We start from the raw sequence: 57671 nt of genomic DNA, 5'->3' as shown, positions 1-57671 counted from the left end.
TCACTGGGAGCGACCATATCCGCGCCCGCCTGAACATGAGAAATCGAAACCTTGGCAAGAATATCCAACGTGGGATCATTGTCGACATCATGGTTGGAAATGATTCCACAGTGCCCATGATCCGTGTATTCACACAAGCATACATCAGTTATTACCATCAATTCCGGAATTGCGTCTTTTAAACTCCTGATGGCTTTTTGGGTTATTCCTTCGCGAGCGTAGGCCTGTGACCCGACAGCGTCTTTTCGAGACGGTATTCCGAAAAGAATTACCGCAGGAATTCCACTTTCCGCAATTAGACGAGCTTCCTTTACCAAGGTGTCCGGAGAAAATTGAAAATGTCCCGGCATTGACACCAAGGGGTTTTTTATCCCCTTTCCTTCGACCACAAAGAGGGGAAGGATAAAGTTAGAAACATCGAGAGAGGTTTCGCGGATCATCCTTCGAAATGCCTCATTTTTTCTCAGCCGTCTTGGTCTATATTCCGGGAAGCGCATGATTACTCCTGTGGTTACTATAGTTCCAGACATTTTATAGTAGCTGCTTGGCGCAGTGTCAACGTAAGCGCATTTATTTCCCTTTTGTTGTGGCGGTACGCTGAATATATAATTCAAGGAGACATTTTACGGCGCAGATCGAACGCGCTGATCCGTCTTGACCATTTAAAACAGAGAAGGAGAGTTGCTCTTGGACCACACTGGATTCAACCATGAAGACAAATTGAAGCGAAGCGCGTTCGTGTTCGCTCATCCGGACGATGATGTTTTTATTTCGGGCTTAATGCGCAGATTAATCTCAACAGGCTCCGAAGTATTGGGTGTTTGGCTTACCAGCGGCGGGTTTCTGGGGGGGCAGGAACGTAGAGAGGCTGAATTGAGATCAGCAGCGTCAATTTTGGGCCTCAAGAAAAACCGCTGTGAGCTGCTACGATTCGCGGATCTAGGGCTAATGCGATCTCTGGACTCGGCAGCGGTGGCCTTAAAAGAGGTATTCGTTAGATTCAAACCAGACAATGTTTTTGTTACGGCTTTTGAAGGAGGACACCCAGATCACGACGCTGCGAATTTTATTGTCTACGAGTCGAGATTTAGATCAATGTTGGATTTTCCTATTTTTGAGTTTCCTCTTTACAATGGAACAGGACCGTTTTGGTCCTGGCGGTGGAGAATAAACGCTTTCCCTTCAGGCGGCCCGGCAACCCTATTTATACCTCTTGATTCGTCAGAGGTTGATTGCAAATTTAGCATAATGAGGGTCTATTCAAGCCAGTGGATGTACATGGCTCCGGCTTTTTTGGCTAGATCAAGGAAGAAGTTAATTACACAGGGCGAGCCCTATCGTAAATGTCCCAAAACTCGGGATCACTCGTTACCACCTCACGTGGGAAAGCTTAATTATGAAAGATGGTTCAATTCCTTCATGAAGATCCGCTTTAGTGATTTTTCGCAATCAGTAAAAAGAACCCGAACATTTCAGACTTTCGATCAGGATAGTTCCGATTAAGGGCTATTCACAGCCACTCTAATCAACATCATCGTCGCAGGCGCAATGACCTAACATCCATCTAGTCATCGAACCAAAGGTTCCAAAATAATTGGCTTCACTGTATCCTTTTTTGCCACATTTAGTTTTAGCTTCATCTTCAGACCGCGTACGAAAATAATCCGATCGCTTGTGGCAGTTCTTCTCGGCCACAAATTTTCCGCATACCACATAAATCGTTCTGCCTCCCTGAGCAGGGGCCTCACTTACAAAACACAAGCCAACAATCGTGATCACAACAACTTTCAATAAGGTTTTCATGATCCCCTCCCCTGAAAGACTTGAACACTTGGTATTTATGATATTATGTTGGTGGAACAATCTTTTTTCAAATCAGCGCTAAAACAGGAAGTTCTAAATGAGCGACGCAAAAAACGAATCAGCCGTCTTGAATAGGTTCCTTATGGGCAACGAGGCCATAGCAAGGGGCGTCATAGAATCTGGATGCTCTTTGGCTACCGCTTACCCCGGAACACCATCATCAGAGATTATGGAATCACTGGTCAGGTGGAAAACGGAACTAAAAAGTTCCATATACCTGGAGTGGTCTATCAACGAAAAGGTCGCTTTTGAAGTGGCTTATGGAGGGTCTCTCGCTGGCAAACGATGCGCAGTCGCTATGAAGATGGTGGGATTGAATGTCGCTTCCGACCCATTTACAAGCGCTGCGTATCTAGGCATTCGCGGTGGACTAGTAATAATTGTAGCTGATGATCCCGGACCTCATTCGAGTCAGACTGAACAGGATAGTCGTTTTTTCTCTTGGTTCGCGAAGGTTCCTGTGTTCGATCCTGGGTCACCCGCTGAAGCGTTGGAAATGACCATTAAAGCCTTTGACCTATCTGAAAAATATCAGGTTCCCGTCATGTTGCGACCATGCTTGCGAGTCTGCCACGCAAGACAAAACGTTACGATTTCACATCCACGGAGCCAGATTAATATCGGGGCATTTGAAAAGAATTGGACTCGATGGGCCGCAACCCCGAAATTTAGATTAGCGCTACATGGGGAACTGAATCGGAAGATTGAGACTATAAGCTCTACGGAAATTTTCGCTCTCCCCAAACTAATCGCCGGCGATTCCCAATCTTCAAGAATAGTTATAACAAGCGGCTCCGTATCCTCCCACGTGAGGGATGTCGTTTCGTCAGAGGCTAAGATGAGTGGACTGTCCGTATATAAGGTGGACCTGCCTTATCCGGCGAATCACTCTGCGTTGCAGTCCCTTGTGGACTCTAAAACAGAGACTCTCATTGTGGAGGAGACATATCCGGTTATGGAATTACAGATAGGCAATCGGACCAAGGTCAAGGGTAGAATGTCCGGCGCCGTCCCACGACAGGGAGAGCTTGATCCAGAGGCTGTTGAGAGGATCATCTCCGGATTTGTTGGGCTCAAACCAAAAGATTTTGAGGCCCCAAACCTCAAAGTGAGACGACCCTCTCTTTGCGCGGGCTGTCCCCATAGACCAGCTTTTTTCATGATCAAAAAACTATTTAATGGCGCAATTTACGCTGGAGATATCGGTTGCTATACGCTGGGGGTAAACCTCGGAGCGGTTGACACATGCCTCTGTATGGGGGCTTCCATAGGAATGGCTTGCGGATTCGCCCAGGCAGCCAAACAAGGACAAGATGGTGAATTAGTGGTAGCCACTATAGGGGACTCCACCTTTTTTCACGCCGGAGTCCCGGCCCTGATAAACGCCGTGCACACAGGCGCCAATTTCGTGCTTGTTCTCATGGACAACAATATCACAGCCATGACTGGGGGACAGCCTACCCCAGCCACCGCTTTAACGGCCGACGGGTCGAAGGCTGTTCCGATAGATATGGAAAGATTGATTAGAGGATGCGGCGTCGAATTTCTAGAGGCGGTTGATCCATATGACTATCATGCCCTTGAGAACACGTTGAAAGCGGCAAAATCGTTTTCTCACGAGAAGAAAGCTGGTGTTTCAGTAGTAATTACTCGTCGTCCCTGTATCCGTTCGAAAAATGCCGCAGTGTCGAAAACCAAGTTCCAAGTTGGAGAAAATTGCGACAAATGTATGACATGTGTTCGGGATCTTGAATGCCCAGCGATCAGTTTTGTGAAACAAAACAAGAACGTTCGGATTGACCCTGACTTATGCGCAGGGTGTGGTTTCTGCGTTGAAGTTTGTCCCTCAAAAGCAATTTCGGTATGGGGAATATAAACATGATTCAGATGATTCTTTGTGGACGGGGTGGTCAGGGCATCGTATTCCTGACCAGATTACTCGGCGACATAGCGACACGCAAGGGACTTGACGTCATTTCTTCTGAGACACATGGCATGGCTGTTAGGGGGGGATCTATAAACAGCCATTTGAAAATCGGCTCTTTTTCGTCTCCGCTGGTTAGATGGGGCCACGCTGATTACTTGCTGTCTATGGATATGCTGGAAACCGGAAATAACCGCCAATTTCTCAAAGAGGGTGGGGTCGTTTTTGAGAATTCCCCAGTCGCTTCTGAGTCTGGTCTATTTAGGGTAGATGCGGCTCGGATAGCGCGCTCCATTGGGAGGATACAACTCGAAAACGTTGTTTTGCTAGGCTTCTCGGCCTTCTTGGGAAATCTGGAGGTTTCGGTCGAAGACATCCGAGCAAGACTTTCACAAGACCCTCGCGAGTCTGTACGCAACTATAATATTAAAGCTCTTGACGCCGGAGTTAAAGTTGGATCCGCCATGAAGACAACTGGCGGTTCTACGGGTTGAAACATTCAGCGGATTTGGAGAAACTGCAGTTCCGGAAAATGATTCCTGTGTACCCAGAGGTTGATGGATTCAAATTGCTGGTAGTGATAGAATATTTGTGGGCGTAAAATTTCGGAGGCCTATGGTGAATATCGAGGATGTTTTGTTGGGACTGGCGGATAGGATACTAGACATAGACGAGGCTTCCCTCGCCTCTCTTCAGGAAAAGTATTTGAAAAAGGTCGCCGATTTCTCGGCCTCTAAGGATTGGGAGCGTTCAATAATAGTATACTTTATGATAAGTTCCGTAAGAGTTAAGAACAAGATTTTTAATGATAGAATCAAAGGCAATGGCCCCAAAACCCCTTTTAAGCCTTCCAAGAGCCTTTTCAAGGTGATTAAGTAGCGATATTTTTAATTTATTTTATTAATTTTTATTAACATCTGGTTGACATTATATGGGTTTAATCTGTATTGGAACCTTTTTTGATTTGATTTTCTAACAAAAGAAAGTATAATAAGAGTGTCAAGATCTTGGTGGTTTCATGCAGGGGATTGATCAATTCAAGCTCCTCCAACTCGATGACTATCCATCGTTCTGAGTTGATATCTTTCGCCTGTTCCGAAAGGAGAAGCGTCATGCGGAATAAAATACGGGTTATTGTGACAGGGACCTTCAGTCTAGCTTTTTTGATGGCCAGTTGGTCGTTGCAATCGGCCCACGCTCAAGCTAATTACGACTACAACACATCTTCATTAATGCAATCCGGAGACAGTGGGCAAAATGCCCCGATGCCGCAGGCGTATTATCCCTATTGGAACAATTATTTGGATAATCTTCAACGTGAGGGCGGTTATTATTCAGTCACCGGCGCATACGGAAATTCCGCGCCGGTAACTAGCTACTATCCTGCCAATCCGGCCAGCGACGCGACGTCGCCTCAAGTTACCAGTCAATCAGGAATGTATTATAACCCTCAGGACTATTACGGCGCCTCCCAGCAGCAGGGATATCAGCCAGGAGCGGCAGCTCCTTCTTATCAAACCTACCAGGCGCCTGCGCCGAATGTTCAACAGCAGGCGAGCCATGGCAAGAAATCTTCAAAGAAACAAAGGTCGGCGGCCATTAGCGCCAACCAACCTCAGCAAAATTACTACGGACAGCAGCAACCTCAACAGAGCGCCGGACAGTATCCGAGCTATCCTCAACAACAACAGCAATACGGGCAACAGGCCTATGGACAACCTGGGTATGGCCAGCAACAGCAACCACCGGTTAACCAGGAGACTCCCCCACCTTACGGATCCGATCCTTCGGTACAAGCGGCTCAACAAAAGGCCTATGATAGAGCTGTAGCGCGGCAACGAGCAGCGGAACTAGCCGCCCAGCAACAAACCGCCATGCAAGAGCTTCAGCAAACACAACAAATGTACGTGGCGGCTCAGCAAAAATTGAAGGAACAGGAGCAGAAACAGAAAGAACTGCAGAACGAATATCACAAAAAGGCGGTGGGCGAGGCTTATGAAGGTTTGAGAACAGCCCAACAGAGATACTATGACCTGATGGGTGTCGCCCAGGATGCAGCGAGGCAAAATCAGGGAGGTCAGCCCGCTCTCGCTTCCCAGCCACAAACGATTCCTCAACAGGCTATGCAGTACCCACAGGCGGCGCAGACTCAGCCCAACTATCCTCAGAGCATGCCCGCCGCTAGCTACAGCCCGGGTCAGACCCAACCGAGCTATCCGACCTCCCCTGGAGTTAATACCGCTGCGTCTCAAATGGCTCCTTCGGCTATTCCTCCCGGTCAAGCCACCCCTCTGCAAATTCAACCTCAAGCTCAACCACAACAGGAGAGTTCTGGAGGTTTCTGGGGTACGCTAAAGGAAATTTTTTCTCCTCCAACTACTGGCCCAGTCCCAAATCAGCGGAGCATGTGGGAAAATAACAAACAACGGGGAATTGACGAATAGTGGGCCTCTAAAAAGCCGCTTGGTTAGAACAAAAAACCGGTGGTCATAATCATGACCACCGGTTTTTTTGTTCTTGGATTATCCCTGTTTTTATGCTCGGTAAGTTTGTTGAATCATTTCATTCAAATACTTCTCAGGATTTTGGACCGCCTCCTCAGGAATTAGGAATTCCTGTGAACCGGTGCGCTCCATAACCAATTTCAGTCCATGATGATAGTTTTGAAAAATCTTCCGACAAACAATCAATGGTTCCTCTGAACCTCTTAACGACAACCTGGCAAGTTCTAAAACAGCTTCATCGAGAAACCTGATCTTCAGACCGTAAGTCCTTAGGAATTCATCTTCAAATCCTCGTATCTCCCTTTCAACCTTAATGAACCTCCTATACATGGTTTCAGGAGAAACACCTTTTTCTATCGCAGCGTCTACCACAACTTCGAGCGCTTTTTTCTCGAGGATTCTTCCGAAGCCTTGCTCGAATTCACTATTCCGGGTCTCAAGATCTCTCAACACCTCATTACGTTCGCACGCGTCAACCTCATCAAAAATTTCGCAGCGAGACGGATGGAATTCGTCATCCAAGATAGAATTTAGAAACGGTCTGGGGTCCTTTACAAGCTCTTCGGTAACGGTAAATCGTGCCACGTCCGTAGATGGAAGCACGCGTTCAAATCCGACCAGGACTTTCTCCATGACGCTTATTAAAGCTCTTGCCCCTGTCTTTTCCTTGTGAGCCTCTTCAGCGACAATCTTGAGCGCCTCATCAGTAAACCGGATATCAATTCCATAAGACTTAAAATCCTGTTTCTTTGCTGTGACTACTGATGAATATCGATTCTTGAGAATCTTGTACAGGTCGTCTTCACTGAGGTCTTCCAATACAGCTATTACCGGTAGCCTGCCAATGAATTCGGATTCGAAACCAAACGTAATAAGGTCTTCCGATTTCACCTGGTTGAACAGTTCAAGCCTGTTGTCTTTCTCCTTGAGGGAAGCTCCGAAGCCTAGCCCTTTCCTGGATAGTCTCCCGCTGATTATCTCATCCAGTCCATTGAATGCGCCGGAGACGATGAAGAGAATGTCTCGCGTGTTAATCGTTCTTTTTAGTCGCTTGCCCGTTTTCTGAAAGTGAGCGGCCGCTTCCATCATTGAAACCGGGTCATGAGCGACCTTAAGGTCTACCTCTGTTTCCTCCATGGGTTTGAGCAAGTTTCTCTGAACGCCGGATCTTGAAACATCCAGTCCGATTATGTTCCCGGACGATGCTATTTTGTCAATTTCATCTATGTATATAATACCGTATCGCGCTCGTTCCATGTCACCATCGGCTTCCTGAACGAGATCCCTCACCAAATCCTCCACATCGCCACCCACGTAGCCAGTTTCACTAAACTTGGTAGCGTCGCCCTTTACAAAAGGGACCCCGATCTTCCTGGCGATCAACTTGATGAGATAGGTCTTGCCAACCCCGGTAGGACCGATCAGGATTATATTATTCTTTATCCTGCCAATTCCCTCGCGATCGTAAGTATCGCCGTGTTCCTGAAAGTATCTTATCCGGTTGAAATGAGTACAAATCTTGGTTGCAAGAATTTCTTTGGCCACATTCTGTCGAACAACGAAACGATCCAGGTATTCATGGAGTTCCGCTGGTTTCATATCGAACCGGATATTTCCCGACTTAATCTCTGTTGCGGGGATTTGTCCTTGTCCCGATTCCTCAGTTCCAGGCCAGGGTCCTAGTTGAGTGCCCATTATTCTTATTCGGTTACCGTATTTATCCGCCAAGAAATCGTTTATCTCTTTTTCGATTTCTTTCGGATCCGGCAAATTAGTTCCTCGTATATCGTCTTTTGGATCCATGAGCGTCGCCCTTTCGAATTTGGCGTAGTGAACAAATATATTCCGCCGTATTGAGGTAATATATATGCAGTGCGGCCACGATAGTCAATTGGCTACACAGCGACTTTGTCAAGTATAAGTGAAGATAAGCACTATTGATCTTTATTTTTATTGTCAACTTATGAACAGTAGTTTCATCAGAGCCCATTAAGATTAGACGTGAAATATTCGGAGGTTCCCGCAACAAAAAAGTAGATGAGGCAGGATGAGGGTTGGTCATTACCACATTCTCTGTCTGTTTTGGCGTGAATTATTTTTTGCCCTGATTTACGCAGAATTCCTTTGCACGCATCCACCATATTTAGTAGCGAAAGGGGTCAGTTCCTAAGAATCGTATCACAATCTGAAAAGCCAAGATGTCAAGCATGGGTGCGAGTCCGTGTTAGACCGTAGCTAATAAACAACCGTCAGAATCCATTCAGGCATGATCTTTATTCATTGATTTGTCATGAGCAAGTGTTTCAAAATTCCGACATCTTCTCACAGCGCCGGTAAGTCTTAGCGCTGGAATTCTAGCAAGAGAACAATATCGAATTAAGGTCCGCAAAGGGCAATATCTCAATGAGCGATAACGCTCCCAGTTGTTAGGTTCCAATTTTATGGAATGCGCACATCACCTTGTCTTTACCGTTTATAGATTCTGCCCTGAAACGGCAGCCGCCCCCGCACGCATCCTCATGACGGCATCCACTACAAGCCGTCTCAGCTATAGGGATATGGTTCACCCGGCTCCATGCCTCCGCCAGGCCGGTCCTGACCGAACCCAACCGGACCTCTGGAAACAGTCCGCATCTGCACACATCTCCTGATGGAGTCACTTCTGTAAGATGGCGTCCGCAGGTCCATCCCGGCGACGTTCCATGATATGAACCTCCGAAGGCGTATCTCATCTTTTCCGCTACTATGTCAAACGGAACGCTCAACTCAGCATGTCGGGTCCAACGCCCTTTACTGCACGGGTAGTCCACATTCCATTCTCTTGCGCCCAATGACTCCATCAAATCCTTCATGCTGTCCCACTCATCCAGATTAAGCCGATGAACCATCGTGGCAACAGATAAATCAATCTCCGCTTCCCTAACTAATTCCATTCCTCGAGTAGCCTTTCGAAAAGCCCCCTTTCCCCGAATCGCGTCATGTCCCTCTTCCATTCCATCCAGGCTGATCTGAATTTCATGAAAATTTAGCCGCGAGACCATGGCCCGGTTCAAGTTGGACCCATTGGTCAACAAAACTACCCGAAATGGATATTCGGGTAAAGCCTCATTCAAGAGTTCGAAATGTTTGTACAAAGTAGGTTCGCCGCCGCTTACGAGAACCCTCAGTCCCTGCATTTCAGAAAACTCTTTCAATAATGGATGAATTAATTCCGGACTGAATTCTTCAGAATTCTCATCTACCAGATAACAATGGGCGCAAGTAAGATTGCACCGGTAAGTGACCAACCATTCCAGATATCTAAGAGAGGGTGATGGCGCTTTACCCACTGCAATAGATTTTTTAAACGGGGTTCTTGTGAAATCCAGGATTCCTTCCGAAGAGCAAAACTGAAGGAAGTCACTATCAGGAGAAAGATCTGTAACCGTCTCGGACCCATCACATTTCGATATAAAATCCAGAGCTTCAGCGTTTATCTCATAGAGTTCGTCACAGCCTATTTGATAGATATAATCCTGTTCCAGCCTTTTGACGGCGGTGTCGGAGGAAAGAGAAACATAGGCTGACTCTCCCAACGAAGACAGGTTCGCCAGTCTGAGATCCGGTTCACCAATTAGGCCTTTTGCCAGGCTTTTTGACAAAAAAACAAGGCCACAGCACGGAAGACAGTCCTTCGGTGTGTTGGAGGAAGTGAAATCACAATCGTCAATATAAAATGGGCAGGGTCTGCAGACATGATCGAGCAGCAGTTTTTTTTGAAGGTTGGATTAAAGGCCTCAGAATCTGATTCCAAAATTAACTGAGGCCTTGTTTTAATGAGGATTCGCGCCAGAGTATAGCCCAGGCATCGATCCTTTTCTTTTCGATCCGGTTTGTAATAAAAACAATTTTTCTTACAGACACAATCCTCTGAACTGTCAGTTTTATTAGTCATGAACTCAGAGGGTTACCCTAGACCACATTCAGAATTCAGCAAGAGCTTTTGCACTTGCAAAGGCCTTTAGAGACTTTCTCTACCTTCTTGATCTTCATGGTTTCCTCCTACATGTTATTCTAGTATCTGAGAGGATGATAGATTGCGAAGTAGAGGCAGTCAACAAAACTTAGCTACAAATTCCTAATATTATTATACAAATCACACATATCATAGAATCATGGCATGTCGTTTATACGGAAAGAAATGTCATGATATTTAGTATCACGTTACATGTCAGCGTATTAAACTGCGCGTTACAACCTTTTCAAAATCTGATTTGCCGCTGTAAGCAAAGGATCCCAGACGGGCGAAAATGGTGGAGCGTAAGCCATATCACATTGGAAGAATTCCTGAACCGTCATCCCCGCATGCAACGCGACCGCTACAGAGTTGATTCGATGAGCCACTCCCTCTTTCCCGACCATTGAAGCCCCCAGCAGTTTGCCAGTTTTACGATCCGCCACCAGGTTGATGAAAATAGTTTGATTCCCGGGGTGAGAATGAGCTCGGGAACGACTCTTAGTCATTTCTTGGACCACGTCATAGCCTCCAGATGAAGCTTCCTCAAAACTAAGTCCAGTTCTAGCCACCTCCAGATCGAGCACTTTAAATACTGCGGTACCCATTATCCCGGGTAGCTCAACATTTCCCCCCGTAACATTATCAGCGACAGCCCAACCAGCTCGGTTTGCCCTGAGAGCCAACGGAATCCAAACCCTTTTCCCGGTAATTATGTGGAAAGCGTCTGCGCAGTCACCTGCTGAAAAAATGTCGGGGTCCGACGTCATCAGTTTTCGATCAACGGCTATAGATTTCTTTGGACCAAGTTTCAGACCCGCGTCAGAGGCCAATTCTGAATTAGGTGTAACACCTACGCTCACCAACACTAGATCGGTTGGTATGTCCCCGGAAGTGGTTCCAACTCTTAGTCCGGATCCATCGACATCAACGGATTTAATTCCAACGCCTGGAAGACACTCAATGCCTTTGTCAGAGAGTTCATGTTTTACAATCTCAGCCATTTCCTCCGGCATGAAAGCAAGAAACCTTGGGGCGGGTTTCACCATTGTGATAGACATGCCTCTCGAATGAAATGCTTCAGCCATCTCAAGTCCGATGTAACCCATACCAATTATAACGACCCTTCGAGCCGATGTCTTGTTAAGGAAGCCTTTTATGGCTCTACCATCTTGAAGTGACTTCAATACTAAAACACCGTCGAGGTCTATACCCGGAATTTCGGGCCAAATCGGTCTTGCTCCGGTAGCAATCAATAGTTTGTCATATTTTATCTCCCCAGTCTGAGCATTACTGGTTTCATAAACAACTGTTTTATCGGTTCTATTGATCTTGAGAGCATTGTGTGAGGTGCGCAAATCTATGCCTTGTTTAGACCTGAAAACATCAGCTTTTCGTACAACCAGATCATCCATCGAGCGAGCAGAATCCGCAATGTTGTAGGGCATTCCACAGGCAGAATAGGAAACATCGTCAGTGGCTTCAAGAGCTATTACTTCGAGGTCTGGACGGTTGCGTTTTGCCTTCGAAGCTGCGCTCATTCCTGCGGCGTCTCCTCCGATGACCACAAATTTCATGGCTATTTCTCCTTTATTGAAAAAACTCCACCCTGGGGAAAGTGTGCGAGGTTATCCAATTTATTTGATGAGTTCTTTGAAGGCCAGTTTGACGGCTTGCTCCAAAGATATGCCGGATTCTGCCCTCTTAAGAACTTCTTGCGCTGTTTCAGAGGCGATCTTTTGTCGGTAGCCAAGATTCATTAGGGATGATGTCAGATCCTCCTGGAGACTAGTCCCTTGATTGCTGGTCAGTAGTGTCTTGGAATTTACAGGAGCGACTTTTATCTTCTCTTTTAATTCTACCACTATCCTTTCAGCCGATTTTTTGCCAATACCCGGAATAGAACTTAGTTTGGCCAGGTCTTTCTCAAAAACGGCCTGCTTAAATCCATCAGGAGTAACGCCGGACAATATGGTCAACGAAGTTTTGGGACCAATACCGGAAACAGTTAACAGCATCTCAAAGAGAGACTTTTCATCTTCAGTCGCAAAGCCGTAAAGCTCAAGAGAATTTTCTCTAAAAGCAGTGTAGACGTGCAGTAGAGCCTCATCTTTTTCCGGTAACGATTCCAGGGTGTTCAGGGAAACATAAACATTGTAGCCGACTCCATTCACATCGACTATTACCCTGTTTATCCCTCTAAAAATCAATGGGCCTCTGAGACAGGCAATCATGTTGCTACCTTATCCGCAATATGAGAGTGGGCGTGAAAAGTGGCCATAGCAAGAGCATCCGCCTGGTCAGGAGACTTGAGATCATCGATTCTCAATATTTTCCTTACCATGTATATCATCTGCGTCTTGTCGGCCTGGCCGTACCCTGTGATTCCGCGTTTGATTTCACGTGGGCTGTATTCAAATACATCCATTCCATGAGATGCGCCAAGCAACAGAATGACCCCTCGAACCTGTCCCAACTTGATGAGGCTTTGGCTGTTTACAGAGTGAAACAACGATTCGACAACCATCACTGATGGCTGAAATTCGCTAATAATTTTGTCCAGAGCCGTATGTATGACCAAAAGTCTTTCGGGCTGCGGTTTGCTTGCCCCAGGACGAATAATTCCACCGGCTACAAAAACTGGACTGGGGTTTCGTTTACGTACTATCCCGTATCCCGTAGTCACTGTTCCGGGGTCAACCCCAAGTATTAACAAGCGCGGAGCCTCCGGAAATACAGAATTTGTATGTTACCATCGACGCACCCTGTGCGCTCTTTTCCCTTAATTACCATATATTGCAAAATCATGCGGAGAGCTTCATCATCTCTTCTTCGGAAATGTCAAAATTGGCGTAGACTTTTTGCAGGTCCTCGTGATCATCTAGGGTGTCCATCATCTTGAGCATTTGTTCGGCCTTTTTGCCTTCAAGTTTCACAGTGTTCTGGGGAATCATGGTGATTTCGGCAACTTCAATCTTCCATCCTTTGTCCTCAACTGCCTTACGTACACCTTCAAAATCAGTGGGCTCGGTAGTGATCTCAAATGTGTCTTCTTCAACGCTCACATCTTGAGCCCCATTTTCCAGGGCCAGTTCCATCACCTCATCTTCAGTAAGACCTGTCAACGGTATTACAATCATGCCCTTTTTCTCGAAAATCCAGTTTACACAACCAGTTTCCCCCAGGTTCCCATTGTACTTGTCAAAAATATGCCGAATCTCGGCGACGGTTCGATTCTTGTTGTCGGTCAAGGCTTCGGCAAGGACAGCTACCCCGCCTGGACCATAACCCTCATAGGTTATCTCCTCATAATTCACGCCTTCTAGTTCACCTGTACCTCTTTTGATCGCCCTGTCGACATTTTCTTTAGGCATATTAGCCATGCGCGCGGCATTAAGAGCCGTGCGCAAACGCGGATTGCCATCAGCGTCTCCGCCGCCCATTCGGGCGGCAATTGAAATTTCCTTAATGATTTTGGAGAAAATCTTGCCTCTTTTCGCGTCAGCAGCGCCCTTCTTATGTTTAATGGTACTCCATTTGTTGTGGCCTGACATCCGTACAACCCTCCGATCACGGTTTTAGTTCACACATTTTTGATAACATTACTATAATATATTTGAAATTGTTTTCCAATTTAGACAATATGCCGTCTCTTGTAATCACAAAGCGTCAAAGCTAATTTAGCTGAGCTGGGATTCTTGAGTATCATGAACAGCGTCAACTTTCAACGAAGGGAAAAGTGTTCTTCGGACTGGAATTATGGAGAAAAAAAGAATTATCTCAGGACAACAAATTCGTGAAAATGAGGAATCGGATATAGATCTACGACCTAGACTACTCGAGGAATATATAGGTCAGGAGAAACTGAAACAGAACCTCTCGGTTTTCATTGAAGCCGCATCAAAGAGAGGAGAATCTCTGGATCATATCCTTTTTCACGGTCCTCCTGGTTTGGGTAAGACCACGCTGGCAAACATAATTGCCAATGAAATGGGATCCCAGATCAGAACGACATCTGGACCAATTGTTGAAAAAGCGGGAGACCTTGCGGCCATACTCACAAACCTGGAAAGGGGGGACGTATTATTCATTGATGAGATCCACAGGCTATCGCCTTCAGTCGAGGAAATTCTCTATCCGGCCATGGAGGATTTTAGGCTCGATATCATAATTGGGCAGGGGCCCAGCGCTAGAACCATAAAGCTTGAACTTTCTCCATTTACTCTTGTGGGAGCCACAACGCGGACTGGCCTATTATCCAACCCTCTTCGCGACCGCTTTGGAATTATCTTCCACTTGGATTTTTACTCCGAGGATGAACTCAAAAAGATTGTCAAGCGGTCCTCCAGGATTCTGAGAATAGAAATCACTGAAGATGGCGCTTCCGAGATCGCTGCCCGATCCCGAGCCACACCACGCGTTGCAAACAGGCTCACTAAAAGAGTCCGGGATTACGCGCAAGTCCGAGGGGACGGTGTAATAGATCTTGAGACGGCTCGACTGGCGCTTGACATGCTGGAAGTTGACAAATTTGGACTTGACACTATGGATAGAAGGTTGCTCGAAACTATAATCTTTAAATTTGACGGAGGTCCGGTAGGTATCGACACGCTTGCAGCGGCCATAGGAGAGGAAGGAGCGACTTTAGAAGACGTCTATGAGCCTTATCTCGTGAAAGAGGGCTTTTTGGATCGCACATTACGGGGAAGAATGGCCACCAGAAAGAGTTATGAGCATTTCAAATTAAATGTCTGACAGAATTCATGTTCTTGATGAAAACGTTATAAACCGGATCGCCGCCGGTGAGGTTGTCGAACGGCCTGCATCAGTTGTCAAGGAGTTAATCGAGAATTCCATTGACGCCCTGGCTTCCTTCATTCAACTGGACATCGAGGATGGAGGAAAGAAGCTCATAAGGTTGAAAGACAATGGTCATGGAATGAGCCACGATGACGCATTCCTTGCGCTGGAGAGACATGCTACATCAAAGCTGCGATGCGAAAAAGAGTTGGTAGGTATTCCAACAATGGGATTTCGAGGTGAGGCTCTTGCGAGCATCGCTTCGGTCTCCCGCATCAAGTTGAGCACTAAGGACGACATTGATGAATTAGGGATATCTATACTGTCTGAAGGTGGGACGCTCAGCGGGTACGAACCGATTGCCATGAATAGGGGAACAATGGTTGAAGTTCGCAACATCTTTTTCAATACACCGGTTCGCCGAAAATATCTAAAAAAAGCCTCCTTTGAGTCCGCCCAAATTCATGATCTGTTCATGAAGGTCGCTCTTGCTAATCCATCGGTAGGATTCAAATTGACGGAAGACACCAAGACCAAACTCCAGGCTCAACCGACAACTTCATTCAAGGAACGCGTCCACACCCTATTTCCATCAGATGTTGTCGAGAATCTCGTCGAGTTGGATTATGAACTGGATGGTACACGGCTATCCGGATATGTTTCCAAGCCCCCTTACACCCGTTCGTCTCTCCGATATGTCTTCAGTTATGTCAACTCCAGGCCGGTCAAAGACAGACTTGTCAACGCGTCTTTGATCAGGGCATTTTCAAACCTTGTGGAAAAAGGTCGATATCCTTTTGCGATCATAATGATTCAAGCTCCTCCAGATGAAGTTGATGTGAATGTTCATCCTCAGAAGGCTGAGGTGCGCTTCCTAAGACCGGGGAGCATTTCAAATCTCATCATGAGCGCTGTCAATGACGCTATTATCGGTAAAGTCGTTGACAATCAACATTCCGCTAGTCGTTGGGGAAGACCAACGGCGCCAATGACCGGCGTATATAGATATTTGGCCGGTGACGGGCCACGTACATGTTCGGAATCCACACCCATTTTCAACCAGCGTCAGAATGTAGCTAATACAGATGGCGAAGCATTGCGAGAACCAGAGATCGATGAGCCGCGTCCAGGGCTAACGGGGTTGACTGTAATTGGCCGATTGCCGAATTCCTTTTTAGTCTTACATAATGATCACAACCTGGTAGTTCTGGATCACCATGCGGCCCATGAAAGACTCATATTTAATCGACTATGCAGTGCGTCCACAGACAATCCAGTGATCGAAAGACAGGATCTGCTCATTCCTCAGGTCATAGAACTGACTTCCCTCGAAGCCGAGAGCCTTAGAGAAAATATGAGCATTCTGACAATCGCCGGGTTTGTGGTCGAGGATTTCGGGTCAACTTCGTTCCTCGTTAGATCCATTCCATCATGGCTCCAGGGAGTAGACCTAGACTCCCTGTTCAGGGACTTCCTGGACACCGCGCTGGAAACCGGCCTCAGGGCCGATCCGGAAAAATTGAGAAAAGACCTGTTTAGAGGCCTGGCCTGCAAGGCTGCAATAAAGGAAAGCTCCCCGCTTTCCACTCCAGAAATTCAGGACCTAATCAGACAACTTGAAAATAGTTCCGGGCCCTCGGATGTCTGTCCCCACGGACGACCAATTTCCGTCAGCCTATCGTTTGAAGAATTGAGAAGACGGATGGGGCGAAAGTAATTAAGTTCCTTAATAAGTCGAGATTAATAGAGAATTAGCCTAACAGGTTGCGCCAGGCTGATGTATAGCCCATTGGGGGTCTGGCCTCTTGTGGTAGTGCCGACGTACATTTTGAGCGTGTCCGAGAGCTGGGCTACAGATGAATTGAGCAATCTTACACAACCATGTGATTGGGCCGACCCCACGCTCCAGGGAGAATCTGTTCCATGTATTCGATAAGCCCCTGTATCCACCATTTTCATTTGTGGGGCTACCAGATCCAGTTCCGAATTAATGTCATCGCTCTTGGGCGCGGGACCGGCCTGAAGTCTAGAATAGAAGGGCATCATGTGCCCACCGTACACAGAATGGCTCGGAGATTGGCCGTAAGCCCAGTCCCTGTCCTTAGGAGGTATCCAAAGAGGCTTGTCGTCGAAAATTCGCGCAATGTAAAAAGCTCCCCTTGGCGTTGGAAACTCAGATGAACCAAGCCCCGCTTTACATGAGAAAAGCAGAACTTTTCGACCATCCTCACCAAATCCAAAAAGCTTCACACTGTATTTGGCCTTTTCTACTTCTATCTGAAAATTCTTGTACAGACCGGTGGGATCCCCCACGCGCCTACCAACTTCTTCCAAACTGTCAATCGGATCTACTAGACCCGAATCGTTTCTCAGAACTGAATTTGGACCACGTCCAGTCGACGCCACTCTGACCCTTTCTCTCCCAAGAGGCCTTAAAGATATAGAACCCGGAGAGAGTCGTTTCTCATCTCCCCATTGATAACGCGAACTTTCGGCGGAAATATTGTTACTTTCTACGGAGTCAGTCGGAATCCCAAACGACAGTATCCTGTCCGAGACCCTTGATGCGGCTAACGCACTGGAACTCGAATCGAGAATTAACGATAATGATAAAATTAGGGGAATCGATAGTGATGTAAAAAAGCTGGTTACTGATCGACGCATGCGTTATCTCCTGAATTATGCTTGTCGTTATTTTATTATATCATTCCACAGGTGTATCCAAAAGCTTAGATACGCTTCTTCGTCAGGTTATCAAAAAACGTGCCGGAGTCAATATCAACTATGAAATCCAAATCGTAAATTAGGGCTTGTAACTACAGGCCTTCAGGATTAATTTTCATATGAGCCTTTTCAATGAAAAGCGCTTTTTTGTTTAGACTTGAGTCCAGAAACAAGTGATGGGGTATATATGAAGAAATATTTGCAACAGCCTCACAAAAATATTGGCCGAGGCGTGCCCGTCAAGAAACAATTTGAGGGCCTTAGAGCTACGGAATTGTACTGCCCGAATTGCAAGGCGTCCATGCCGGTCCGGGAAAGGCTCCTGCTAGTTCTCCCCGAAGGGGATAAATATGAATATCTATGCGCTCGTTGCGGGTCGTCTCTTGGAGAAAGAATAGCTAAGGAACCGCCGAAGCCCTTACTGATAGTCTGATGAGCGTATGGGGTTAAGGAAAACTAATTACCTGGCGTCTACATCCGGATTCAGCCTTTCTCACTTCCGGGGTCAGGTTCGGTGGATCGGATTCCTTTAAAAAAATAGAACAATCCCGGTAGGCCAAGCGCCAGGCAAATCACAAAAGATAAAATCCTCAACCAGACTGCTCCCATTATTGCAGCGGTTGTGTCTAGTCCGAGAAGCCGAGGCGCCTCTATAATCACTGCGTCAAACACTCCCAACGATCCCGGTGTGATAGGAACCAGATAGGCTACAGCCCCTAAGCAAGAAGTGATCAAAGTAGCTGAAAACGATAAAGGTCTGCCTATGGCGAGGTAAATAAAATAAAGCGAGAGTGTCTGCAACAATGTTATGAGTATTAGAGCGCAAGTCACCTTTATCAATAAAGTGACATCCTTGGTAAGACCAACCCAGGATTCATTCATACGAATCAAGAAATTCAGAGTTCTACCGCCGCCATTTTTTTTTAAGCGTGGGGTAAATAGTGTCAAGTAAACGCATCCGAGGAGGAGAGCGGTCAAGATTGCAGTTAAACTCGGTTCAAATATTCTGAATTTAATAGCAATAAAACCGAGAGCGCCCAGACCCATCACAGAGCTGACCAGACCTACTAGTATTGCAGTTCCACCGTATATGACTCCAAATTTATGGTAATTCAGTCGATGAGCTTTTTTTAGATAGACAGCGAACCCCCCTGATCCACCGCGCATAGGAATCACGAGGTTCCCAAGCATCATCCCATGCGTGACAAAAATGAGTTCAAGCAGACCAAGACGAACATTGAATTTCTGAAGAAAGAGATTTATTTGATAGCAGTTCAGAAGCAACCCAAGGAAAAGGAAAATTCCGGCGAGAATCGTCTCTTGATAAGAAATTCTCCAGAGAGAATAAAACTCGTCCCAGTGAACAGACAGGTAATAGGATATGAAAATAAAAAAAATTAAAACGACGGACAGTCCTGTTAACAACTGTCGTCGTTTTGACACCTTGTACGCCCGACATTTTCGGCTAAGAAACTCTAACTTCAAATTGATCACTTCATGCAATTCTACCGGATAGAAATCTATGCGGCTTCCACACCACTAGAGTCATCCTTCTTGAGCCAAAAAGGGGCCATTAGGTTTTTCATTTTTGCTGTTTTCGTCTGAAGCCATTGGTCAGAGGGCAGTTTTCCACCAACAATCCGACTTCGGACTTCGTCAACCATCGGATGTTGAGGGAATTTTTCCTTGAAATCTTCAAAAACGTGAGCGAATTCTCTGAATGCTGTTTCCATTATTGGCTCCACAAATTGTAATAATTAGCTCATTCTAATAGATATAGACAGTAATATAGAATTTTAGTTTCAAGATGTTGCAGTATAAAAGTAATATTTAAGTTTAATATAGTTCAAGCTAACTTTTATGTCCGCTAAACGTGTTATAGTCTCTATTTTTTGAAAAGGGAAATTATTTAATCATACATCGGAGCCTATTTAAATGCCTTCCACGCAAAAGAGTCTCGTTTGCAACATTTGTCATCTTTTTCCAGACGGCGCCAGTAGCGATGTCACGGCCCCCATAAATTAAGACTGCCAAGTGCTGGAAATTGACCGCTTCACGACGAACTACGCACAGCCCCACCAATCTGCGTCCAGACAATCTTACTGTCATTAATGGTGTTGGCGCTTCCCGCTTAACCGTCCAAACTGAAATCTTGTTTGATCCTCAATTTAAGCATTTTTTTCCAGAGCGCTTGCCGACTAATCCCCAGCAGTCGGGCCGCCTCGGTTTTCTTGCCTCTCGACCGCCTTAATGCGTTCATGACTAATTCCAGTTCTCCTGGAGCCTCTCGTAAATGTGACTCACGCTGCCCCCTCGCATTGCCGTTTATGGTCTCGGGCAGGTTCGCTGCCTCGATGCAATTAGTTCTGCAGACTACAAAGGCATAATCGAAGGCGTTTATTACCTCTCGAATATTCCCAGGCCAATGATAACGCATGAGCATCCCCATTGCTTCCTGGTTTATATCTTTAATATCCTTACCTGTTTTTAGTCGGTTTTCTTCAAGCAGATGTTCGACCAGCAAAGCCAGATCTTCCATCCGCTCCCTGAGTGGAGGAAGCCGAATAGGAATGACGTTGAGACGATAAAACAGGTCTTCTCTGAACTTATTCTTTCCAATCCTGTCAGGTAAGTCCCAGTGAGTCGCTGAAATTATCCGAGTGTCGACTCTGATTGGCTCGCTGTCTCCAACTCGCTCGAATTCCTTTTCCTGAAGAACTCTTAGAATCTTCACCTGCATCGAAAGCGGAATGTCGCCAATCTCATCAAGAAAAATATCCCCTTTATGGGCCAGTTCAAACCGGCCCTTTCTCGTTTTGTCGGCGCCGGTGTACGCTCCCTTCACATGTCCGAAAAGCTCACTCTCCAGAAGCGATTCGCTTAGGGCAGCGCAGTTGACTTTGACAAATGGTCCATGCTTTCGCCTCCCCAAATTATGGATAGCCGCAGCTACGAGTTCTTTGCCTGTGCCGCTCTCTCCATAGATGATGATTGGGGCGTCAGACCAAGCCGCGTCGGTGATCAAGTCAAAGACGCTTTGCATTGCGCGGCATTTCCCAATAATACCCTGGAAACTGTCCCTGCCCTTAAGAATAGAGCTGAGCGAGGCGATGCGCTGGTCACGTTCAACAATTTCACTCAGATCCATGAGTGTCTCTACAGCTCCGTTCATCCTGCCGTCACTGGTGATAAGCGCCGAAGCATTCTTCATTATCGGCAAGATGGTTCCATCCTTTCTTTTGATGTTGCATCTACGCCTCTCTACCCGTTTCGTTTCAAACAGATCACACGAAAAACCTGCGGGAGATTTGCAACTAGCGGAGCAGTTATCACAGTTGAGAATCGTGCAAAGGCTGCCGATCAGTTCCTCCCTTGTGTAACCGGTCATCACTTCGGTTGCCCGGTTCACGAAGACGATCATCCCATCTGCGTCGACCACCATCAGGCCGTCCATCATGGTTTCAACAATGGTTCTCCAGAAGTTCACCATCTCATCACGATTCATAGTTGCAACCTCCATCAGCGGAACGGGGAACGTCAACCTATCGTTAACCATCTACTTTACATATGTCAACCAGAAAGTCTTTTTCAGTTGACGTTAATCACATCGAGAAATTTACTGAAAATCCGTGAGATGGGTTGAAGCTGAAGCATTGCTGACCATATATATTGCGGGACCACTTTAGAGGAAATCAATTCCCAGAATCTGGCACTCCTCTTGCTACACTGATGAAAAGTATGGGGAGCCAGTTGGCGGGAGATAATTATGGACAGACTAGACATGGAAAGGCTGAGAGTGGCGAAAGTGATTGACGCGCGCTGGGCCCCATGCCCTGGCCCGCTATTGGAAGCCAAGGAAGGAATCGGCCATTTGAGAACGGGAGAGGTAATTGAGATCCAAACCGTCGATCCTGGCGCTCCCGGCGATATTTCAGCTTGGGCCGGCAACGTCGGACATGAGTTCCTTGGATTACTTCATTCGGACGGATATGACCGAATCTTCGTGAAAAAAAGGCACGTTGAAAAAACAATCATTTCGCCTCGGCTAGTGTCGAGACAGACAACAGGAGGATCTGATGATCGGAACTGCTAGAAAACCAGAAGCGGAGATTCTGGAAACGCTAGGCAAATACCACAAGATTATCGTTACCGGTTGCAACGGATGCGCAAAGGTCTGTAAAACGGGCGGCGAAGCTCAGGTTGCTTCCATGGCAGAAGAACTCCGCAAACACGGAAAAGAAATCGTCCTTGAGGTCACTCCGGAACGTACATGTTACATCAATCACACGTTGACGTCTTTTGAAGGGAAGGAGAAGCAACTCAAGGAAAGTGAGGCAATTGTCGTCCTCGGCTGCGGGGGCGCGTTGCAAGTTGTGCGGCAAGCTACGGAAGAACTAGGATTGACCATCCCGGTGAAAATAGCGCTCGACTCTGTTGGACACATGGATACTGTCATAGCGGGAACCCTGGCTATTGAGCAGTGTCAGGAGTGCGGGGAGTGCGTACTGAACGAAACGGGAGGTATTTGCCCAGTCACCAAGTGTGCGAAAAGTCTCCTCAACGGTCCTTGCGGCGGAGCGGAAAATGGCAAATGTGAAGTGGATCGAGATCGCGACTGCGCATGGATACTGATTTATAACCGGCTAGCCGCTCTGGGCGAACTGGACTCTATTTCCACCTACAAAGAGCCAAAAGACTATGCGAAATTCAACAAGCCGCGGTCTTTAAGACTAGCCTGATAAAGGGGATAACAATGAAAATAACAGAACTCTTTTCCAACAAAACATATGTCCTCACCAGTGAAGTTGGTCCGGTAAAAGGATGCGTCAGAGATCTTGGGGACGGACGGGTCCCCCAGTGCCTCGAAGAAGCAGACCTCCTGCGAAAACATGTTCATGCGATCAATGTAACTGACAACCAGAGCGCTGTTATGCGTCTCGGATCACTGGCCGCTTCCGTAAAACTGAAGCAAAGTGGGATTGAACCCATCTATCAGATCACATGCCGGGATAGAAACCGCATAGCGCTCCAGTCTGAACTTCTCAACGCCTGTTCTCTTGGCATCGACAACGTGTTGGTCCTTACCGGTGATCATACCACTCTGGGTGATCATCGGTCCGCCAAGCCCGTATTTGATCTGGATTCTGTTCAACTCCTTAAAATTGCGACGCAGATGAAAAACGGTCACGACATGACGGGACACGAACTTGCCCAGGCCACTGACTTTGCTTTAGGCGCAGTCGTCAATCCTAATTTTGAGCCGCTTGATCTCCAAATGATCAAAATGGCCAAAAAGATAGATGCTGGGGCACAGTTCTTTCAAACACAAACAGTTTATGATCCGGGGCTCTTTGAGAGGTTCATTCGGAGAACCGAAGGCTTCGGGGTACCCGTCCAACTGGGAATTGTCCTGATCAAGTCTGCAAAGATGGCTCAGTTCATGAATAAAAACGTTGCGGGGATCACGGTTCCCGAAGGTTGGGTCAAGAGGCTTGAAGGCGCCAAGAAAGGAGGCGCCAAAGATCTCTGTGTCGAAATGACCTCCGAACTGCTCAAGGAGGTCGCTCCCATGTGTCAAGGAGTCCACTTCATGCCTCTTGGTTGGTCGGACATCGTCCCACAGATCATCAAGACGAGTTTCAATGGTAACGCGCCGAAGATTTGACCAAACTTTCCCTTTTGCAAGGTGATGAGTCAGATTCGCGAACGCCGAGTAGACAGGCGGCCCCCGGTATGGGCAATGCTCTATTGCGATTGCCAAAAATAGTGTCTGATTTTGTAGAAGATTTTTCTCGCGTTTGCATCGTTAATATTCTTTATCTTGGCTATGGTTCATCAGATGAACATGCCCGACGCTTAGAATTGCTTGTTGGCGGGGCTGGAGACTGCTGCGGGAGCTGCTGTCTCCAGTACGAGCAATGTACGGATTATGGCGATCAACAATTTGCTCCCGGCTGTCAGCTATAATCCGGTGGCCCTGTTTTGTAATAACCCATGGACAGGAAATAAATTCCAGGCTGACCGTCTCGCCCTAGAACACCCAATCAGCCACACCATGGGCACATAACTTCAAGACTATGGATGGCCCAGTACCATTTTTCTCCGACCGGATCGTAGCCCGTCCGCTGCAATCCTCGCTCGTTCACAAACTCTATTTCATATGTAGAGGAACAAACGTACATCACTCCGTGAAAGGCAGATACTACAGCTTGATCTTTGGCCAGGGCTTCTTGACACGACGCGACGTTGCAGGCGAGTTGTTCTCGTGCCTCCTCCACCTGCGTAATATGTCGACGTATTTCGGCAAGCTCTTCTATTAGTTGCTCTTTGCTCTTGTCCACGATATTCATCTGCACTCACCAGCGCGCCTAGCGAGGCGTCCTCAGAATCCTTAGTTACGCTCGCGTGAACATTTTGAGTCTCTTTAAAACATACGATGTCTAAATCCCTCAGGTGTCCAGAGAAACAACCGTTGCAACTCGACGTTTAGTATGAGCGCTTACTCTGACCTGATCATGTTTTCCTGTGCATTTTCCACTCTAAACGAAAACAATTTCTGAAAGTGGCGCACCTTGGATAAAGGATGCGAATCGTCGAATTCTGGATCACATACAGCGTAATCATCGCTCAATCTATTATTGGCAGCCCACTTTTTGATAGAAAATTCTGTCGCCGCTACGAACGATTCTTATATCTCCCTGACGATTAAGACTTTCAAGCCGTTTAGCTGCTTCACCAGGGTTCATCCCCAGTCCTGCCGAAACACCTCGCATAGTGCAGGGACGCCTGCTCAGCAAACCCAGAATGTCCGAGTTAGCGGTTTCGTATCGCTGTGGTGTTAGCGGTTTTCGCTGACTCTTCTCTATAATCAACTCTACGGTTCCTGGTAACTGCTTTTTGAATTCATCCATCCTCTTGGCGTCTACAGCATACGCGAACTCTTCCGCCGGTGGACGAGAAACCGTGTTCAATTGAGTCAAACTCGGGTTGATTTGCTTTACCAGAGCCGCGATCTTTTTCACCTCCGAAGGAATACCAGTAACCCCACCTATGAGAAACACCTCAAGCCATACAGACCCTGAAAACATCCGTCCAAACTCTGCGATACCTTGGACCATTCTTTCAAATGAAATGCCTGGGTGCGGACGGTTGACATAACAAAATGCAGTCTCGCTGCCGGCGTCCAACGATGGGAGGACAAGGTCCGCATCCATCAGAGCTTCCTGCGTCTCTGGCATCCACAAGAGAGAACCGTTGGTGAGCACGGCAACGGGGATTTCAGTTAATTGCTTGATCCTGCGTATCAAGAGACCAATAGCCTTGTTCAATGTCGGTTCCCCGGAACCGGCCAAACTTATATAATCAGGAAAGGCGCTGATAAAATTGAGTTTTCTTTCCAGTTCCTCAAGCACATTTTCGATCCCTACGTAATCCCGCCTTTCAACGGTCTTGTTTGAAGTCTTCCCGAGCTGGCAGTAAACACAATCATAAGAGCATGTTTTGAATGGCACAAGATCGACTCCCAATGACCGTCCCAAACGCATCGAGGGAACAGGGCCATAAACGTGATGAAATTGACTTTGCTTCATTTCTTGAACCTGCAACGTGGCTTGAAATGTTGTTTCCAACTGTAAAGGAGTATAGGCAGAGGTCATATGCGGCTGTCTGTTTTCGATTTCGGGATCTAACGGTTCCTTCTCACGGATCACGCATCATGGTTAACAGTCGCACACCCTGCCGCCGTATTTGCTGAAAGATTGCGGCCTGCATGACGAAACGCTCCACATCTTCAACATTTACTATCTGAGTCCCGCAAATAGCGGAGATACCAAAGTCGAAGAGGACCGGAGAAAGGGGTGACGTTGGTCCGGTAAGAACCACATAACTGTCCCTGCAATAACCTAGAATGTCTTCAATTGTATGATTTATGAAAGCCGTTCCGGTGAGACTGACAATATCTGCTTTCGGCAGAATGTGCGCAGCCTCACTTTCTGAAAAATCACCTGGTCGAGGCCTTTTCTCTATCACCCATAAATTTCGAACTACATCACGCAATTTGGGGATGAAAGGAAAATGTCCCACCACTGCAACATCCAGGTTTCGCCCTTTCTCGGCTAGGATTTCATACGCTCCACGATCTACACAGCGCCATTCATCAACCTCGATCAACGAGTTGATCGCTGCCATGCCTATTGAGGCGCTCACAGTATCGCTGGACCGTGCGTATTCAACAAGCTCCCCGGCTGTTTTGTCCGTGAGGCGCCCAGAGTCTTGGACCATGCAGTGGTCATCACTATGCTGGAAGTCCTGTTCTCGATAAGTCGAAGCGAGACCGGTTCGCCGAGTGGTGGCGGCTGTCCAGTATGCGCCGCAACAGACATTCCTCACAGGTAGATCTTTGCCGGTCAGACTATCAATTAGAGCTTCGAGGATTTTCATTTACACTCTCAGAAATGATTGAGATTAACTTCAACTGACATACCAATTTAAACATTAGTTTATCAACACGTATTCCCACGGGCTACTCAGCGACAATTCTGTTCCACTTCCTGCCCATTTCTTACTTTGTTTGGGCGTTAAAAGCTTCTTGAGCTGTTCCTGGTTTAACGTAGAACCAAAGCTAAAAGACTGCGTTTTCGGACCTGACGGATTGGCAATCGGTGTCCATACAACATCATGATAATTTGGGTACACGCAATTGTAACGGACACCTTTTACCACCGGAATAACGACCTTGATGTTCTGTTCTTTCCGTTAAACAAAGAGGTTCCCGACTGAACCGGAAGTGTAGTTTATTCCAGTCAGTCGGAGGTTGTTGGCTATCCCATTGAGCCAGGATTATCCAAGTCAGCTAGACGAGTTTTGATTAAGTCCAGTTCAGACTGTAAAATGTCCGCCTGGTTTTTTAGCGCCTGTTTCTCGAACTCCGGATCAGCTCCCTGACCAGGTCTGGAGTAAGCCCTGAATCTGTTCCAAACTGGCAGGCCGGTAGCGAAAAATCTGCAGCGATATCCCGGACCCCCGTAACCAAATCCAGTTCCTCGAAAACCTAGGCCTCGTCCGAAACCTGCTCCAAATCCTCGTCCGAGGGCAGCGTTCGCATTCCCAGGCATTCCTCCTGACCCGGCGCAGTATCCGGCGCCTCGTCCGGTCATTGATCCCAATCCCTGTGGGCCGGTGCCATCTCCTCGTGGCATAATTATGTCCTCCTTTTTTTCAGGATTTTTTATTCGCGCATCATTGCTACGCCACACTTCGAGCACTTCTGCTCAAAGCAGGGCGCCCCTAGTTTATGAGGTTGTCGTTCCCCACACTGGGAACAAACGCAAAAGCCCGCTGGGCCTGCAGCGGAGGTCCCACCCATGCGTCCCCCTCCTCGGCCGCCTTGTCCTTGAGATTGATTTTGGCCGCGTCCACCGCCTGCTCCCATACCTCCACCTCTTCTTCCGGTTCCCTGTGGTCCGGTACCGTCTCCTCTTGGCATAATTACACTCTCCTTTCCATAATTTACTTTATTCTCTCGCCATAGTTGCTCTGCATTTAAAGCGCTTTTACTCCAACCATGGCGCTCCAACCCCCTGCAACCCGGCATTGCAAACCGCCGTTCATAGATCCTGTTGTTGATCCAGGCATAAATAACCTCTTTCAAGTCGCCAGTCACAAAAGGGACAATCTCCGTGCCATATGCGGCAATCATTTCATGAAAAGGTTTTGAGATCGCCCCACAAATGAGAGCGTTCACACTTAACTCCGCCAAATGAATCGCCTTTTGAACTGGTAGATCATCAGCAAAAAATTCCTGACTTTCTCTCACAATTCGCTTTGAAGTCGATTCAATGAGGACAATCTGCCGGGCCGTATCAAAAACCGGCGCAATGCGATTATCCAAGTACGAAAAAGCTGCTCTCATCATTTAAAAACCTGCTCCCAATTTCCATAGACCTTCCATGCACAAAAGGCGCCAAGACATGGGCGCCTTTTGTCGCTAAAGTTAACTCGTTGAATAATAAGGATTGTTAGTGTTTAGTATTTTGATGTGGCCGCTATGGCAGTAGCTGAGACGCTACTTAACAGCTTAATGTGAGTAGTGATCTCGCTACTGAGATGGCGCTTTCCCTTTGCGACCATCCAACTCCGGCAGAACGATGCCCAATTTCTTTATTCGGCGGAAAAGGGTGGTTTTGTGAATATGAAGTTCTTTTGCCGCAGCCAACCGGTTATAACCATTACGTTCCAAGGCCGTCTGTATGGCTTGGATATCCACAAAATCATGTGCCGATCGTAATTCCGATGGCGCGCTTTTTGATGGGTCGTGCGCCGTCAAATCATCAGGCAAATGGCCAACCCCTATTAGGCCATCGTTACACATTATGAAGCACCGCTCGATGACGTTTTCCAGTTCTCTGATGTTTCCGGGCCAGTCGTGAGCCATCAGCAAAGAAAGCGCCTCTGTCGTAATCCCCGTAACGAATTTGACTTGAAGGCGGTTGAAACGCTCTATGAATTGGGTCACCAAAAGAGGGATGTCTTCTTTGCGCTTTCTCAAGGGTGGCAGTTCAACGCGGACTACATTGATCCGGTAGTAAAGGTCCTCCCGAAACATGCCCTTGCGCATCTGTTCCCCTAGGTCTCTATTGGTGGCGACAACGATCCTGGAATCGGCGATCTCAGACCTTGTAGCCCCCAGCGGCTCGTATGTCCGATCCTGAAGCACTCGCAGGAGCTTCACCTGAAGGGCCGGACTAATCTCGCCTATTTCGTCCAGTAAAATAGTCCCCTTCTTGGCAATAGCGAAGCGCCCAGGTTTATCTTTCGTAGCCCCGGTAAAGGCCCCCGCTTTGTAGCCAAATAGTTCTGATTCCAATAATGTGTCCGGCAAAGCCCCACAGTTGACAGCGATGAACGGACCGTTTCGTCGTGGGCTCAGGCCATGAATCGTACGGGCTACCAGTTCCTTTCCTGTGCCTGTCTCTCCGAGAATCAAAACCGTGCTTGGGCTAGCGGCAATGGCAGGCAGAGCTTCCAATACTCTCTGCATCACTGGGCTTCGGCTTGCAAAATCGCCCACTTGAAATTTTCCTTGCAGTTCACGGCGTAAAGCTTCGAGTTCGCTCAGGTCACGGAACGTTTCGGCGCCACCTATTAGCCGACCATTGTCATCCCGTAAAACGGCGGTTGAAACACTGATAGGTTTGCGTGAGCCATCAGCCTTGATTATGTATCCCGACTTTCCGATGATGGGCTTGCCGGTTTTCACGGTCTGCTGAAGGGCGCAGTCAGCGCCGCACATACTGCACCGGAAAACCTCCGAGCAAAGATGACTCATCGCTTCTTCTCGCGAAACACCTGTTATTTCCTCGGCAGCCCGGTTAAACGACGTAATTCGCCAATCGAGATCAACTGTGAACACCCCATCTGAGATGCTCTCCAGTATGGCCTCTGTCGGTGTCATAGATTTCCTATGGACGTGTTTCGCGTTCATTCCCGCATTCTGTGTTTGCGCCGCTAGATGATTACACCTGATTTTTAAACGGCTCGTATTGATTTGAGCGCCTCAATGATCTCTTCAGGATCGAGCCGCTTGGTATAATCGATGTCAACGTAGGCTTTAAGAATCTTTCTGTCCTTGCCGATAATGTAGGTCGCTGGAACTGGAAGTTCAAAGTGACCATCTCCGGTAGGGGTCAGATCAACCCCATAACTTGTGTAAAACTGTAACAAATCCATTGGTAGCCGAAACACTATCCCAAACTCACGGGCAACTTTGTTATCAACATCACTAAGAACCTCAAAGCTCAATTCATTCTTCTCTACTACGGATATTGAATCATCCGGTGTTTCAGAAGAGACAGCAGCTAGGGACGCCCCTAGTGCTCCTATATCCTCAATCCTGCGCTGCAACGACCGCAACTCAATATTGCAGTATGGTCACCATCCGCCTCGATAAAAAGACAAAACCAGGGGGCCTTTCAATAAAAGACTCTCAAGGGAAACGACAAAACCTGTAGCGTTTGGAAGTTCAAATTTTGGCGCAATATTTCCTTTCCGTAAACATGAGTTGGATATTCCCGATTGCGATAATTCTTCTTGGACTCGGTCCATTATTTCAAGCTTATCCTGTGGAATAAGTTTACGGCTGGTGGCCTTCCATCTCGCAAGTATTTTGTTCAATGACATTATAGATCCTTGGACTTAGAGTTAATTACCGAGGTTTTGAGTCTTAACAGTTTCATAAATCATCTCCACCCAAAACACAACGAGTCCCAGAGAAAGAACAGGTTCATTTTCCTTATCAAAAACTCTATTGCCTCACCCCAACAAAAAAGCGGCCTTGAAGGCCGCTTTTTCTCTGTTTAATATCGGTGATCTACATCAAGACACTTTAAACTTGTAGATCTCGTTTGTCTTCGGGTCAATCACATGAACAGCGCATGCAATACAAGGATCGAAAGAGTGCACTGTCCTGAGTACTTCAAGAGGTTTCTTGGGGTCTGCGACAGGTGTGCCTATTAGCGCATTTTCAACAGCGCTCTTCTGACCCTTTGCGTCTCTTGGTCCGAGATTCCAGGTAGAAGGAACAACTTGCTGATAGTTCTTGATCTTGCCTTTTTCAATGTTGATCCAGTGACCTAAAGAGCCTCTCGCGACGTCATTGAGGCCCATGCCCTGGCCATTGACGGTTTCATCAAGTTTGTAATCGGTAAATGTGCGAGTATCACCATTCTTGATGTTTTCGATGAGTTCCATGGTCCACTTTTCGGCGGCTTTAGCGTTAACTAGGCATTTTATGCCTCTGGCGCCGATTCGGCCTAGGGTAGACATCAAAGCTTCCGGCCCTATTCCAAGCTTCTTCATAACCATGTCGGTTGTTTCTTTGATTTCCTTGTTGCCGCCCACATAAGAAACGAGGCACTGGGCCAACGGACCTACCTCCATGACTTTACCGTCATATCTGGGGGCCTTCATCCAGGTATATTTTCCGTCCTTGGAGTTGGTGTCAGGAACCGCTCCTTTGAGCGCATCTCCGGAAAGAGGTTTGGTAACCCCTACAGCGGGATAGAGCGGGGCGCCATTTTCATACCACGCCCTGGTCACATCTTCGGTTATCTTGGTCGGATCAACCGGCAGAGACTTGAGCTGACCATCCACTATCATGCCACGTGGGAAGTAGAAGCTCTCAGGTTCTTTATCGCTCTCTGGGAAATCGCCATAAGCCAAGAAGTTTTTGTTCCCGCCGATTTTTGTCCAATCCTTGTAGAAAGAGGCTACCGCCAGCACATCGGGGATGTATACGTCCTCTATAAACGCGATCTGTTCTTTCAGCATGTATAGATAATGGGCGATGCGGTCAGCGTCGAGTTGTCCAACAACAGTGACTCCACCAGGTAGATGACCCTGGAGGTGCGGGTTCTTTGCGCCCCAGATAGCGGTCATCTGAGCTGCGTGGACCTGCTGTCTGAGGTTATCCAAATAGTGACCAACCGCCATCAAGTTGGCTTCCGCCGGTAGCTTGTATGCGGGGTGACCCCAGTACGCGTTGGCGAACGGTCCCAGTTGGCCCGAATCAACAAACGCCTTTAATTTGCCTTTCAAGCCTTCATAATACTTCTTGGACTGTGGTCTCCCGCTTACAGCGTTTGACAAGTCGGCAGTTTTTCCTGGATCTGCCGATAACGCTGAAACCACGTCAACCCAGTCAAGGGCGCACAACTGATAGAAGTGCACCGGATGGTCGTGCATATTTTGAGCGGCATGCGTTAGATTTCGGACTAGTCTGGCGTTGGGTGGGATTTTGATTTTTAGAGCGTCTTCAACTGCTCTGACTGACGCGAGAGAGTGCACAAGAGTACACACGCCACATGATCTTTGGGTAAGCAGGTGGGCGTCACGGGGATCGCGTCCCTGAAGAATGATCTCAAGTCCCCGGAATAGCGTCCCGCTGCTCCAGGCGTCCTTGACCTTACCATTCTCCACTTCAACTTCTATGCGTAGGTGACCCTCGATTCTCGGAATTGGGTCAACGACGACTCGTGCCATGTTTAGCTCCTTCTTATTAGGTTATCAAATTGGTTGTAACAGTTTGGCGGTGGTACCAATCTAATTATTTCTGGACATAGAACGGGCTCATGTTGTCCCAGAAACCGGGCTCACTGCAACCGATGCACGGGTGACCTGCGCGGATCGGCCAGTTAGTTCCCTGATTCCATTGTATTATTGGACAGTTGTTGTAGGTTTCCGGCCCTGCGCATCCAACTTCATACAGGCACCATCCTTTGGCTGCGCCCTCGTCTCCAAACTGCTTAACGAATTCTTTGTTCTCGAAGTGACCCCTTCTCGGACAGTTATCATGGATCAGATAACCATAAGCAAACAGCGGCCTGCCCTTGTCATCCAATGCAGGGAGCTTACCGAGTAACAGATAATGTACAATCGTGGCGACCATATTGTCGGCGTTAGGAGGACAACCAGCAATATTGACTGTTTTAATGCCGGTGGCAGCGCCGACGCTCTTGGCTTCGGTCGGGTTGGGTTTGGCTGCCTGGACCCCACCATCACACGCGCAAGCGCCTACACAGATTGTAGCCAGAGCATCTTTACACACATGGTTGGCAACATCGAGGAATGTCTTACCATGAACCTTCCCGTAAACACCCTGGTCTTTGGTAGGTATCGCGCCCTCACAAATACATAAGTATTTGCCTTTCTGGTCCTTAACAGTTTTTTCAAGAATTTCTTCGGCCTGGTCTCCGGCCGCTGCCATGATAGTCTCATGGTACGCCAAGTCTATTACGTCCAGAATAATGTCTGCAGCCCACGGATAGGTCGTCCTGATGAACGACTCAGTGCACCCGGTACACTCTGCGAAGTGCATCCAAACCACAGTAGGTCTCTTCTTCTGCATGGCCTCGGCAATTCGCGGAGCGAAAGACATTGGCAGGCCAAGGACAGTCGCCATCAAACCGCAGAACTTCATAAAGTCGCGGCGCGAAACGCCCTTTAAAGCCAACCTTTCGTTCAAATCGACATGATTGTCCATTATTATCCTCCTTGCATGGACTCTTTGGTGTGACTTAGTATGTCGCTCCTTCCGGTCCCACCGACCCGCTCTTACGCTTCAAACTGACGGGTCGACGTTTTGCGAACTCAGAATAGAGCTTATATGTGACCAAGCAAAGTTTACAAAGGGTTAGCCTTTGAAAACAACCTTCACAATACTATGAAGAAAAATCAAAATCAAGGCAGTAAATTCAATGAAATTAAAGTGTTACCTTTGGTTACTTTGTGCTACCAATCGCGTGAACAGGGCGGTTTCATCACAAGAAAAGATTCTTTTCCCACCAAAATCTGTTGGCTAAGCCTCGTGGCCAACGTATTAAATCAAAAAGGATCAAACGCTTTTTTCCGCACATTCTAGCGTATAATCAATGTCAGAATCCGCGTGGGCGACACTCAGAAACCACGCCTCAAAAGCTGAGGGAGCCGGATAAATCCCCTGATCGAGCATTTTAGAGAAAAACGCGGTGAACTTCGATTTGTTCGCATTCATTGCCTCTTCATAGTTGCTGACAGAATCAATTCCGAAAAATATCGATAACAATGAGCCCACTCTGTTGATTATGTGTTTCTCGCCCTTTTCAGAGAATATTCTTTCCAAACCTTTGGCCAGTTGTTCGGATCTCTGTTCGAGTACTGGATATGGGTTGTCTCTTTTTAGAATTTTCAACGTGGTCAGCCCGGCGGCTACGGCCAACGGATTTCCTGAGAGGGTTCCAGCCTGGTAGACGCCGCCGACAGGAGCCAGGAACTCCATTATATCTCGAGGTCCTCCAAACGCCCCAACAGGCAGGCCCCCTCCGATTATTTTTCCTAGACAAGTCAAATCAGGATGGACTCCATACAGCTCCTGAGCGCCTCCTATGGCGACCCTAAATCCACTTATTACCTCGTCAAAAATCAGAAGCGATCCATATCCGGAACACAACTTGCGGAGGCCTTCCAAGAACCCAATTTTGGGAACCACCACGCCCATGTTTCCTGCAACAGGCTCAACGATTACTGCGGCTATATCATTTGGCAATAATTCAAAACATTTTCTCGCTGATTCCAGGTCATTATAGGGAAGGACTATCGTCTGTTCAACGAGGGCTTTGGGAGCGCCCAGAGAATCAGGAATTGAGAACGTGGCTACCCCGGAACCAGCCTTGGCCAAAAGCGCGTCGCTGTGGCCATGGTAGCAACCTGAAAATTTAATTATCTTCTCCCTGGCCGTGTACCCTCTGGCAAGACGAATGGCGCTCATGGTGGCTTCTGTCCCGGAACTAACCAGCCTGACCATTTCAATCGAAGGCACTAGATCCGCTATTAGTTCAGCCATCTCTACTTCGCGTCTCGTTGGAGCCCCAAACGACGTTCCTTCGCTCATTGTTGAAGCAAGCGCCTCGAGAATTTCGGGATGGGCATGCCCCAAGATCAGTGGACCCCATGAACAAACATAGTCAATGTAGGTATTTCCATCTTCGTCAACAATCTTACATCCTTTACCGGATTTTATGAAACGGGGCTTCAATCCCACAGAGCGAAAAGCTCTAACGGGTGAATTCACTCCCCCGGGAATCCGTTTAATGGCCCTGGCATATAGTTCTTCGGAAATTGAATTGCTTCTCGTCAATTTTACGCCTCCTGAGCGAGTTAACTTCAACTCCTAATCAATCTTCAAAATAGGTCATGCTGACTTTTTTCAATTCGCGTTCGCTGAAAAGAATTTCGTATTCAGTAATTCCCGCCGTTCCGGCCATTTCTTCGATCGTAGACAGGCACTGCTCTCGTGAGGACGAGTGTATCATTGTAAAAAGGTTCCCTCCCTTGGAGCCGAATGATGGCCTCTCGTAACAATGCGTCACTTCAGGAATACTAGAAAACATGGTCCCAATCTCTTCAACTCGGTCTGGAGAAACCTTCCATACGACCATACCGTTGAAATTTATCCCTGCTTCGATGTGTCTGATCATAGCGCCAATTCTGCGAATAATTCCCGATTTTATCAAGCGTTCAATTCTTCCTATCACTTCTTCTTCGGAAACACCCAGACTCTCGGCCATAGCGGCGTACGGCTCGGGTATTGCTACAAGGTCACTTTGTAGGGTTACAAGAATACCCTTGTCAATCGGGTCAAGCTTAATACTAGACATTTTAACTCATTACCTTTTATGATTTGTTTAACTTATACTTTGACCAGTCAAATGAACAAAGAAAAATATATGTTCTGTTTTGTATTTGCCATGGGAATGGAGGCGGCTCCCTTTCTCCGACGGGTCGAAACGAGACGTCGTTGGAAAGTTGGCCATGCGACCAACCGTGAAGTTTTTTTTGAAGGCAAGAGAATTCTGGTCACAAGGTCCGGAATCGGCTTTAAAAAAGCTTTAGCGGCCAGCCAAAGCATTGGGGACAAGTCGCTGTCAATGGTCAGTGTGGGAACTTGCGGAGCCTTGGTAGAAGGTCTAAGACCCGGCCACATTCTCATAGCGAACGAGACTGTCCTTCAGGAAAACCCTAATGTCCGCTACAAGTGCTCTGAAGCGCTCGTGAGTAGTTTGCAGCTAGCGTGTTCGCGGGCCGGAGTTGAATATCGGGTAGCTCCGATAGTAACGGCCTCAAAACCCGTGTTTGCTCGTTCCGATCGGGAAACGCTACACAGGAATTCAGGGGCGCACGCCGTTGACATGGAAAGCCACGCCATAGCGATTGGGGCATCATCAGCAGGGTCGGCTTTCGGGGTAATCCGGGTGGTGTCAGATGGAATTGAAGCGCCACCTCTTCCGGACCAAGCCATACTAAAAAATTGGCGCAAACAATTGAGCAAAATCCACGAAAATGTTTGGCCTTTAATTCGATGGTGGAGTTTTCTCAGGACATTTCACAAATCAATAGGCATGTTGGACGAGCCACTAGTGGAATTGACCAGGATCCAGGGGGCTTTCTCTTCACATGATGTCGTCCGGTTGCGTTCTGATTGATGTTGAGGTCATGAAGCGCCGGCCTGTATTCATCAAAAGATTTGTGCTAGAAATGGAGAAGCGCCACTCGGATTTCATATAAATAGCATTTTCGTTAAACTGTAATGAGGAGTCAAGTTGGATAATCAGAGCCTAATCCCAACCCACAATCCTAGAGAACGTGTTTTTGAGTGCTCTGTCTATTATGAAGACACTGATTGTATGAGTGTAGTATACCATGCGAATTACTTGAAGTTTCTGGAACGCGCCCGTTCAGAATACGTATTCGACCGACTTGGAGTTGGTATCGTAGATTATCACAACCGTGGTTACCTATTCATGGTTCATAAGATCGAAATTGCGTACCATGCGCCTGCCAGGCTAGGAGACGTCCTTGCGATTAGAACATGGATAGAGAAAACTACTACCTTTAGACTGGTAGTCAAACAGATCATAATCAGAAAGGGACAGCCCAGAGATTATCTGGTCACTGCGACGGTAACCCTTGTAGCGGTGGGTGATGATGGACAGTTGCTGGAGATTCCTTCCGAGTTTCACAAACTTTAGGTTATGTTGACGCGAGGAGTTGGCGATATCTTGTTTGTGGTTGCACAGTATTTTTTTAGCCTCACGAGTTCGAGAGTTAGAAAACTCACCTTTGTTATTCCCTTGGTTGTGTTGACTTTTGTCTCAGAGACTTTTTCTTCAATAGCTCAAGAGCGTCTAGTGACGAAAGTGATACGGGTTTCGGGTCTTCGGGGGCAGATACAAAATTTTTCTTCAGCCGTTCTAGCAACCATCCCTGCAGATATTTTTCCGGATAACCGCACACGTTTTGATTTCAATGAGAAGCTCAAGGATGAGATCAATCCCAAGGCTCTGCTGGAAGTTGTGGAAAACTCGTTTGAAGAAGAATTGGATACAGAGAAACTTGATCAAGTTATCAAATTTTATGAATCTAACACGGGTAGAAAAGTGGGACGGGCTCAAACAGAAGCTTTATCCTCAAACATTATCAAGGCTATCCGCGAAGGCAGAAGAACGGCTTCCAGTCTTGACGACGAAAGGCGTCAGATTATTGAGCGGCTGATCAGCGTCCAGAGGGTTTCTGAAAACAACATTTTGTTTAGAGGGTTGATTATTAAGTCGTTGGGGTCTGCAAATCTGTATGATCCATACGGAAGTAACCTGGAAAATGAGACAAAGAAAAAATCCATCCAGCCATCAAGGGCCAACGAACCGGATTCATTAGCGCAAACAGCGCTAGTGTGTTTTGCTTACACTTATCGATCGCTAAGTAGTTCGGATCTGGATTCCTTCCTGGAATTCGAGGAATCGGAAACAGGGCAGTGGTTCAACAGTAAAGTGTCCAAAGCTTTTCAGCAAATTGTTGTCATCGCTGTAGGTTCTCTGGATAAGTGTATGAAAAATATTGGGCGCGGCTCGAAGAAAGAATAAACTGGGCTTATAACTTTTGAAAGCCTGCTATCGTGCAGTTTCTTATGAATATTAGTAAAACGAAAAAACTGATTCTAGAAATAACCGGGCTCCTTGCAGCCATTCCTACGCTGGTAATTGTCCTGAGTCTATTGTTTCAAGGTCATGTGACGGCAAAGGAATCGAATGCGTTTAGAATCTATAAAGATCCATTGGGGCGATTTTCTTTAAAATTCCCGATCACGATGAAAGTTCGCGAGATCAGCGCTAATGAAGTGAACATCTATCATCCGAAAGCATCATTCAGAATCAACGTGTCAATAGAAAAGAGTTTGAAAAAGGGTAAGCCTGACGCTGCTGCTTTCATAAAAGCGTTTAAGCAAAATTTCAAGTTAGAAACAAAAGATCCTCAAATTATAAAAGAGGGGGCAGTTCACGGCATGGGGGGCGCCCAAGCGTTTATCATATACTCTTATACAGACAAACGAGGGATCAGATTAACCCAACTGTGCCAATACTACTCCACTGAGAGTCGATTTCTTCAACTAATAATTTCAGACAGGGCCGAAGGCTTCAAAAACCTGGAGTCGGTAATATCTGAAATTCACGCATCGTTGAGGATCTTGAAACCCAACCTGGATTGATTCTTTCTACACATATCCGAGAAATTCAAAAATGAACGACTTTCAATTGGTTTCAGATTTCCAACCTCAAGGTGATCAGCCTCAGGCGATTCAGAAGTTAGTAGCTGGGGTAAACTCAGGAGTAAGGACTCAGGTTCTGTTGGGGGTGACAGGCTCCGGCAAAACATACACCATGGCCAATGTGATAGCGCAATCAGGAAAAACATCTCTCGTCCTCGCCCCTAACAAGACACTCGCTGCACAGTTGTTTAATGAATTTAAGGACCTTTTCCCTCATAACGCCGTAGAATATTTTGTATCATACTACGACTACTATCAACCAGAGGCGTATATCCCGCAATCGGACACTTTCATCGAGAAGGATTCAAGCATTAATGAGACGATCGACAAGATGAGGCATTCAGCCACCAGGTCTCTTCTAGAGAGAAAGGATGTCATCATTGTCGCCTCTGTCTCGTGTATCTATGGGCTGGGTTCACCAGAAGCATATCAAAATATGCTGGTCCATCTCATACAGACAGAAGAGACCGACCGCGACGAAATCCTCAAGAAGCTAGTGGAGATCCAGTACTTGCGTAACGACTTAGATTTTCATAGGGGGACTTTCAGAGTACGCGGCGACGTTGTAGAAGTCTTTCCAGCTTATGAAGAAGACCGAGCCATTCGAGTTGAGTTTTTCGGGGACACTGTAGAAGCCATTTCGGAGATCGATCCGCTAAGGGGGAAAGTAATCCGCAAGCTTGACAGGATTGCCATTTATCCAGCTAGCCACTACGTTACTGAAAAATCAAGACTAATTAAATCAGTTGATCTAATCCTTGAGGAGATGCGTGACCGTGTGGAGTTTTTCAGATCAACTGGTAAATTTATAGAGGCGCAGAGGATCGAAGAACGGACCAGATTCGACGTCGAAATGCTGAAAGAAATGGGATACTGCAATGGGATAGAGAATTATTCGCGGTATTTGACCGGGAGGGCCCCCGGACAACCACCACCTACCCTGCTGGAATACTTTCCAAAGGATTCCCTGTTCCTGATCGATGAATGTCACGTGAGCATACCGCAACTAAGGGGCATGTATCGCGGTGACCGCTCTCGAAAGCAAACTCTGGTCGATTACGGGTTCAGGTTACCCAGCGCTTTGGATAACAGGCCCTTAACTTTTGAGGAATTCGATGCGTTGGTCAATGAAGCGATATTTGTGTCGGCCACACCAGGGCCATATGAATTGGCTGAAGCAAACGGTCACATAGCTGAACAAATAATAAGGCCAACAGGGCTAATAGATCCGGCCATTCAAATTCGCCCGGCCTCAGATCAGGTAGATGATCTGCTTCACGAAATCAGGAGAAGAGTAGAAAAGAATCATAGAGTCTTGGTAACAACGTTAACCAAGAAAATGGCTGAAGATCTTACTGAATATTATGCAGGGCTTGGTGTCAAGGTGCAGTATCTGCACTCTGAGATTCACACAATCGAAAGAATGGAAATTATTCGCGATCTTAGATTAGGCAAGTTTGACGTGTTGATCGGTATCAACCTACTACGAGAAGGCCTCGACATCCCGGAGGTTTCTCTAGTAGGCATACTTGACGCGGATAAAGAAGGATTCCTCAGATCTGAACGATCCTTGATACAAACAGCCGGCAGGGCTGCCAGAAATATAGACGGATTGGTAATCCTTTACGCCGACACTATTACGAACTCGATACAGAGAACAATTGATGAGACTAGCCGACGCAGAAAACTTCAAATGGAGTTCAACGCGGAACACAATATAACCCCGGAAAGCATTCGAAAGAATATCAACGACATATTGTCATCTCTGTCTGAACAGGACTATGTCACCGTAGATTCTTCGGAAAAACAAAGATCTGAAATTAGAGTTAGTGAAATTCCAAGCACTATCAAGAGGCTTACCAAGGAAATGTTTGCGGCTGCTAAAAATCTTGAATTCGAAAAAGCGGCTGAGATAAGGGATCAAATCCGTGACCTTGAAAGAACAGCCATAAAATTTGGAGCGGCCTGATTGGGTATTAAATTCACCCGGGCAGAGCCCTCATCCAAAAAGCTCCTCCGATTCTTCAATATCAGGCAATTGTGGCAAACAGCTCAAATCATTTAGGCCAAAGACCTGCAGAAATATTCTTGTTGTCGCGTAAAGCAGCGGCCGACCCGGCATATCATCACGACCTATGACGGCGATTAACTCCCTCTCTATTAGATTCTTAATGGAACTGGAGCTTTCCACTCCTCTTGTTTGTTCTATTTTGTGCTTTGTTACCGGTTGGTTATAGGCCACTATGGCCAGTGTCTCCAACGCGGCCCGACTCAAACGCCACGGTTTCAGATCCTTCAGGGCCTGAATCCAGGGAGCGATTTCCGGCAAAGTTCGAAATTGATATCCATTATCGACACGGGTCAGGCAGAATCCCCCTCTTCGCTCCAGGTACTCGTTTTCCAATTCATCGAGAGCCGTCTGAATCTCATCCTTAGATGCCTCGGAAACAACCTTCCTTATAGCTTCAATGCCTATTCTATCTGAACTGGAGAAAATCAACCCTTCAATTACTGATTTCAGCCGGCGTTCGTCCAATTCTCTCCCAATCCTTTTAAAAGATTCCAGTCCCACGTTCATAGCACATGGAATACTGATTTGTCGCGTATTATTTGATGCCGGGACATTTTATGTTACAATCAGCTAACCTAACACCAGTAGCGAAAATTCAAGGAAAAGGTTTTAATATGAGATTTGTCGAAGACAATCCCAAAGGAATTAGGAGCGCTGAAATCGTCGTAGGAATTCCTTCGCTAAATGAGGCCGACTTAATATCCTTTCCGACTCAGCAAGCGGATCGTGGTCTCACAAAATATTATCCTGAAAAGTCCGCGGTAATTGTAAATGTCGACAACCACTCCCCGGACAATACCCATCGATCATTTATGAGTACGGCTACAGAAACCCCCAAGATTTATATCTCCACTGAAGAGGGCGTTACAGGAAAAGGTAACAATTTAAGAAACCTTTTTCAAAAGGCCTTGGAACTTCAAGCTAGAGCAGTGTTAGTGATTGACGCTGATCTTCAGAGCATCGCTCCCATGTGGATTAGAAACCTTGCAGAGCCTTTGTTCGACGAATATGATTTTGTAGCGCCTTTGTATATACGCCACAAATATGATGTCACTGTTACAAACAGCATTGCCTATCCTCTGACAAGGGCGCTGTATGGCCGTCGTGTTAGGCAGCCTATAGGAGGAGATGTCGCGTTTTCAGGACGAGTCGCTAGGTCTTTTGTCGATTGTGACATCTGGAATGAGGCTATAGCCCATTTTGGAATTGATGTCTGGATGACAACAAACGCTGTAAAAAAGCATGGATCAATAATTCAATCATTCATGGGAAGACCGAAAGTACACAAACTTAGGGACATTGACTCACAGGTGGGCATGCTTTTCGAAGATGTTGTCGGAACGATGTTTGAACTGATGGTCAATTTTGATTCTTTTTGGAAAGACGTCAGATGGAGCCGCCCCACTGCTGTTTTCGGTTTTGGGCTTGGTGACATGGAAGTTCCTCCTCCAGTAAATGTGGATACACATCAGCTATGGGACAAATTTGTTACTGGGGCCCGTCAGAAATGGGAGCTGTACTCCGCTGTCCTGGAAGTAGAGGACCTCAACAAGCTGGAGGAAGTTATGGACATCCCTGCTATGGGGTTTGAATTTCCATCTGGGCTATGGGCCAAGTTAATCTACGACTTTGCTATTGCATACAGACAAGCGTCTATAGACCGGGGAGAGTTAATCAGATCCATGATTCCGCTACATTATGGCAAGACATTGTCTTTTGTGATTGAAACTGAGGCCATGAACAATCAACAGGTGGAAGAGTTTATTGAGGATCAGTGTCTACAATTTGAGAAAACAAAGCCCTACCTGCTTGAGCGATGGGGTTAAACGCTGAATTGACTACAACTAAAGCCTTGCAAAAAAAAGGAATGGTTTCTGTTCCCGTAAAGGAGCCTGATAAATGCCCAAGATTCTGATTGTGGACGATGAAGAAGGCATAAGAATGCTGTATTCCATGGAACTTCAGGATGAAGGATACGACGTGATCACCTTACCTGATGGAAACGGACTATTAGAGGTCATAGAAAAAGAGGATCCCGACTGCGTCATCATGGACATTAAAATGAAAGAATTCAGCGGTTTGGATCTGTTGCAACAGGTGAGAAAACGCCATTATAATCTACCGGTTATTCTGAATTCTGCATATTCCAGTTTCAAAGTTGATTTGAAGAGTGTAGCGGCTGATTACTATGTCGTAAAAAGCTCGGACTTGACTGAGCTAAAAGAGAAATTAAGATTAGCGCTAGAGAGTAGAATTCCGTGAGCCGTATGTCGGTAAACCACTTCATCTCATGGCATTTGCAGCCGATTAGCCGTTGATTTCTCTCGGGAGTTCAGTTTGACGCTTATTCTGATGCAAAATGTGACCAAGATATATCAAACAGGAGCAGTTTCGCTGGTCGCATTAGATGACATAAATTTATCCATAGATTCTGGCGAGTTCTTGTCTATCATGGGGCCATCCGGTTCCGGAAAATCTACATTGATGAACATTCTTGGCTGTCTGGATGTCCCAACTGGAGGAGGGTATTTTCTTGACGGAGAAAACGTGTCCTCTCTCGACAGAAACCAACAGGCGGATTTACGGAATAGAAAAATAGGATTTGTTTTTCAGGGTTTTAATTTACTCCCACGGGTCAGCGCAATGCGCAATGTGGAATTGCCTTTAATTTATAGTGGATCAGGATCATCGTTGCGAACCCAATGCGCTCTGCAAGCATTGCGATTGGTTGGCCTGGGAGACAGAGCGGAACATTTGCCAACTCAACTGTCAGGAGGACAGCAGCAAAGGGTAGCAATAGCGAGGGCGCTGGTAAATGATCCTGAAATTATTTTAGCGGATGAACCTACCGGTAACCTGGACAGCAAGACGAGCGCCGAAATAATTTCCGTTTTCAGACAGCTTAACCAAGAACATAAAATCACTTTTATCATGGTAACTCATGATCCAGAAGTCGCCGAATTGACTGATAGGGTAATTCACATCCGTGACGGTAGAATCGCTGGAGATTTGACTCGAACCTAAAAGTTAGAGAGGGGATTCGTAATGGAAAATGGATTTGCCACCCCTGAAGTGTCACCTATCTTATCTAATGGGGCTAGGGGTTCAAACGCCCTTTATTCCACCGATCCGGCCGATTTCAGGTACATGAGTGTCAATGTTCCCTGTCAATCGGCCTGCCCGGCCTTGACAAACATCCCCGCTTATATACGCGCCCTCTACGAGAGCAAGTATGAATTGTCTTATGAAATAAACAGGATGGTAAATTTATTTCCTGGCGTTTTAGGCAGAATCTGTTCGCGGCCTTGCGAACTAAAATGCCGACATGGGGAGTCCGAATTAGGACAGCCTGTGAATATCTGTCACATAAAGAGGGCAGCGTCAGATCTTAGGGCCGCCGGTCACGCTTACCTGACGCCCAGGTTCGCTCCGATCGGCAAGAGAGTATGTATAGTAGGGTCCGGTCCCGCAGGCATGGCGGCCGCCCACGATCTGGCCATAATGGGGTTCGACGTGTTGGTCTATGAAGCTTGTGAAGAACCTGGCGGAATGCTCAGGTATGGAATCCCTGATTTCAGGCTACCACCGGATATCTTGAACGACGAAATCCGAAACATTTTGCGATTAGGCGTATCTCTAAAAACTTCGGTCAGAGTAGGGACAGACATAAAGTTTGAATCGCTCCTGAATGATTTTGACGCTGTTCTTGTGGCTACTGGTTGTTACGGCCCGATCAAGCTGGAAGTCCCTGGAGAGGAGTTATACGGGGTTTACCCTGGTCTTGAATTCGTGATGGATATCGCTTCGGGACGGAAAACGACGGTGGGAGAAAAAGTTATTGTGATCGGCGCGGGTTTCACAGCTTTTGACTGTTCCAGGCTTGCGCTCAGATCGGGAGCCAAAGATGTTTCCATCTGTATTCGCGGATTTGAAGAGGATCTTCGCGTCACAAGTGATGAAATCCTGGAGGCTAAAAGGGAGGGTATAAAGATAAGGTCACTGGTCGTCTCAAAACGTGTAGTTGGGTCTGAAAAGGTCCAGGGAATTGAGTTCCTGAGAACTCGACCTTCAGAAAGAGCCCCAGGCGAACGCCGGAAGGTTGAACCAATACCCGGGAGCGAGTTTATTCTGGAAGCGGACTCAATCATAGTAGCGATAGGACAGGCTTCCGAGACATTTAACGGCCCTGGCGCAAAGACTGACAAAGGGGTTCTTTTAGCCAATAGTAAAACGTTTCAATCCTCATTACCAAATCTGTACGTTACCGGCGACTACCTTACAGGACCAACTACCGTAATTGAATCAATAGCAAACGGACGAAGAGCTTCGGAAAAAATCGCGGAAGACCTGACCGGAAAAAAATTCAAGGAATGGGCTGTTAGAATTCAGGATGCGCAAATCACTGACAGGGAACGAGTTTGGGATTTCATTCCCAGAACCGAAATACCGACACTGTTACCAGTGAAGGATCGTTTACAGGATGACGGGACTGTAGAGGTGGAAACCGGTTATTCCGCCAAACAAGCTTATGAAGAATCTAAACGATGCTATTTATGCTACCTTCATTATGAAATCGATGTGTCAAAGTGCATTTATTGTAGATATTGCATAGACAATGCGCCACGGGACTGTATCAAGCTTGCAAAACAAATCACTACGGATGAAGTCGGAGCCGTAAAAAATATAGTCGAAACAACCAAATGGTCTGAAGTAAACGCCATAGTTATCGATAACTCCAGGTGCATCCGTTGTGGAGAGTGCGTGAGAGTTTGCCCGGTTGATTGTATTTCCGTTTCTCGGGTTGAGCTTTTGGAACGACCTCTCGTGTAGGAGTCAGAAGTATGAGCGTACAGCGTTTTGTAATTATTGGAAACGGTCCGGCCGCAAACAGCGCTGCCGACAGTCTTCGCGCAAAATCCCCTGAATGCAAAATCACCCTGCTCAGCAAAGATCCGTTTCGGAGTTACCTACCCCATCTGTTACCTGATTTCATAGCCGGAGAAATTAAAGAAAATGATTTGTACTTCAGGCCCTATTCCTATTACAAGGACAGGGACATCGTCCTGCGTCTTGGTCAGCGGGCAGTAAATGTCGATTTCTCAAAACGTAATGTTGTGCTTGAATACAAAGAATTGATTCCGTTTGATGGACTTATTGTGGCTACAGGAGGGAAACCTCGTATTCCTGAACGATTCCAATTGTTCGAAGACCTTATGCTCACTCTGAAAACACCTCAGGAAGCCAAAAAGTGGATCCAGATACTTGAAAGCGCAGAGAGCGTTCTGATTTTTGGTGGTGACTTGACTTCACTCAGTTTTACCAACGCCCTTTTGAAATTGGGAAAAAGAGTGCGGTTCATACTTAACGAAGACGCCTTCTGGCCTGCGCCTCTGGATGAAGCTCTATATAACCAGTTAACGGACTGTCTTGAGAAACGAGGGGTAGAAATTGTTCACTGTGGAAAAATAAGGCGATTGACTAGATTGCGGGAGGATCTTCTGGAAGTTGAGACAGATAAAAAAGCCTTACAAACCGGTGTAATCGGCGCGTTTTTTGGGTTAGTTCCAGATGTGGGTTTTCTGGTTAAGACCGGGCTAGACATTGATCGCGGAGTTCTGGTTGATGAGTATTTGAAAACAAGGTTTGCGGACGTTTTTGCGGCTGGGGACTGCGCCCAGGTTTATCATCCCGTGTTGAAGGATTACTGGGTCTCGATTGGTTATGAGAATGCGGCGTCCCTTGGTGGGACAGCGGCTCTCAACTTGCTGGGCTCTCGAATGGAAGTTGCGGTTGAACTCGCTAGTCTTCTGGACGTCGGGGGCATCAAAGTAAACACATCCTGGTGGACGGAGTTCTAAGATGTCCGAAGTCGACTTTACGGTTGAAGTCTGCGGTATGGCGGGAGATGGAACTATCGCCGCTGGTGGCCTGATCAATGAGGCAATGTCTCTTGGAGGTTTCTCGGTTCTGGGTTTTGACTCTTACCCGGCTGAAATTAGGGGTTTCGGGCGTTGCGTAACAAAATCCAGAATTGGGTCAACTGATATTGTGGCTTTAGGAGAGCAGACGCATGCTTTGATCTCTCTAAATGATGAGCAATCCAGATCGAGGGCCGTATTTCTGGATGATCACGCTCTTGTTTTCTTTGACAGTAATCCCCCTTCGTACGTGTCGGAAGAAAAATCGTTGCTTTCCACACTCTCCAACAACGTTGAAGTATTCGGACTACCCTTCGGTGATTTGGCTGTAGCCAGTGGCGCCGCTCGGAGCAAAAACCTCGTGGCGCTTGGGGGATTCGCCGCGGTCACGGGTATTGATCCAAGTCTTTTCCGACAAGTAATTCTCAAAAAGTTTAAGGCCAAGGGAGATCGAATTGTAGACATTAACATCAAGAGTTTTGACGCGGGTTATGATTATGCGCTTGAAAAATTCCATGACAGGCTCAAAAATTGGTTCGCTAAATCTGGGACTCAATACGATTCCGACAAGGTGATGATGTCCGGAAATCAGGCAATAGGCATGGCGGCTATCGAAGCCGGTTTGAAGCTGTATTTCGGATATCCGATCACGCCCGCTACTCCAATCATGGAATACCTTGCAAAATGGCTGCCTGAAAAAGGGGGACGCGTCGTTCAGATGGAAGACGAGATTTCCTCCATTGGAGCGGTGCTTGGGAGCTTTTACGCCGGCGAGCGAGCCATGACGGCTACCAGTGGACCGGGATTCGCTCTGATGACTGAATTAATAACCCACGGAGTGATGGCTGAAATCCCTGCGGTCATAATTGACGCTCAACGAGCTGGCCCTGCCACAGGGCTCCCAACGAAAACCGAACAGTCGGACCTCCACGCCGCTGTTTTTGGCGGACCTGGCGATTCCGCCAGAATCGTTATCGCTCCAACCAACGTGGAGGAATGTTATTATATGGTTCTAAAATCCTTCCAGTTAGCTGAAAAATACCAGACACCTGTCATTGTCTTGACAGATTTTTTTCTCGATAACAGGGTCGAAAATTTGCATACACCGAGGGCTTCCGACGAGCTTAGAGCTTGCTGGAATGTTTTCCCGGACGAGTCTCCAGGAAACCGTTATCTTCGTTATGAGGACACTTCATCCGGAATTTCTCCCAGGGCAATTCCGGGCATGCAAGGATATAATTATACAGCGACCGGTCTGGAGCATACCGAGAGTGGATCTCCGGATTATTCTTCAGAAATCCATACAAAAATGACGGAAAAACGTCATCGAAAAATTCGAAACGCTTTGGAAGATCTTCAACAGCCTACCGAATTTTTTTCAAGCGATCAATTGGATGTCGGAGTCATCGGTTGGGGATCAACTTTCGGTTCAGTACTAGAGGCTGTCGCAAAGTCCAAAAAAAACGGGTTTAGGGTCGGAGCCCTCAAGATTACGTCGATATTCCCTTATCATTCAGACATCATTAAAGCTTTTATGGCTAAATCAGGATTCGTTTTGATACCGGAACTGAACTATGAGGGTCAATTGGCCAACCTGTTAGAGCGCCTTAATTCAAAGCCGGTGGAGCGCTTGAATTTGGTCACAGCGACGCCAATTCCACCATCTGCGATCCAAAAAAGGATTGAAGAGCTACTGGAGGTAGGAGCCTGATGAAAACACCAGCCAAGATTTTAGCTGCGCAGGTGAGTCGAATTGAAGAGTCAGGAAGATTTTACCCCCGGTCTGAAGCTCTACCTACATGGTGCCCAGGTTGCGGCTACTTCGGAATCCATCAGGGTATAGTCGACTGTATATCCAGTTTGGGCTTGCCTCTACACGAGATCGTGACTGTTTCCGGAATAGGCTGCGCAGGCCGCTATCCTTTCTTTTCAAAGACTTATGGGCTCCACACTGTTCATGGCAGAACTCTCCCTGCCGCAACCGGCATAAAGCTGGCGAAACCAGGACTGACAGTTTTCGCAATCGGAGGCGATGGAGATGGCTTAGCTATAGGAGGCGGGCATTTGCCACATATCGCCAGAAGGAATATAGACGTAAATTATGTTCTTTTTGATAATTCCATATACGGGCTGACCAAAGGACAACCCTCCCCCACTTCGCCTTTAGGCTCCAAGACCAAAGCCAGTCCATATGGAACGGTGGACCAACCTTTGAACGCAACCCTTATGGCTCTGACCTATGGGGCCTCTTTTGTAGCGCGTCTGTTCGCAGGCGATCCTAAGGGCATTACAGACGCCCTCATTCAAGGGGTACAGAACCCAGGCTTTTCAGTTTTTCACGTTTACACTAGTTGCGTTACCTTTGATAAAACCTTCAAGACCTGGACAAATCTCAAGAAATGGGTTCATCCTTTACCTGCCGGCTATGATCCTACGGATATTCACGTCGCGTTTGATCAAGTTTTGAAGGACGACTTTAGTATGGGAATCATTTACAGAAGAAAAAATTAACTAATTGGTTCATATTTTAAACATATCTAACTCATATAATATGTATTTATATCAATAGCAATGTGATGTCATTTCCCCAATGATTTTAGAGTTCAACCTAATCATTTCGCGTTTTTTGCGCGATGCCCCTCGGTTCAGTCCTTAAATCGCGCTTTGAGCAACCAATCATGCCCCCAACTATCATAATAGACGCGAAATAAAATCGAATAAGCTAAAAATATTTTGACGTTGAGATCAATAATTTCTTGACTAGGCGCGAATGGAGTGATAGGAGCCCTCAACGAGGGATTGAACGCTTCCCGGACTACGGTCGAGCGCTCTAAATAGGTGCGCATTGGCTGGGCCCAGTTGGAAATGATTTGATTTCCTTTTTCTCGGGATTTCTAAAATAACAAATTTTTCGATTTTTGGGTTAAGTTAAAGGAGTTAGACATGCCTCAATGCTCGTCCCGCGCCCTCGCTGAGAACCTAACCGAAGTATCTGATTTTAACGGGAATTACAAATACTTAAAGAAGCTCTTGCAAGATTTGAAAGGCGAAAACAGCGATTCCATCAAAAAGGAATTGTTCGGAGATGCGGAGCCTGACAAACCTATCACCAAAAAGGACATGAAACAGCTTTTTAAGTGTTTGAGAAAAATTGAGGGCCATTATGAGGAATTATCCAATCCCCCTATTCCCAAGGAGCTGGAGAAATCCATACGAAAACGTTCAGAATCGGATTGGCTGCCTTGGGAGCAGGAGGCAATTCAGAAAATTGATGTCTGGCGGAACGAATTTGATGATAAGAAAAACAGGGTCCGAAGCTTGCTCGAATCTACCCTGGACAAAGTGAGGCGAGGAGAAAAGCTTTAGAGGGAGATCCGAACGATAGTCTGATGGGGAATCGGGACGAATACGGGAAAGCGCCGTCTATCTCTTTGTGAAATAAGCATTTGACAATGTTTTGTGTGATCCTATTTAAATGCTATAATTCCTGAAAGCTTTGATGTTGGGGCCCTTACGAGGGCCATTTTTCACAACTGGAAACATTGATGGGCCGGCAGAATTTAACTGTCCGGCCTTTTTTGACCGTAAATTTCACAGCAATTTTACGTACGAGTTAACATGGCCATCTAACTTGACTCACATCTATATAATGGTTAGTTTTTTTGGTGTACAAGATCGGCGCCTATTTCAGTAGGTTAACATCATTCAAGCTGTTCTTGCAGGACTTCTCATGAAACAAAAATCTCGGAACATTCTGGTAGCAGGGGAGGCGGGCCAAGGATTGGTAACACTTTCTCAAATCCTTACCAAGGCTCTGGTTAGGGCCGGCTACTACCTTGTCGTCACACAGAGCTACCAATCTCGCATTAGGGGTGGACACAACTCTTATGCTTTGAGGGTGTCTGATCAGGAGATCATCGCTCCCATAGAGACCGTTGATCTTCTTATTGCCTTGGACCAGAAATCAATTGACATCCACATGGGTGAACTTGCTCCAAGTGGCCTGGTTGTCGTTGATGAAAATATCTCCAGCAAAGATCACGACCGCATATTGAGGGCCCCGTTCTCAAAACTTGCCGATAATAAATTTAGTAATAGTGTGGCCCTAGGTATGGTTTCCGCTCTTTTGGGCTTGAAGGAAAATGAGACAAACGAAACTTTGAGAAGTTTTTTCGATAAACATGGGGCTGACGCCACGGAGCATAATATGGTCTCCTGTTCCGCAGGGTTTGATTGGGTCATGCGGCGAGGAGTTGATTTTCCAAAGCTTGCGCCGCCCAATCTTCAAAAGGACAGGCTCACTCTAAATGGAAATGAAGCTACTGCTCTAGGGGCAATTGCGGCTGGAATGAAATTCTTCTGTTTCTATCCAATGTCACCAGCCACATCAATAGCGACTGCGCTTGCGGAACACTCAGCGGAGATTGAAATCGCTCTGGAGCAGGCCGAAGATGAGATATCCGCCATAAACATGGCGATTGGAGCGTCGTTTTCGGGGGCGCCTAGCATGGTGGCAACTTCTGGAGGCGGATTCGCCTTAATGACCGAGGCTGTCAGTCTTTCGGGAATGACTGAAACTCCCGTGGTAATCGTGGTAGCGCAAAGGCCTGGACCGTCAACCGGTTTACCAACAAGGACAGAGCAGGCAGATCTAGAATTCGTATTACATGGTGGTCACGGGGAATTCCCCCGGGCTATTTTTGCCCCTGGAAATGTGGAACAGGCTTTCCACCTTACAAGATCAGCCTTCGAGGTGGCCAACAGATACAACACACCGGTTTTTATCCTGACGGACCAGTTCCTCGCCGATTCCTACCGTTCGGTTCAGTGTTTCGATCTCGCCAGTGTCAACCCAATCGATCCATGCGCAAATTCCAGTGCGGAGACTGATCCCCACCTGACGTATTTTCTAACCGAATCAGGCGTTTCACCTAGGAGTTTCCCCGGAATGACCACTAATTGCGTTAGAGCAAGCAGTTCTCAGGAACTCGTGGTCGCTGATAGTGACGAACACACTCAGGACGGCCATCTGACAGAAGATTTCTTAATAAGGATTTCAATGGTTGAGAAACGATTGAGAAAGTTTCAGGGAATTAAGTCTGAATGCGTCCCTCCGGATTACATTGGCGATTCAGAACCTGATTTACTGTTTATTTGTTGGGGATCGTCTCGAGGCTCAACGATTGAGGCTGCTGAGCAACTGAAAACAGAGGCGACAAGAGTTGGTGTACTACATTTCTCACAGGTCTGGCCTCTTGTACCGGAAACTTTTGTGAAGAAGATCACCTCTGCAAAGAAAACTATCGCTGTCGAGAGTAATGCCACGGCGCAATTCGCTCGGCTCATAAGGAGAGAAACTGGAATTGAAATTGGCGCCTCGATCCTTCGGTATGATGGCTTGCCCATAACGCCGGAATACATTGTTGCGCGAATCTGAACGTGAGGGATCAAACAAGATGGTAACTCTAGCTGAATATGGCGAATATGAAACTGCCTGGTGCCCCGGCTGCGGAAATCACTCCATCCTGAAAGCGATGAAACAGGCGCTTGTAGCCCTAAAACTGGAGCCTCACCAAGTTCTGTTTGTTTCAGGAATCGGGCAGGCGGCCAAGGCTCCGCATTACCTGAACGCTAATGTGTTTAACGGGTTACATGGTCGATCACTGCCAGTGGCTACTGGGGCCAAGATCTGTAATCCTGAACTGACGGTAATTGCAGAAAGTGGCGATGGTTGCAGTTATGGTGAAGGTGGAAACCATTTCCTGGCCGCAATCCGTAGAAACCCTAACATTACCATGGTTGTGCACAACAACCAGGTTTACGGATTAACAAAAGGTCAAGCCAGTCCAACATCAGAAACAGGTTTTGTGACTAAGAACCAACCGAAAGGGGCTTTTTCTGAACCGTTTAACCCAGTCGAGATTGCAGTGGCCATGAATGCCGGTTTTGTCGCGCGAGGGTTCTCCGGAAGAATCGACCATCTTGCCGGCCTCATTCAGGAAGCGATCAAACACAAAGGATTTTCTCTCTTGGATGTTCTTCAACCTTGTGTATCCTTCAACAAGGTCAATACGTTTGGATGGTACGATCAGCGCTGTTACAACCTGCCGGATGACTACGACAGTTCCAATCGGCAAGAGGCGCTTATTAGAGCGGAGGAATGGGGGGAACGGATTCCAGTCGGGGTTTTATATCGTAATCAAAGGCCGGTATATGAGGAAAATTTCCCTTTCGTAATGAATGGTCCTGCCGCCAAAACCAAGGTTGATATGCGCAAGGTTTCCGGAATTCTTGACCTTTACCGTTAGGCTTACAGTAAAGGCATCGGATATGATGTCAGAAATTATGAACGAATTCAAACAACGGGGATGACTCGGCGCTAGATTATAAAGAAGACGGACGATGATCCTGTCTCCTTTATAACCCGGCTTGAAACTCTGGCGCCAATTGAAGAAATTAACGTTTAGAAAACTGGAAGCTCGCTCTGGCCGATCGTTTGCCGTATTTTTTTCGCTCTTTCACTCTGGAATCCCTTGTGAGGAAACCTGCGCTCTTCAACATGGTCCTGTAAGCCAAATCTACCGCCAAAAGAGCCTTACTGATTCCGTGCTTTATTGCGCCGGCTTGACCGGACAATCCGCCTCCATAGACAGTGACAGTAACATCAAAACGACCGGCTGTTTGAGTCAATTCAAAAGGCTGCATTATGACCATTCTTGAAGTGGGTCTTCCAAAATAGTTTTCTACAGGCCTTTCATTTACAACAAGCTTACCGGAACCCGGTTTCAATAGAACTCTAGCTATTGCGTTTTTTCTTTTTCCGGTAGCATAAAAAGATTCTTGAGACATCTACGACTCCATGCTAAAAGTTGTAGGTTTGCGGCTGCTGAGCCTCATGGGGGTGAGTGTCCGAAGCGTAAATTTTAAGCTTCGCCAGTTGCGCTCGACCGAGGGTATTCTTCGGGAGCATACCTCTAACAGCCAGTCGAAACATCTTCTCAGGTTTCTGTTTGAGCAATGTTTCCGCTTTGATAGACTTCAATCCACCAGGATAATTGCTGTGACTATAATATGTTTTTTGCGTCAGTTTCTTACCCGTAAGTTTAACCTTGTCGGCATTGACAATTATGACGAAGTCACCGCTATCCATGTGGGTCGCAAACTGGGGCTTATTCTTACCACGCAATATTCTGGCGCATTCTACCGCGACTCGCCCCAAGACCTTGTCCTTGGCGTCAATTACAAACCATTTTCGTTCAACTTCCCCTTTTTTTGGGGTCCACGTTTTCATGTGACACCTCTCTGTAACTATAAACAATGATTTGTACTATTGGGTTATGAATTTGTCAAGCGATTTAGCGCCAAGATGTCATTGTTGAGTCTATCACAGGCTGAAGCATAATTCACCCAATAGCAATCTCTCACTTCTCCAGAATTTCATTTCTCAAGGTAAGGCGGCCCAAACTGTATCGGTTTCCATATGAAGCTTCAGGTATTACATGAACCACATAATTGTTCAATTCCGCCGATTCTAGAATTAATTTCTCCAGCGCTGGATTCTTGTTGTCGAGGAAAATGAAACCTGGCTTACCCTTTTTCATTAGCTCAACGATCTGTTTTCGCGTGTTTGGCCACGCAACTTCCTCGGGCGCCCCAGACCGAAGCGTCTCGACTGTAGGTAAACCAGTCAAATAACGAATAATCCTAGGATTCATGGTCAGGATGGACTGCCCGTTCGAGTTCGCCTTTAGCCAACGCGCAGCCACAAAAAAAGGCTTGTCCCGGTTTGATTCGGCTCCTCCTGACTCTACAGCCGATCGTGCCCCAGCGATGGTAACAATATTTTGTCCAACATTTGTGACCAACAGTACACAAGAAACAATGACTAGAACCCGCCTAGGCGCAAACCAATCAGCGCGCTTGTCCCCCAACTTGGAACTCAAAAGCCTGAAAATGATGACAATTCCCTGAAATAAAAAAAGCAGTAAACCCGGAATTAACAATAAAAGGTATCTGCTCCCCGCCGAGCTTAGCGCTAATCCTCCGTATTGCACGGCCGTCAGATAAGTGAACAGTCTTTCTCCGCGTCTCCACGAAGAAACGAATCCAACAAGCGCTAACAAGACGATAATGATTTCCAGGAATCCGGTCCTTATTGTAACCCCGGCCAGCGCAGTAGCCGTTTCAGGGATATATTCCCAGACAGCCCCCAGAATTACGGCGCACTGAGTGCCTATCCCCCGCCCCGTAACAGCGTCAATGTATGCTCCTTCGTTATAGGACACAGGATAACCCATCTTGTGCAAGCACCACAATGATGGGACAAGAAAAGCCATAACGACAAAAACAATGACTGCTCCGATTCTCTTCATGAAAGTCTGCGCCGTCCACGGAGAAAACAGAAACAGACCTGATGAAACCGGCAATCCCCATCCATTGATTCTAACAAGAGCTGGAATTCCTGTAAGCAAAGATCCGAACATCATCGATCCCCAGGAATGAAAGCCTCTTTCCTGCTTACTGGCCCAAATGAGCGCTAGCAAAGCCACACAGGTGAATAACGTGTCTGATGTAGTAAAGGTGGAATTAACCAATAGTGTGTTGCTAACAGCGAACAGGCCCCCTATGATCAAGGCCAAGTCTGGCCCAAGTAATCTTAAAACCAACATGTATCCTAAACACCCCGTTACAATGCCAAGCAGTGACATCATCACGCGGTAAACCAGGAAACTGGGGCCGAACAATTTTGCAGCTATAGAAACCAGAAAGGGATAACCAGGGGGAACATAAGTGTGCCATTCCCCGTTGAATTTGTAACCGGCCCCTTTCGCCACAGATTCTCCGAGTTCCAGGTACAATGCGCTGTCGGGGGAAGTTTTCCATGAGCTATTAATTATGGTTAAGAAACAAATTGCTACAAGGAGAGCTAAGACTAGTTCTTTTTTGATCGAGCTTATACCGCGCGCTGCTTCGACTAATTCTGGAAAGTATTTGAAATAAGGATACTTCAATCTTGAGTCCCATATTAAAATATAATTAGATATATGATATCAACATATTAGTAACCTTAGCTATTGCATTATTGAAATATACATAAAGCCTATTATTATCTGTTGATCATTTTTAATCTGATAAAAACATCATTAGTATATAAAAATCCACTGAATTATGTTGACAGCAAATTTTGAATGGTGTTTAACACAAATGCGGGTTCTGGGTGAAACCACACGATTATGAAGCCGCTGATAAAGAGAGACCTCTAAAAGCACGAAAACGGCATCTAAATGGCCGTTCGCGTGTGTTCCACTGGGATGGAATTATAATGAAAAAGAAGCGCTTCTCTCTTATCACAAGAAAAATGTCTGTCAACAAAAAAATACCTGTTACCCAGCTTCCGAATTAGTGGGCTAGGCCTTTTCCGCGTTCTTTTGAATCCTTTCTCCCTCTCTGGTCACCACTTCTTTGTCCCTCGAATTCCAGCCTTCGTCATTGAATGCTTAGTAATTCGTTCAAATTGACGCCGAATTTCTTCGTCAAATACAAGTTGAGGAATTCCATTATTGTAGGCTTAAATGGCTGTCGGACCAGTGACATTCCAGCTTGTCTTGGGGTCCTCCCACCCTTCTTAACATTGCAGATTCTGCAGCAAGCCACTACATTGTTCCAGCGGTTTTCTCCCCCTTGAACTTTAGGAATAATATGATCTACGGTCAACTCATTGGAAGCAAAATAATGACCACAATACTGGCAGGTGAAAACATCCCGAACCAGGACATTTTTTCTGGAAAATGGGACCTCTCTACGATACATCTGTCGAATGAATTTGAGGAGCCTGATTACGGCAGGAATCCGAAAAGTCCTTGAAACAGTCCTGACTACACTGTCGGATTCTTTTATTACTTCCACCTTTCCACTAAACATTAATGTCATGGCTCGTCGCCAAGAGACCAGCCCCATAAACTCATAGCCCGCGTTAAGTACGACTACCGCCTCCATGGATGACATTTCTTGCAAGCCTCGTATTGGTCGGAAACCGTAAATATATTCTTATTTTTTCGTGTACTCTTTTACAAATTGGGGGCGAGGAGTGTCAAGAGCAAACTCCGCCCTCTTTTGTGTAGGTCTGGCATATGAATCTGAAGCTTCTCAAATCATGAGGACTTCAGCCTGATCTTGTGCCCAATCAGGTCTATTTCCAGTAACTCGGCTTCAACAGATAGTTTTTCGCCGAATATACTTCTCAGCGTTACCTTCCCAGATTCAGGAATTAAAGAACCCACACTTTCCATAACCAGCTCTTCTTTGCCATCGCGCAATAAGTAAGCGTTTGACTCGCACATTGTTTATAACCTCCATACAGGGCGTCTATCCATAATCATCCCCATAACTTTATCGCGTCTGTAGGACACTTCTTCTCACATTCCAGGCAGGATATGCATTCCTCAGGGGCTCCCTCAAACACCCCGTGCTTGGAAACGCCATGCGTTGTTTCCATGGGACACACTTTGTTACAAACACCACAATCTGTGCAATCTTTGTTCCGCTGGGGAAACACAGCGGCGAAGCGGTTGAACGGGGCAAGGATGGCGCCTAAAGGACACAGCGTTTTGCAAAAGAAACGGGGATGCCCCATTGCCGCAACTACTATGGCGAACAATATCGCAAGTCTAACACTCAGCGAAATCACATCAGTAGTCCCGTTGATAATCGCCCACGGGATTGCGGACTCAATGGTCGCCACAGGGCATAGCCTACAGAAATAAGCCGGAAAAGCCGGTGTAAGAAAAAAGGGAACAGCCACGACCAAGCCCGCGAATACACCGTACTTGATAAAACGTGTCCAACGAGGAATGTCGAATTTTATATAAGGAATCTTGTATAAAAGGTCTTGAGCCAGGCCAAACGGGCACACCCAGCCACAGAATAATCGACCAACCGTCAAACCGGCGAGGGCCACTATTCCTACCACACTCAGGGGAATCAGTCCCAGACCCACAAATTGGCCGATGATTCCTATCGGACAGGCAAATATCGCGGTCGGACAGGAATGACAGTTAAGGACGGGGAAACAAACTGTTTGCCATTGAAATACACCAAGATTCAGTAAAGCCAGACAGGCTAGTTGAACTTTGAGCCTGATTTTTCCCACGAACAATTCTCCAGAAATTTGTTTTTTTGAGCTGCCTGCTGAACGTCCACGACGTTCCTGTTCAGATTCAGGTTGGACACGGAATACGGCCTTTTAGCATGCGCAGGTCAGGATAGCTTGAAATCAATTTTCCATCTTTGTAGCGTTTTATGCCTTCGAATGTCATAGCCCTCACTACCTCAGGTTCGGTGAACCACTGGGATTCGGGTTTAAAATCTTGAGAAGCGCTTTCATATCCCGGAATCTTTATTGTGATGCCCACGTTTTTCAGTTTGTCGAATTTTTCCAGGTTGTCGTAAACTAAAAATTTCCGGAAAAACCCCCCATACACCGTCATGAAAAGGCTTATAACTATGAGACATAATAATAGCGTTTTTCGTATCACGGGCTTTCCCTACGTCAAACTTCTTTAGACTAAAGATAACTAAGCACGCGTTCCTACCTGTGTCAACAGGATGCAAATACCAAAATCCACCACGCGATTTTGGCGGGGAGTGATTCTCGGCTTTTTCACGACCGTTGGAGGGCTAGCCTTGGTTTTTCGTCGGGTCGACAGACCCAAGACTCAACTTTTTAAGGGTCTGTATCCT

Annotated in this window: 59 protein-coding genes (1 of these 59 running past the window's edge); 27 read left to right on the top strand and 32 right to left on the bottom strand. The window is 46.7% G+C overall.

From position 1 onward, the window contains the following. A protein-coding gene (hemB, locus tag WC647_16500) for a porphobilinogen synthase (protein ID MFA6223908.1) crosses the window boundary here: on the bottom strand, nt 1–497 show its 5' portion. 493 nt of this gene lie to the left of the window's left edge; 497 of the gene's 990 nt are visible here — the first part of the coding sequence; its start codon is at nt 495–497; its stop codon lies off the left edge, out of view. Between the two features lie 190 nt (nt 498–687). Between hemB and WC647_16495 the strand changes: the two genes are divergently transcribed. Then, nucleotides 688–1503 (top strand): PIG-L deacetylase family protein, encoded by an 816-nt coding sequence (locus tag WC647_16495; protein MFA6223907.1) that lies wholly within the window; start codon nt 688–690, stop codon nt 1501–1503. A gap of 18 nt (nt 1504–1521) precedes the next feature. Here WC647_16495 and WC647_16490 read toward each other — a convergent pair whose 3' ends face one another. Then, on the bottom strand, nt 1522–1803 hold the full coding sequence (locus WC647_16490) for a hypothetical protein (GenBank protein MFA6223906.1): 282 nt from the start codon (nt 1801–1803) through the stop codon (nt 1522–1524). A 97-nt stretch (nt 1804–1900) separates the two neighbouring features. Between WC647_16490 and WC647_16485 the strand changes: the two genes are divergently transcribed. From WC647_16485 to WC647_16470, 4 genes are all read left to right on the top strand, one after another. Beyond that, nucleotides 1901–3739, top strand: coding sequence for a thiamine pyrophosphate-dependent enzyme (locus WC647_16485; protein ID MFA6223905.1), 1839 nt, complete (start codon nt 1901–1903; stop codon nt 3737–3739). A gap of 2 nt (nt 3740–3741) precedes the next feature. Continuing rightward, nucleotides 3742–4281, top strand: coding sequence for a 2-oxoacid:acceptor oxidoreductase family protein (locus WC647_16480; GenBank protein ID MFA6223904.1), 540 nt, complete (start codon nt 3742–3744; stop codon nt 4279–4281). Nucleotides 4282–4402: 121 nt separating this feature from the next. Beyond that, nucleotides 4403–4666 (top strand): hypothetical protein, encoded by a 264-nt coding sequence (locus WC647_16475; protein ID MFA6223903.1) that lies wholly within the window; start codon nt 4403–4405, stop codon nt 4664–4666. Nucleotides 4667–4899: 233 nt separating this feature from the next. Further along, complete coding sequence (locus tag WC647_16470; protein ID MFA6223902.1) at nt 4900–6231, top strand: hypothetical protein; 1332 nt, start codon at nt 4900–4902, stop codon at nt 6229–6231. A gap of 90 nt (nt 6232–6321) precedes the next feature. Here WC647_16470 and WC647_16465 read toward each other — a convergent pair whose 3' ends face one another. From WC647_16465 to WC647_16440, 6 genes are all read right to left on the bottom strand, one after another. Then, nucleotides 6322–8094, bottom strand: a complete 1773-nt coding sequence (locus tag WC647_16465) for an AAA family ATPase (GenBank protein MFA6223901.1) — start codon at nt 8092–8094, stop codon at nt 6322–6324. A 623-nt stretch (nt 8095–8717) separates the two neighbouring features. Next, entirely contained in the window at nt 8718–9932 is a 1215-nt protein-coding gene (locus WC647_16460) for a radical SAM protein (GenBank protein MFA6223900.1), read from the bottom strand. 589 nt (nt 9933–10521) lie between these two features. Next, nucleotides 10522–11862, bottom strand: a complete 1341-nt coding sequence (locus tag WC647_16455) for an FAD-dependent oxidoreductase (GenBank protein MFA6223899.1) — start codon at nt 11860–11862, stop codon at nt 10522–10524. Between the two features lie 60 nt (nt 11863–11922). Further along, complete coding sequence (gene ruvA / locus WC647_16450) at nt 11923–12519, bottom strand: Holliday junction branch migration protein RuvA (protein ID MFA6223898.1); 597 nt, start codon at nt 12517–12519, stop codon at nt 11923–11925. Next, the gene (gene ruvC / locus WC647_16445) at nt 12516–13001 is read right to left on the bottom strand and encodes a crossover junction endodeoxyribonuclease RuvC (protein ID MFA6223897.1); all 486 of its coding nucleotides are present in this window, start codon (nt 12999–13001) and stop codon (nt 12516–12518) included. The genes ruvA and ruvC overlap by 4 nt, the downstream gene beginning before the upstream one ends. Nucleotides 13002–13089: 88 nt before the next feature. Then, nucleotides 13090–13839 (bottom strand): YebC/PmpR family DNA-binding transcriptional regulator, encoded by a 750-nt coding sequence (locus WC647_16440; GenBank protein ID MFA6223896.1) that lies wholly within the window; start codon nt 13837–13839, stop codon nt 13090–13092. Between the two features lie 205 nt (nt 13840–14044). On the opposite strand from WC647_16440, the gene ruvB reads away from it, so the two are divergent. Both ruvB and mutL read left to right on the top strand, forming a co-directional pair. Continuing rightward, nucleotides 14045–15040: a Holliday junction branch migration DNA helicase RuvB gene (gene ruvB / locus WC647_16435; protein ID MFA6223895.1), complete on the top strand. Its 996-nt coding sequence runs from the start codon at nt 14045–14047 to the stop codon at nt 15038–15040. Continuing rightward, nucleotides 15033–16802, top strand: a complete 1770-nt coding sequence (gene mutL / locus WC647_16430) for a DNA mismatch repair endonuclease MutL (GenBank protein MFA6223894.1) — start codon at nt 15033–15035, stop codon at nt 16800–16802. Before ruvB ends, mutL begins: the two co-directional genes overlap by 8 nt. Nucleotides 16803–16825: 23 nt before the next feature. Here the strand turns inward: mutL and WC647_16425 are convergent, their stop codons facing one another. Continuing rightward, the gene (locus WC647_16425) at nt 16826–17749 is read right to left on the bottom strand and encodes a L,D-transpeptidase (GenBank protein MFA6223893.1); all 924 of its coding nucleotides are present in this window, start codon (nt 17747–17749) and stop codon (nt 16826–16828) included. Between the two features lie 247 nt (nt 17750–17996). Between WC647_16425 and WC647_16420 the strand changes: the two genes are divergently transcribed. Then, nucleotides 17997–18242: a cytoplasmic protein gene (locus WC647_16420; protein MFA6223892.1), complete on the top strand. Its 246-nt coding sequence runs from the start codon at nt 17997–17999 to the stop codon at nt 18240–18242. 50 nt (nt 18243–18292) lie between these two features. On the opposite strand, the gene WC647_16415 is transcribed toward WC647_16420, so the two are convergent. The 3 genes from WC647_16415 to WC647_16405 all read right to left on the bottom strand — a co-directional run bounded on the left by WC647_16415 (nt 18293) and on the right by WC647_16405 (nt 21314). Continuing rightward, on the bottom strand, nt 18293–19252 hold the full coding sequence (locus tag WC647_16415; GenBank protein ID MFA6223891.1) for a YbhN family protein: 960 nt from the start codon (nt 19250–19252) through the stop codon (nt 18293–18295). 77 nt (nt 19253–19329) lie between these two features. After that, on the bottom strand, nt 19330–19542 hold the full coding sequence (locus WC647_16410; protein ID MFA6223890.1) for a hypothetical protein: 213 nt from the start codon (nt 19540–19542) through the stop codon (nt 19330–19332). 398 nt (nt 19543–19940) lie between these two features. Further along, on the bottom strand, nt 19941–21314 hold the full coding sequence (locus WC647_16405) for a sigma 54-interacting transcriptional regulator (GenBank protein ID MFA6223889.1): 1374 nt from the start codon (nt 21312–21314) through the stop codon (nt 19941–19943). Nucleotides 21315–21575: 261 nt separating this feature from the next. Here WC647_16405 and WC647_16400 point away from each other — a divergent pair, with 261 nt between their 5' ends. The 4 genes from WC647_16400 (at nt 21576) to WC647_16385 (ending at nt 23776) form a co-directional block, all read left to right on the top strand. Further along, a complete protein-coding gene (locus WC647_16400; GenBank protein ID MFA6223888.1) occupies nt 21576–21902 on the top strand; it encodes a sulfurtransferase TusA family protein in 327 nt (108 codons plus the stop codon). Beyond that, a complete protein-coding gene (locus WC647_16395) occupies nt 21886–22548 on the top strand; it encodes a methylenetetrahydrofolate reductase C-terminal domain-containing protein (GenBank protein MFA6223887.1) in 663 nt (220 codons plus the stop codon). The genes WC647_16400 and WC647_16395 overlap by 17 nt, the downstream gene beginning before the upstream one ends. A 14-nt stretch (nt 22549–22562) precedes the next feature. Next, nucleotides 22563–23474, top strand: coding sequence for a methylenetetrahydrofolate reductase (locus WC647_16390; GenBank protein MFA6223886.1), 912 nt, complete (start codon nt 22563–22565; stop codon nt 23472–23474). Between the two features lie 68 nt (nt 23475–23542). Beyond that, complete coding sequence (locus WC647_16385) at nt 23543–23776, top strand: hypothetical protein (protein ID MFA6223885.1); 234 nt, start codon at nt 23543–23545, stop codon at nt 23774–23776. Nucleotides 23777–23853: 77 nt separating this feature from the next. On the opposite strand, the gene WC647_16380 is transcribed toward WC647_16385, so the two are convergent. The 12 genes from WC647_16380 to WC647_16325 all read right to left on the bottom strand — a co-directional run bounded on the left by WC647_16380 (nt 23854) and on the right by WC647_16325 (nt 34998). Then, nucleotides 23854–24159 (bottom strand): hypothetical protein, encoded by a 306-nt coding sequence (locus WC647_16380; GenBank protein MFA6223884.1) that lies wholly within the window; start codon nt 24157–24159, stop codon nt 23854–23856. 285 nt (nt 24160–24444) lie between these two features. Continuing rightward, entirely contained in the window at nt 24445–25398 is a 954-nt protein-coding gene (locus WC647_16375; protein ID MFA6223883.1) for a radical SAM protein, read from the bottom strand. 109 nt (nt 25399–25507) lie between these two features. Then, on the bottom strand, nt 25508–26248 hold the full coding sequence (locus tag WC647_16370; protein MFA6223882.1) for a DUF364 domain-containing protein: 741 nt from the start codon (nt 26246–26248) through the stop codon (nt 25508–25510). Nucleotides 26249–26628: 380 nt separating this feature from the next. After that, a complete protein-coding gene (locus tag WC647_16365; protein ID MFA6223881.1) occupies nt 26629–27006 on the bottom strand; it encodes a DUF5320 domain-containing protein in 378 nt (125 codons plus the stop codon). 29 nt (nt 27007–27035) lie between these two features. Continuing rightward, a complete protein-coding gene (locus WC647_16360; protein MFA6223880.1) occupies nt 27036–27722 on the bottom strand; it encodes a hypothetical protein in 687 nt (228 codons plus the stop codon). Between the two features lie 183 nt (nt 27723–27905). Continuing rightward, entirely contained in the window at nt 27906–29291 is a 1386-nt protein-coding gene (locus tag WC647_16355; protein ID MFA6223879.1) for a sigma 54-interacting transcriptional regulator, read from the bottom strand. Nucleotides 29292–29335: 44 nt separating this feature from the next. Further along, nucleotides 29336–29725, bottom strand: a complete 390-nt coding sequence (locus WC647_16350) for a redoxin domain-containing protein (GenBank protein MFA6223878.1) — start codon at nt 29723–29725, stop codon at nt 29336–29338. A gap of 12 nt (nt 29726–29737) precedes the next feature. After that, nucleotides 29738–29986 (bottom strand): hypothetical protein, encoded by a 249-nt coding sequence (locus WC647_16345; GenBank protein ID MFA6223877.1) that lies wholly within the window; start codon nt 29984–29986, stop codon nt 29738–29740. 195 nt (nt 29987–30181) lie between these two features. Further along, nucleotides 30182–31846: a nickel-dependent hydrogenase large subunit gene (locus WC647_16340; GenBank protein ID MFA6223876.1), complete on the bottom strand. Its 1665-nt coding sequence runs from the start codon at nt 31844–31846 to the stop codon at nt 30182–30184. A 64-nt stretch (nt 31847–31910) separates the two neighbouring features. Then, entirely contained in the window at nt 31911–32846 is a 936-nt protein-coding gene (locus tag WC647_16335; GenBank protein ID MFA6223875.1) for a hydrogenase small subunit, read from the bottom strand. A 351-nt stretch (nt 32847–33197) separates the two neighbouring features. Next, nucleotides 33198–34478: a glutamate-1-semialdehyde 2,1-aminomutase gene (gene hemL / locus WC647_16330; GenBank protein ID MFA6223874.1), complete on the bottom strand. Its 1281-nt coding sequence runs from the start codon at nt 34476–34478 to the stop codon at nt 33198–33200. Between the two features lie 37 nt (nt 34479–34515). Next, a complete protein-coding gene (locus WC647_16325) occupies nt 34516–34998 on the bottom strand; it encodes an AsnC family transcriptional regulator (GenBank protein MFA6223873.1) in 483 nt (160 codons plus the stop codon). Between the two features lie 51 nt (nt 34999–35049). Between WC647_16325 and WC647_16320 the strand changes: the two genes are divergently transcribed. The 5 genes from WC647_16320 (at nt 35050) to uvrB (ending at nt 39912) form a co-directional block, all read left to right on the top strand. Then, on the top strand, nt 35050–35823 hold the full coding sequence (locus tag WC647_16320; protein MFA6223872.1) for a hypothetical protein: 774 nt from the start codon (nt 35050–35052) through the stop codon (nt 35821–35823). Between the two features lie 117 nt (nt 35824–35940). Continuing rightward, entirely contained in the window at nt 35941–36369 is a 429-nt protein-coding gene (locus tag WC647_16315; protein ID MFA6223871.1) for a YbgC/FadM family acyl-CoA thioesterase, read from the top strand. Nucleotides 36370–36405: 36 nt separating this feature from the next. Further along, complete coding sequence (locus WC647_16310; protein MFA6223870.1) at nt 36406–37260, top strand: DUF2059 domain-containing protein; 855 nt, start codon at nt 36406–36408, stop codon at nt 37258–37260. 44 nt (nt 37261–37304) lie between these two features. Further along, complete coding sequence (locus tag WC647_16305; GenBank protein MFA6223869.1) at nt 37305–37883, top strand: hypothetical protein; 579 nt, start codon at nt 37305–37307, stop codon at nt 37881–37883. A gap of 31 nt (nt 37884–37914) precedes the next feature. Beyond that, nucleotides 37915–39912 (top strand): excinuclease ABC subunit UvrB, encoded by a 1998-nt coding sequence (gene uvrB / locus WC647_16300; GenBank protein ID MFA6223868.1) that lies wholly within the window; start codon nt 37915–37917, stop codon nt 39910–39912. A 30-nt stretch (nt 39913–39942) separates the two neighbouring features. On the opposite strand, the gene scpB is transcribed toward uvrB, so the two are convergent. After that, a complete protein-coding gene (gene scpB, locus WC647_16295; protein MFA6223867.1) occupies nt 39943–40479 on the bottom strand; it encodes an SMC-Scp complex subunit ScpB in 537 nt (178 codons plus the stop codon). Nucleotides 40480–40628: 149 nt separating this feature from the next. Between scpB and WC647_16290 the strand changes: the two genes are divergently transcribed. The 10 genes from WC647_16290 (at nt 40629) to WC647_16245 (ending at nt 52240) form a co-directional block, all read left to right on the top strand. Further along, nucleotides 40629–41840 (top strand): glycosyltransferase, encoded by a 1212-nt coding sequence (locus WC647_16290; GenBank protein MFA6223866.1) that lies wholly within the window; start codon nt 40629–40631, stop codon nt 41838–41840. A gap of 73 nt (nt 41841–41913) precedes the next feature. Further along, complete coding sequence (locus WC647_16285; protein MFA6223865.1) at nt 41914–42276, top strand: response regulator; 363 nt, start codon at nt 41914–41916, stop codon at nt 42274–42276. 75 nt (nt 42277–42351) lie between these two features. Beyond that, entirely contained in the window at nt 42352–43038 is a 687-nt protein-coding gene (locus WC647_16280) for an ABC transporter ATP-binding protein (GenBank protein MFA6223864.1), read from the top strand. A 21-nt stretch (nt 43039–43059) separates the two neighbouring features. After that, nucleotides 43060–44844 carry an FAD-dependent oxidoreductase gene (locus tag WC647_16275; protein ID MFA6223863.1) on the top strand — a complete coding sequence of 595 codons (1785 nt, stop codon included), beginning with the start codon at nt 43060–43062 and terminating at the stop codon, nt 44842–44844. 11 nt (nt 44845–44855) lie between these two features. Further along, nucleotides 44856–45872 (top strand): FAD/NAD(P)-binding oxidoreductase, encoded by a 1017-nt coding sequence (locus WC647_16270; GenBank protein MFA6223862.1) that lies wholly within the window; start codon nt 44856–44858, stop codon nt 45870–45872. Nucleotide 45873: 1 nt separating this feature from the next. Next, the gene (locus tag WC647_16265; GenBank protein MFA6223861.1) at nt 45874–47643 is read left to right on the top strand and encodes a 2-oxoacid:acceptor oxidoreductase subunit alpha; all 1770 of its coding nucleotides are present in this window, start codon (nt 45874–45876) and stop codon (nt 47641–47643) included. Then, nucleotides 47643–48443 carry a thiamine pyrophosphate-dependent enzyme gene (locus tag WC647_16260; GenBank protein ID MFA6223860.1) on the top strand — a complete coding sequence of 267 codons (801 nt, stop codon included), beginning with the start codon at nt 47643–47645 and terminating at the stop codon, nt 48441–48443. The genes WC647_16265 and WC647_16260 overlap by 1 nt, the downstream gene beginning before the upstream one ends. A 432-nt stretch (nt 48444–48875) precedes the next feature. Continuing rightward, nucleotides 48876–49298: a hypothetical protein gene (locus WC647_16255; protein ID MFA6223859.1), complete on the top strand. Its 423-nt coding sequence runs from the start codon at nt 48876–48878 to the stop codon at nt 49296–49298. 364 nt (nt 49299–49662) lie between these two features. After that, nucleotides 49663–51369 (top strand): 2-oxoacid:acceptor oxidoreductase subunit alpha, encoded by a 1707-nt coding sequence (locus WC647_16250; protein MFA6223858.1) that lies wholly within the window; start codon nt 49663–49665, stop codon nt 51367–51369. 19 nt (nt 51370–51388) lie between these two features. After that, nucleotides 51389–52240: a 2-oxoacid:ferredoxin oxidoreductase subunit beta gene (locus WC647_16245; GenBank protein MFA6223857.1), complete on the top strand. Its 852-nt coding sequence runs from the start codon at nt 51389–51391 to the stop codon at nt 52238–52240. A gap of 148 nt (nt 52241–52388) precedes the next feature. Here the strand turns inward: WC647_16245 and rpsI are convergent, their stop codons facing one another. From rpsI to WC647_16210, 7 genes are all read right to left on the bottom strand, one after another. Next, nucleotides 52389–52781 carry a 30S ribosomal protein S9 gene (rpsI, locus tag WC647_16240; protein MFA6223856.1) on the bottom strand — a complete coding sequence of 131 codons (393 nt, stop codon included), beginning with the start codon at nt 52779–52781 and terminating at the stop codon, nt 52389–52391. A gap of 13 nt (nt 52782–52794) precedes the next feature. Then, complete coding sequence (gene rplM / locus WC647_16235; protein MFA6223855.1) at nt 52795–53223, bottom strand: 50S ribosomal protein L13; 429 nt, start codon at nt 53221–53223, stop codon at nt 52795–52797. 130 nt (nt 53224–53353) lie between these two features. Continuing rightward, nucleotides 53354–54943 (bottom strand): glycosyltransferase family 39 protein, encoded by a 1590-nt coding sequence (locus WC647_16230; protein MFA6223854.1) that lies wholly within the window; start codon nt 54941–54943, stop codon nt 53354–53356. Between the two features lie 475 nt (nt 54944–55418). Beyond that, a complete protein-coding gene (locus WC647_16225; GenBank protein ID MFA6223853.1) occupies nt 55419–55937 on the bottom strand; it encodes an HNH endonuclease in 519 nt (172 codons plus the stop codon). A gap of 146 nt (nt 55938–56083) precedes the next feature. Next, on the bottom strand, nt 56084–56272 hold the full coding sequence (locus WC647_16220; GenBank protein MFA6223852.1) for a CooT family nickel-binding protein: 189 nt from the start codon (nt 56270–56272) through the stop codon (nt 56084–56086). Nucleotides 56273–56307: 35 nt separating this feature from the next. Then, complete coding sequence (locus tag WC647_16215) at nt 56308–57081, bottom strand: 4Fe-4S binding protein (GenBank protein MFA6223851.1); 774 nt, start codon at nt 57079–57081, stop codon at nt 56308–56310. A gap of 67 nt (nt 57082–57148) precedes the next feature. Next, entirely contained in the window at nt 57149–57466 is a 318-nt protein-coding gene (locus WC647_16210) for a hypothetical protein (protein MFA6223850.1), read from the bottom strand. Nucleotides 57467–57671 lie beyond the last annotated feature (205 nt).

Source organism: Desulfomonilaceae bacterium (assembly GCA_041662605.1).
Lineage (GTDB): Bacteria > Desulfobacterota > Desulfomonilia > Desulfomonilales > Desulfomonilaceae > CAJBEZ01.
Note: the sequence above shows the minus strand (reverse complement) of the source record. Positions and strands in the feature narration are given on the sequence as shown.

Bases quoted from the DNA above. Each gene is read 5' to 3' on its own strand.
- WC647_16245 (MFA6223857.1), top strand. From the start codon at position 51,389: ATGGTAACTCTAGCTGAATATGGCGAATATGAAACTGCCTGGTGCCCC.
- WC647_16455 (MFA6223899.1), bottom strand. From the start codon at position 11,862: ATGAAATTTGTGGTCATCGGAGGAGACGCCGCAGGAATGAGCGCAGCT.
- rpsI (MFA6223856.1), bottom strand. From the start codon at position 52,781: ATGTCTCAAGAATCTTTTTATGCTACCGGAAAAAGAAAAAACGCAATA.
- WC647_16320 (MFA6223872.1), top strand. From the start codon at position 35,050: ATGAACAAAGAAAAATATATGTTCTGTTTTGTATTTGCCATGGGAATG.
- WC647_16420 (MFA6223892.1), top strand. From the start codon at position 17,997: ATGAAGAAATATTTGCAACAGCCTCACAAAAATATTGGCCGAGGCGTG.
- WC647_16255 (MFA6223859.1), top strand. From the start codon at position 48,876: ATGCCTCAATGCTCGTCCCGCGCCCTCGCTGAGAACCTAACCGAAGTA.
- WC647_16275 (MFA6223863.1), top strand. From the start codon at position 43,060: ATGGAAAATGGATTTGCCACCCCTGAAGTGTCACCTATCTTATCTAAT.
- WC647_16405 (MFA6223889.1), bottom strand. From the start codon at position 21,314: ATGAATCGTGATGAGATGGTGAACTTCTGGAGAACCATTGTTGAAACC.
- WC647_16395 (MFA6223887.1), top strand. From the start codon at position 21,886: ATGATCGGAACTGCTAGAAAACCAGAAGCGGAGATTCTGGAAACGCTA.
- WC647_16220 (MFA6223852.1), bottom strand. From the start codon at position 56,272: ATGTGCGAGTCAAACGCTTACTTATTGCGCGATGGCAAAGAAGAGCTG.
- mutL (MFA6223894.1), top strand. From the start codon at position 15,033: ATGTCTGACAGAATTCATGTTCTTGATGAAAACGTTATAAACCGGATC.
- WC647_16465 (MFA6223901.1), bottom strand. From the start codon at position 8,094: ATGGATCCAAAAGACGATATACGAGGAACTAATTTGCCGGATCCGAAA.
- WC647_16290 (MFA6223866.1), top strand. From the start codon at position 40,629: ATGAGATTTGTCGAAGACAATCCCAAAGGAATTAGGAGCGCTGAAATC.
- ruvA (MFA6223898.1), bottom strand. From the start codon at position 12,519: ATGATTGCCTGTCTCAGAGGCCCATTGATTTTTAGAGGGATAAACAGG.
- WC647_16375 (MFA6223883.1), bottom strand. From the start codon at position 25,398: ATGAAGCAAAGTCAATTTCATCACGTTTATGGCCCTGTTCCCTCGATG.
- WC647_16345 (MFA6223877.1), bottom strand. From the start codon at position 29,986: ATGTCATTGAACAAAATACTTGCGAGATGGAAGGCCACCAGCCGTAAA.
- WC647_16380 (MFA6223884.1), bottom strand. From the start codon at position 24,159: ATGAATATCGTGGACAAGAGCAAAGAGCAACTAATAGAAGAGCTTGCC.
- ruvB (MFA6223895.1), top strand. From the start codon at position 14,045: ATGGAGAAAAAAAGAATTATCTCAGGACAACAAATTCGTGAAAATGAG.
- WC647_16265 (MFA6223861.1), top strand. From the start codon at position 45,874: ATGTCCGAAGTCGACTTTACGGTTGAAGTCTGCGGTATGGCGGGAGAT.
- WC647_16270 (MFA6223862.1), top strand. From the start codon at position 44,856: ATGAGCGTACAGCGTTTTGTAATTATTGGAAACGGTCCGGCCGCAAAC.
- WC647_16425 (MFA6223893.1), bottom strand. From the start codon at position 17,749: ATGCGTCGATCAGTAACCAGCTTTTTTACATCACTATCGATTCCCCTA.
- WC647_16475 (MFA6223903.1), top strand. From the start codon at position 4,403: ATGGTGAATATCGAGGATGTTTTGTTGGGACTGGCGGATAGGATACTA.
- WC647_16485 (MFA6223905.1), top strand. From the start codon at position 1,901: ATGAGCGACGCAAAAAACGAATCAGCCGTCTTGAATAGGTTCCTTATG.
- WC647_16440 (MFA6223896.1), bottom strand. From the start codon at position 13,839: ATGTCAGGCCACAACAAATGGAGTACCATTAAACATAAGAAGGGCGCT.
- uvrB (MFA6223868.1), top strand. From the start codon at position 37,915: ATGAACGACTTTCAATTGGTTTCAGATTTCCAACCTCAAGGTGATCAG.
- WC647_16360 (MFA6223880.1), bottom strand. From the start codon at position 27,722: ATGATGAGAGCAGCTTTTTCGTACTTGGATAATCGCATTGCGCCGGTT.
- WC647_16390 (MFA6223886.1), top strand. From the start codon at position 22,563: ATGAAAATAACAGAACTCTTTTCCAACAAAACATATGTCCTCACCAGT.
- WC647_16225 (MFA6223853.1), bottom strand. From the start codon at position 55,937: ATGTCATCCATGGAGGCGGTAGTCGTACTTAACGCGGGCTATGAGTTT.
- WC647_16400 (MFA6223888.1), top strand. From the start codon at position 21,576: ATGGACAGACTAGACATGGAAAGGCTGAGAGTGGCGAAAGTGATTGAC.
- WC647_16325 (MFA6223873.1), bottom strand. From the start codon at position 34,998: ATGTCTAGTATTAAGCTTGACCCGATTGACAAGGGTATTCTTGTAACC.
- WC647_16340 (MFA6223876.1), bottom strand. From the start codon at position 31,846: ATGGCACGAGTCGTCGTTGACCCAATTCCGAGAATCGAGGGTCACCTA.
- WC647_16305 (MFA6223869.1), top strand. From the start codon at position 37,305: ATGAATATTAGTAAAACGAAAAAACTGATTCTAGAAATAACCGGGCTC.
- WC647_16335 (MFA6223875.1), bottom strand. From the start codon at position 32,846: ATGGACAATCATGTCGATTTGAACGAAAGGTTGGCTTTAAAGGGCGTT.
- WC647_16355 (MFA6223879.1), bottom strand. From the start codon at position 29,291: ATGAACGCGAAACACGTCCATAGGAAATCTATGACACCGACAGAGGCC.
- WC647_16260 (MFA6223860.1), top strand. From the start codon at position 47,643: ATGAAAACACCAGCCAAGATTTTAGCTGCGCAGGTGAGTCGAATTGAA.
- WC647_16385 (MFA6223885.1), top strand. From the start codon at position 23,543: ATGGGCAATGCTCTATTGCGATTGCCAAAAATAGTGTCTGATTTTGTA.
- WC647_16365 (MFA6223881.1), bottom strand. From the start codon at position 27,006: ATGCCACGAGGAGATGGCACCGGCCCACAGGGATTGGGATCAATGACC.
- WC647_16370 (MFA6223882.1), bottom strand. From the start codon at position 26,248: ATGAAAATCCTCGAAGCTCTAATTGATAGTCTGACCGGCAAAGATCTA.
- WC647_16250 (MFA6223858.1), top strand. From the start codon at position 49,663: ATGAAACAAAAATCTCGGAACATTCTGGTAGCAGGGGAGGCGGGCCAA.
- WC647_16490 (MFA6223906.1), bottom strand. From the start codon at position 1,803: ATGAAAACCTTATTGAAAGTTGTTGTGATCACGATTGTTGGCTTGTGT.
- rplM (MFA6223855.1), bottom strand. From the start codon at position 53,223: ATGAAAACGTGGACCCCAAAAAAAGGGGAAGTTGAACGAAAATGGTTT.
- WC647_16480 (MFA6223904.1), top strand. From the start codon at position 3,742: ATGATTCAGATGATTCTTTGTGGACGGGGTGGTCAGGGCATCGTATTC.
- WC647_16470 (MFA6223902.1), top strand. From the start codon at position 4,900: ATGCGGAATAAAATACGGGTTATTGTGACAGGGACCTTCAGTCTAGCT.
- WC647_16285 (MFA6223865.1), top strand. From the start codon at position 41,914: ATGCCCAAGATTCTGATTGTGGACGATGAAGAAGGCATAAGAATGCTG.
- WC647_16410 (MFA6223890.1), bottom strand. From the start codon at position 19,542: ATGGAAACAGCATTCAGAGAATTCGCTCACGTTTTTGAAGATTTCAAG.